This window comes from Rhabdaerophilum calidifontis (assembly GCF_008641065.1).
Classification (GTDB): Bacteria; Pseudomonadota; Alphaproteobacteria; order Rhizobiales; family Beijerinckiaceae; genus Rhabdaerophilum; species Rhabdaerophilum calidifontis.
Map to the genome: position 1 here is coordinate 1 of NZ_VTRS01000005.1, position 55,204 is coordinate 55,204.

Annotated in this window: 52 protein-coding genes (1 of these 52 cut by a window edge); 25 read left to right on the plus strand and 27 right to left on the minus strand. The window is 67.6% G+C overall.

What is annotated here, in order from left to right; all coding sequences use genetic code 11:
* Positions 1 to 105: 105 nt before the first annotated feature.
* The 8 genes from FWJ24_RS09305 to FWJ24_RS09340 form a co-directional block, all read right to left on the minus strand.
* Positions 106 to 705, minus strand: a complete 600-nt coding sequence (locus tag FWJ24_RS09305; protein ID WP_150287552.1) for a cation efflux transmembrane domain-containing protein — start codon at positions 703 to 705, stop codon at positions 106 to 108.
* Between the two features lie 402 nt (positions 706 to 1,107).
* Positions 1,108 to 2,229: an ABC transporter ATP-binding protein gene (locus FWJ24_RS09310; protein WP_150287553.1), complete on the minus strand. Its 1,122-nt coding sequence runs from the start codon at positions 2,227 to 2,229 to the stop codon at positions 1,108 to 1,110.
* Between the two features lies 1 nt (position 2,230).
* Positions 2,231 to 2,902: a molybdate ABC transporter permease subunit gene (gene modB, locus FWJ24_RS09315; RefSeq protein ID WP_150287554.1), complete on the minus strand. Its 672-nt coding sequence runs from the start codon at positions 2,900 to 2,902 to the stop codon at positions 2,231 to 2,233.
* Between the two features lie 4 nt (positions 2,903 to 2,906).
* Positions 2,907 to 3,719 carry a molybdate ABC transporter substrate-binding protein gene (modA, locus tag FWJ24_RS09320; protein ID WP_150287555.1) on the minus strand — a complete coding sequence of 271 codons (813 nt, stop codon included), beginning with the start codon at positions 3,717 to 3,719 and terminating at the stop codon, positions 2,907 to 2,909.
* A 77-nt stretch (positions 3,720 to 3,796) separates the two neighbouring features.
* Positions 3,797 to 4,183, minus strand: a complete 387-nt coding sequence (locus FWJ24_RS09325) for a winged helix-turn-helix domain-containing protein (RefSeq protein WP_342788607.1) — start codon at positions 4,181 to 4,183, stop codon at positions 3,797 to 3,799.
* A gap of 36 nt (positions 4,184 to 4,219) precedes the next feature.
* The gene (locus FWJ24_RS09330) at positions 4,220 to 4,417 is read right to left on the minus strand and encodes a DUF2256 domain-containing protein (protein WP_150287556.1); all 198 of its coding nucleotides are present in this window, start codon (positions 4,415 to 4,417) and stop codon (positions 4,220 to 4,222) included.
* A 2-nt stretch (positions 4,418 to 4,419) separates the two neighbouring features.
* Positions 4,420 to 5,139, minus strand: coding sequence for an SDR family NAD(P)-dependent oxidoreductase (locus tag FWJ24_RS09335; RefSeq protein WP_150287557.1), 720 nt, complete (start codon positions 5,137 to 5,139; stop codon positions 4,420 to 4,422).
* Between the two features lie 100 nt (positions 5,140 to 5,239).
* Entirely contained in the window at positions 5,240 to 6,013 is a 774-nt protein-coding gene (locus FWJ24_RS09340) for a ferredoxin--NADP reductase (RefSeq protein WP_150287558.1), read from the minus strand.
* 320 nt (positions 6,014 to 6,333) lie between these two features.
* Between FWJ24_RS09340 and FWJ24_RS09345 the strand changes: the two genes are divergently transcribed.
* Positions 6,334 to 6,819: an Lrp/AsnC family transcriptional regulator gene (locus tag FWJ24_RS09345; protein ID WP_150287559.1), complete on the plus strand. Its 486-nt coding sequence runs from the start codon at positions 6,334 to 6,336 to the stop codon at positions 6,817 to 6,819.
* On the opposite strand, the gene FWJ24_RS14615 is transcribed toward FWJ24_RS09345, so the two are convergent.
* The 10 genes from FWJ24_RS14615 to FWJ24_RS09385 all read right to left on the minus strand — a co-directional run bounded on the left by FWJ24_RS14615 (position 6,767) and on the right by FWJ24_RS09385 (position 15,505).
* Positions 6,767 to 6,943, minus strand: coding sequence for a hypothetical protein (locus FWJ24_RS14615; protein ID WP_166443648.1), 177 nt, complete (start codon positions 6,941 to 6,943; stop codon positions 6,767 to 6,769). The genes FWJ24_RS09345 and FWJ24_RS14615 overlap by 53 nt on opposite strands.
* Before the next feature lie 235 nt (positions 6,944 to 7,178).
* Positions 7,179 to 7,337 (minus strand): hypothetical protein, encoded by a 159-nt coding sequence (locus FWJ24_RS14620; protein ID WP_166443649.1) that lies wholly within the window; start codon positions 7,335 to 7,337, stop codon positions 7,179 to 7,181.
* Positions 7,334 to 8,941, minus strand: coding sequence for a sulfate adenylyltransferase subunit 1 (locus FWJ24_RS09350; protein WP_150287560.1), 1,608 nt, complete (start codon positions 8,939 to 8,941; stop codon positions 7,334 to 7,336). Before FWJ24_RS09350 ends, FWJ24_RS14620 begins: the two co-directional genes overlap by 4 nt.
* The gene (gene cysD, locus FWJ24_RS09355) at positions 8,941 to 9,843 is read right to left on the minus strand and encodes a sulfate adenylyltransferase subunit CysD (protein ID WP_150287561.1); all 903 of its coding nucleotides are present in this window, start codon (positions 9,841 to 9,843) and stop codon (positions 8,941 to 8,943) included. The genes FWJ24_RS09350 and cysD overlap by 1 nt, the downstream gene beginning before the upstream one ends.
* The gene (locus FWJ24_RS09360; RefSeq protein ID WP_150287562.1) at positions 9,840 to 10,613 is read right to left on the minus strand and encodes a phosphoadenylyl-sulfate reductase; all 774 of its coding nucleotides are present in this window, start codon (positions 10,611 to 10,613) and stop codon (positions 9,840 to 9,842) included. The genes cysD and FWJ24_RS09360 overlap by 4 nt, the downstream gene beginning before the upstream one ends.
* Positions 10,610 to 11,137: a DUF934 domain-containing protein gene (locus FWJ24_RS09365; protein WP_150287563.1), complete on the minus strand. Its 528-nt coding sequence runs from the start codon at positions 11,135 to 11,137 to the stop codon at positions 10,610 to 10,612. Before FWJ24_RS09365 ends, FWJ24_RS09360 begins: the two co-directional genes overlap by 4 nt.
* On the minus strand, positions 11,124 to 12,794 hold the full coding sequence (locus FWJ24_RS09370) for a nitrite/sulfite reductase (protein ID WP_150287564.1): 1,671 nt from the start codon (positions 12,792 to 12,794) through the stop codon (positions 11,124 to 11,126). Before FWJ24_RS09370 ends, FWJ24_RS09365 begins: the two co-directional genes overlap by 14 nt.
* Positions 12,795 to 12,807: 13 nt before the next feature.
* Positions 12,808 to 13,707, minus strand: a complete 900-nt coding sequence (locus FWJ24_RS09375) for a sulfite exporter TauE/SafE family protein (RefSeq protein WP_150287565.1) — start codon at positions 13,705 to 13,707, stop codon at positions 12,808 to 12,810.
* Positions 13,707 to 14,048 (minus strand): DUF2849 domain-containing protein, encoded by a 342-nt coding sequence (locus tag FWJ24_RS09380; protein ID WP_150287566.1) that lies wholly within the window; start codon positions 14,046 to 14,048, stop codon positions 13,707 to 13,709. The genes FWJ24_RS09375 and FWJ24_RS09380 overlap by 1 nt, the downstream gene beginning before the upstream one ends.
* A 218-nt stretch (positions 14,049 to 14,266) precedes the next feature.
* Positions 14,267 to 15,505 (minus strand): acyl-CoA dehydrogenase, encoded by a 1,239-nt coding sequence (locus FWJ24_RS09385; RefSeq protein ID WP_150287567.1) that lies wholly within the window; start codon positions 15,503 to 15,505, stop codon positions 14,267 to 14,269.
* A gap of 138 nt (positions 15,506 to 15,643) precedes the next feature.
* Between FWJ24_RS09385 and FWJ24_RS09390 the strand changes: the two genes are divergently transcribed.
* From FWJ24_RS09390 to FWJ24_RS09410, 5 genes are all read left to right on the plus strand, one after another.
* A complete protein-coding gene (locus FWJ24_RS09390) occupies positions 15,644 to 16,552 on the plus strand; it encodes a LysR family transcriptional regulator (protein WP_150287568.1) in 909 nt (302 codons plus the stop codon).
* Between the two features lie 405 nt (positions 16,553 to 16,957).
* Positions 16,958 to 18,178: a D-alanine--D-alanine ligase family protein gene (locus tag FWJ24_RS09395; RefSeq protein WP_206110820.1), complete on the plus strand. Its 1,221-nt coding sequence runs from the start codon at positions 16,958 to 16,960 to the stop codon at positions 18,176 to 18,178.
* Between the two features lie 23 nt (positions 18,179 to 18,201).
* Positions 18,202 to 20,589 (plus strand): MFS transporter, encoded by a 2,388-nt coding sequence (locus tag FWJ24_RS09400; RefSeq protein ID WP_166443650.1) that lies wholly within the window; start codon positions 18,202 to 18,204, stop codon positions 20,587 to 20,589.
* Between the two features lies 1 nt (position 20,590).
* Positions 20,591 to 21,853, plus strand: a complete 1,263-nt coding sequence (locus tag FWJ24_RS09405) for an ABC transporter substrate-binding protein (protein ID WP_150287570.1) — start codon at positions 20,591 to 20,593, stop codon at positions 21,851 to 21,853.
* 178 nt (positions 21,854 to 22,031) lie between these two features.
* Positions 22,032 to 24,587 (plus strand): EAL domain-containing protein, encoded by a 2,556-nt coding sequence (locus FWJ24_RS09410; protein ID WP_246155650.1) that lies wholly within the window; start codon positions 22,032 to 22,034, stop codon positions 24,585 to 24,587.
* A 200-nt stretch (positions 24,588 to 24,787) separates the two neighbouring features.
* Here the strand turns inward: FWJ24_RS09410 and flgH are convergent, their stop codons facing one another.
* From flgH to flgF, 4 genes are read right to left on the minus strand one after another with little or no spacing between them, the layout of a single operon-like run.
* Complete coding sequence (gene flgH / locus FWJ24_RS09415) at positions 24,788 to 25,558, minus strand: flagellar basal body L-ring protein FlgH (protein WP_150287572.1); 771 nt, start codon at positions 25,556 to 25,558, stop codon at positions 24,788 to 24,790.
* Positions 25,559 to 25,580: 22 nt separating this feature from the next.
* Positions 25,581 to 26,564: a flagellar basal body P-ring formation chaperone FlgA gene (flgA, locus tag FWJ24_RS09420; protein ID WP_150287573.1), complete on the minus strand. Its 984-nt coding sequence runs from the start codon at positions 26,562 to 26,564 to the stop codon at positions 25,581 to 25,583.
* Between the two features lie 11 nt (positions 26,565 to 26,575).
* Positions 26,576 to 27,367: a flagellar basal-body rod protein FlgG gene (gene flgG / locus FWJ24_RS09425; RefSeq protein ID WP_150287574.1), complete on the minus strand. Its 792-nt coding sequence runs from the start codon at positions 27,365 to 27,367 to the stop codon at positions 26,576 to 26,578.
* A 29-nt stretch (positions 27,368 to 27,396) separates the two neighbouring features.
* Positions 27,397 to 28,137, minus strand: a complete 741-nt coding sequence (flgF, locus tag FWJ24_RS09430; protein ID WP_150287575.1) for a flagellar basal-body rod protein FlgF — start codon at positions 28,135 to 28,137, stop codon at positions 27,397 to 27,399.
* A 335-nt stretch (positions 28,138 to 28,472) separates the two neighbouring features.
* On the opposite strand from flgF, the gene fliL reads away from it, so the two are divergent.
* The 5 genes from fliL to FWJ24_RS09455 all read left to right on the plus strand — a co-directional run bounded on the left by fliL (position 28,473) and on the right by FWJ24_RS09455 (position 34,996).
* Positions 28,473 to 28,985, plus strand: a complete 513-nt coding sequence (gene fliL / locus FWJ24_RS09435; RefSeq protein ID WP_150287576.1) for a flagellar basal body-associated protein FliL — start codon at positions 28,473 to 28,475, stop codon at positions 28,983 to 28,985.
* 42 nt (positions 28,986 to 29,027) lie between these two features.
* A complete protein-coding gene (gene fliM, locus FWJ24_RS09440; protein ID WP_150287577.1) occupies positions 29,028 to 30,167 on the plus strand; it encodes a flagellar motor switch protein FliM in 1,140 nt (379 codons plus the stop codon).
* 3 nt (positions 30,168 to 30,170) lie between these two features.
* Entirely contained in the window at positions 30,171 to 30,650 is a 480-nt protein-coding gene (locus FWJ24_RS09445; RefSeq protein ID WP_150287578.1) for a DUF6468 domain-containing protein, read from the plus strand.
* Positions 30,647 to 31,468 (plus strand): MotE family protein, encoded by an 822-nt coding sequence (locus FWJ24_RS09450; RefSeq protein WP_150287579.1) that lies wholly within the window; start codon positions 30,647 to 30,649, stop codon positions 31,466 to 31,468. The genes FWJ24_RS09445 and FWJ24_RS09450 overlap by 4 nt, the downstream gene beginning before the upstream one ends.
* A gap of 120 nt (positions 31,469 to 31,588) precedes the next feature.
* Positions 31,589 to 34,996 carry a hypothetical protein gene (locus tag FWJ24_RS09455; RefSeq protein WP_150287580.1) on the plus strand — a complete coding sequence of 1,136 codons (3,408 nt, stop codon included), beginning with the start codon at positions 31,589 to 31,591 and terminating at the stop codon, positions 34,994 to 34,996.
* Positions 34,997 to 35,024: 28 nt separating this feature from the next.
* Here FWJ24_RS09455 and fliP read toward each other — a convergent pair whose 3' ends face one another.
* Positions 35,025 to 35,795 (minus strand): flagellar type III secretion system pore protein FliP, encoded by a 771-nt coding sequence (gene fliP / locus FWJ24_RS09460; protein ID WP_150287581.1) that lies wholly within the window; start codon positions 35,793 to 35,795, stop codon positions 35,025 to 35,027.
* A complete protein-coding gene (locus FWJ24_RS09465; protein WP_150287582.1) occupies positions 35,795 to 36,979 on the minus strand; it encodes a hypothetical protein in 1,185 nt (394 codons plus the stop codon). Before FWJ24_RS09465 ends, fliP begins: the two co-directional genes overlap by 1 nt.
* A 248-nt stretch (positions 36,980 to 37,227) precedes the next feature.
* Here FWJ24_RS09465 and FWJ24_RS09470 point away from each other — a divergent pair, with 248 nt between their 5' ends.
* The 7 genes from FWJ24_RS09470 to cckA all read left to right on the plus strand — a co-directional run bounded on the left by FWJ24_RS09470 (position 37,228) and on the right by cckA (position 43,239).
* The gene (locus tag FWJ24_RS09470) at positions 37,228 to 37,659 is read left to right on the plus strand and encodes a flagellar basal body protein (protein WP_166443651.1); all 432 of its coding nucleotides are present in this window, start codon (positions 37,228 to 37,230) and stop codon (positions 37,657 to 37,659) included.
* 11 nt (positions 37,660 to 37,670) lie between these two features.
* Entirely contained in the window at positions 37,671 to 38,081 is a 411-nt protein-coding gene (gene flgC / locus FWJ24_RS09475) for a flagellar basal body rod protein FlgC (protein WP_150287584.1), read from the plus strand.
* 28 nt (positions 38,082 to 38,109) lie between these two features.
* On the plus strand, positions 38,110 to 38,433 hold the full coding sequence (gene fliE / locus FWJ24_RS09480; protein ID WP_246155641.1) for a flagellar hook-basal body complex protein FliE: 324 nt from the start codon (positions 38,110 to 38,112) through the stop codon (positions 38,431 to 38,433).
* Positions 38,433 to 38,699, plus strand: coding sequence for a flagellar biosynthesis protein FliQ (fliQ, locus tag FWJ24_RS09485; protein ID WP_150287585.1), 267 nt, complete (start codon positions 38,433 to 38,435; stop codon positions 38,697 to 38,699). Before fliE ends, fliQ begins: the two co-directional genes overlap by 1 nt.
* 56 nt (positions 38,700 to 38,755) lie before the next feature.
* Positions 38,756 to 39,529: a flagellar biosynthetic protein FliR gene (fliR, locus tag FWJ24_RS09490; RefSeq protein ID WP_150287586.1), complete on the plus strand. Its 774-nt coding sequence runs from the start codon at positions 38,756 to 38,758 to the stop codon at positions 39,527 to 39,529.
* A gap of 2 nt (positions 39,530 to 39,531) precedes the next feature.
* On the plus strand, positions 39,532 to 40,599 hold the full coding sequence (gene flhB, locus FWJ24_RS09495) for a flagellar biosynthesis protein FlhB (RefSeq protein ID WP_150287587.1): 1,068 nt from the start codon (positions 39,532 to 39,534) through the stop codon (positions 40,597 to 40,599).
* A gap of 99 nt (positions 40,600 to 40,698) precedes the next feature.
* Positions 40,699 to 43,239, plus strand: coding sequence for a cell cycle histidine kinase CckA (cckA, locus tag FWJ24_RS09500; protein ID WP_150287588.1), 2,541 nt, complete (start codon positions 40,699 to 40,701; stop codon positions 43,237 to 43,239).
* A 101-nt stretch (positions 43,240 to 43,340) separates the two neighbouring features.
* Here the strand turns inward: cckA and FWJ24_RS09505 are convergent, their stop codons facing one another.
* A complete protein-coding gene (locus FWJ24_RS09505; RefSeq protein ID WP_150287589.1) occupies positions 43,341 to 44,285 on the minus strand; it encodes an FkbM family methyltransferase in 945 nt (314 codons plus the stop codon).
* A 144-nt stretch (positions 44,286 to 44,429) separates the two neighbouring features.
* On the opposite strand from FWJ24_RS09505, the gene recA reads away from it, so the two are divergent.
* From recA to FWJ24_RS09520, 3 genes are all read left to right on the plus strand, one after another.
* On the plus strand, positions 44,430 to 45,500 hold the full coding sequence (gene recA, locus FWJ24_RS09510; RefSeq protein ID WP_150287590.1) for a recombinase RecA: 1,071 nt from the start codon (positions 44,430 to 44,432) through the stop codon (positions 45,498 to 45,500).
* Positions 45,501 to 45,587: 87 nt separating this feature from the next.
* Positions 45,588 to 48,245 carry an alanine--tRNA ligase gene (gene alaS / locus FWJ24_RS09515; RefSeq protein ID WP_150287591.1) on the plus strand — a complete coding sequence of 886 codons (2,658 nt, stop codon included), beginning with the start codon at positions 45,588 to 45,590 and terminating at the stop codon, positions 48,243 to 48,245.
* Between the two features lie 3 nt (positions 48,246 to 48,248).
* Positions 48,249 to 49,508, plus strand: coding sequence for a cyclic nucleotide-gated ion channel (locus FWJ24_RS09520; RefSeq protein WP_150287592.1), 1,260 nt, complete (start codon positions 48,249 to 48,251; stop codon positions 49,506 to 49,508).
* Here the strand turns inward: FWJ24_RS09520 and FWJ24_RS09525 are convergent.
* Entirely contained in the window at positions 49,478 to 49,915 is a 438-nt protein-coding gene (locus tag FWJ24_RS09525; RefSeq protein WP_150287593.1) for an acyl-CoA thioesterase, read from the minus strand. The genes FWJ24_RS09520 and FWJ24_RS09525 overlap by 31 nt on opposite strands.
* Positions 49,916 to 50,038: 123 nt before the next feature.
* Entirely contained in the window at positions 50,039 to 51,253 is a 1,215-nt protein-coding gene (locus tag FWJ24_RS09530; RefSeq protein WP_150287594.1) for an NADP-dependent isocitrate dehydrogenase, read from the minus strand.
* Between the two features lie 225 nt (positions 51,254 to 51,478).
* Here FWJ24_RS09530 and FWJ24_RS09535 point away from each other — a divergent pair, with 225 nt between their 5' ends.
* The 4 genes from FWJ24_RS09535 to rpsD all read left to right on the plus strand — a co-directional run.
* On the plus strand, positions 51,479 to 52,267 hold the full coding sequence (locus tag FWJ24_RS09535; protein WP_150287595.1) for an RNA methyltransferase: 789 nt from the start codon (positions 51,479 to 51,481) through the stop codon (positions 52,265 to 52,267).
* Positions 52,268 to 52,317: 50 nt separating this feature from the next.
* On the plus strand, positions 52,318 to 53,643 hold the full coding sequence (locus tag FWJ24_RS09540) for a flavin monoamine oxidase family protein (RefSeq protein ID WP_150287596.1): 1,326 nt from the start codon (positions 52,318 to 52,320) through the stop codon (positions 53,641 to 53,643).
* 53 nt (positions 53,644 to 53,696) lie between these two features.
* Positions 53,697 to 54,479, plus strand: coding sequence for a glutamate racemase (gene murI / locus FWJ24_RS09545; protein ID WP_150287597.1), 783 nt, complete (start codon positions 53,697 to 53,699; stop codon positions 54,477 to 54,479).
* 270 nt (positions 54,480 to 54,749) lie between these two features.
* A protein-coding gene (gene rpsD / locus FWJ24_RS09550; protein ID WP_150287598.1) for a 30S ribosomal protein S4 crosses the window boundary here: on the plus strand, positions 54,750 to 55,204 show its 5' portion. Its footprint extends 163 nt past the window's final position; the window shows 455 of its 618 coding nt (coding positions 1–455); its start codon is at positions 54,750 to 54,752; its stop codon lies off the right edge, out of view.

Here is a 55,204-nt window from a genome sequence, read left to right on the forward strand (position 1 = left end):
CTCGGCCGGTTGACCCCGGACGAGGCGTACTTCAATGCGCTGCCAGCAATCCCGATGGCGGCCTAACCGAGGCAGGAATCCACTTAGGAAACGCCCCGAAACTGTTCAAACAAACCGAGCCAGCTCTGCCTGATGTTCTTCGCGGGCGGCGTTCCAGACGGCGCGGGCGGCGTCCACATTCATGGCGGCGATGGCAAGGCCAACGATCACATCTGGCCAGATCGATTGCCAGAGCAGTGTTACGAGCCCCGCCGAGATGATCCCGAGATTGGCCAGGGCATCGTTGCGTGCGGAGAGGAAGGCGGCCTTGGTCAGGCTGCTGCCGGAGTGCCTCCACCGCGCCAGCAGGAATGCGCAGTAAAGATTGACGATCAATGCCCCCGTGCCAGTGATACTCAACGGCATGGGGGCCGGGGGCGTCGGCACGGCAAGCTTCCCCCACAGCGTCCATCCAAAAGCGACAGCAGGAATGAGCAGGATGGCAGAAAGCACCCTTCCGACCCTGGCCCGTTGCACTGCGCTCCATCCCAATGCTGCGACAATCAGGAAATTTACGGCCGCGTCTTCGAAAAAATCCACGCTGTCGGCGAGGAGAGAAACGGATCCTATTGACAAGGCTACGCCCATTTCTATGCCGAAATAGGCGATGTTTATTAATGCAACAATCCAGATGGCTCGGCGTAAGCCGGTTTCGACTTGGTGCATTGTCCTTTACGCTCCCCAGAATATAAGGATGGTCTACCCTTGACACATCGCGCCCTGGAAGGGGCAATAGCGGCTTCGGGTCTGATTTTTCGGTCGTGCGGTGTCTCCAGACGGGGCGACCGTCCTGCGAAGGCAGTTAAGATGCATAACACAGCGCAAGCGTAACAGCCCGAGGGTTGCGCATCTCATCCAGAAGGCCCCGCGAGCTTCAATCCCGCTCCGCGAGGTGGAACGCGCCAAAGGTGCCGAAAGGCCCCGCCATCGCATTGAAACGCGATCCGCACGGCCGCCATGCCCGCTCCGGCGGGGCTCCGCCCCGCCAGAAAGCGGATAACGGGCGAAGGAAGTGCGCCGCCGAGCAGTCCGGCCGGCAAGCCCTCCATGGCTCGATCGGCTTGCGTCTTATCGACCAGTCTCGCGGCCATCGTCGGGGCCGGCGTCGCTGTCCATGACATGAATGCCGTCGGGCATCAACGCGATCGTCACGCGGGCCCCCGGGCCGATGCCGGTCCGGCACGCGGAGTGCGCCGGCAACGTCATCGCAAGAACCGGTGCATCGGCGCCATCGAGGACGACGGTCATCGACAGGTTTTCGCTCAACGGGATGAGATCCCGGATCGTCCCGGCAAAGCGATTGGGTGTCGTGTCGGCATGATTGGGATCGGTGCTGCTCAAGAGCACCTGCGATCCAGGGATGGCCCAGGCGACATCCGCCCCAGCGGGACGCGTATCGGCGCGCAGGGCCTCGATACGACGACCATTCCAGTCCAGAAACGTGCGCGTGCCGTCATGGCCGATCACCCGCGCCTCGAACAGATTCCTGAGATCAACCAGCCTTGCGGCCTGCACGCTCGCCGGTCGCGCCAGGACATCGCGCGGCGTTCCGGTCTGGAGGATCGTTCCCCGATCGAGAAGGCACATGCGGTTTGCAACGCGAGCCGCTTCATCGAAATCATGCGTGACGACCATGATCGGGATCGGCAAGGCTCGACTGAGCTCCCGAAGCTCGGTGTAGAGCTTCTGGCGCGTTACCCGATCCACGGCCGAGAAGGGCTCGTCGAGAAGCAGCACATCCGGGTCGCGCGCCAGCGCGCGCGCAACCGCCACCCGCTGCTGTTGCCCGCCGGAGAGTTCGGCAGGCTTGCGCCCCTCAAAGTCGCCGAGATGGACGAGTTCGAGGAGTTGGAAGCCGCGGGCAGTCCGTTCGTCACGCGGCAGATGATCAAGCGCGGCCACCACGTTGCCGAGGGCGGTCATGTGCGGGAACAGGGCGTAGTTCTGAAAAACGAACCCGACCCGTCGCTTATGCGGCGGCAGATCGATCTTCCGCGCCGTATCCAGCCACGACGTCCCCTTGACGGTCACATGACCCGCGACGGGACGATAGAGACCGGCGATCGTCCGCAGGATCGTCGATTTTCCACTGCCCGATGGTCCGACGAGGGCGAGCACATCCCCGGCGGAGCAGGACAAGTCGACATCGAGCGGGATCGGCGCCGCCTGTTTCAGACGAACCGTAAGCATGTCAGCCCCCATGACGCCGCCCCACATTGGACGAGAGCCGGTAGGTAAGCCCCAGCACCACGAGCGACATCATCAGCAAAGTCGCCGCCATGATGCCGGCACCTTGCGTATCGAAAGCCTGAACGCGGTCGTAAATCGCGATGGCGATCGTCTTGGTCTCGCCCGGAATGGACCCGCCGACCATCAGCACCACGCCGAACTCGCCGAGGGTGTGGGCGAATGTCAGCACCAATCCCATCGCGACGCCCGGCCATGCCAGGGGCAGGTCGATCCGCAGGAGAACCTGCCACGGCGACAAGCCCGAGACGGCCGCCGCCTCGCGGATTTCAGGGGCAATGGCCTCGAAAGCGCGCTGCATCGGCTGGATCGCGAAGGGGAGATTCACGATCACCGATGCAAGGACCAGCCCCTCGAACGAGAAGACGAGGTTATGGCCGAAGGTCGCGTTCCAGAACTGGCCGATCGGTGTCGCGCCGCCGATGCTCACAAGCAGGTAATAGCCGACAACCGTCGGCGGCAGCACCAAAGGCAGCGCGAACGCCGCCTCGACAAAGCCCTTGCCCGGAAATCGGCTGCAGGCCAGCCAACGCCCGACCAGAAGACCAACGGGCAGGAGGATCGCGAGCGTGACAAGGCCAAGCCGGAGGGAAAGCCAGAGGGCAGTCCAGTCCATCCGATTAGCCTTCTTCCCCCGGCAGCAGAAAGCCATACCGCTTGAGGACGGTGCGCGCGGCCGGCGACTGGATATAGGCATAGAAGGCCCTGGCGGTTTCGTCCGCGTTCTTCAGAAGCACCATCTGCTGGCGCAAGGGCCTGTGCTTCTCGGCTGGGATCAGGGCATAGGTTCCAAGCCTTCCGATCTGCGGTGCCGCCGCGAGCGAGAGCGCGAAGATTCCGCCTTGCGTTGAACCGGAGGTCGCGAATTGCGCCGTCTGGCTGACATTCTCACCGAGAACCAGCTTTGGGCGCACTGTTTCCAGCAGACCAAAGGACTCCAGCGATTCCTCTGCCGCGCGGCCGTATGGGGCATGTTCGGCATTGGCGATCGCGAATTTGGTGATCCTTCCATCCGCCAGCGCAGCCTTGAAATCGGTGAATGCCGGATCGGGCGTCCAACTCGCACCGGTGGGCGCGAAGAGCACCACCCTGCCGATCGCGTAGAGGGTGCTGCGGTCAAGCGTCAGCCCCTTGTCCGCCAGTTCGAAGACAAAGCCCTCGTCGGCCGACAGGAACATCTGGAACGGTGCACCCTGGATGATCTGCGTCTTGAAGTTGCCCGAGGAGCCGTAGGTCGGAATCACGACCTTCCCTGTCTCGCGCCTGAAATTCGCGACCACTTCATCAAGCGCAAATTTCAGATCAGCGGCTGCGGCGATGCGAGGCGCATTGTCCTGGGCCTTCGCGGGAGCAAGCGTCACCAAAGCCAGGCCCAGAATGACCTTGGACAGGCGCGCAAGACGATGCAGCTGAGCGGACAAGTGTGGCGCCATCACCACCTCCAAGCGATATAGCCGGTTAACTATATCGTTCTCGGAAACGTATGGCCATCGAGAAATCTGTCCTTGGGTCAAGGGTCCGCCAGTTGCACCAGCGTGGCCAAGGCAGCCGCCGTGGCGGCGGAAGCATCGCGCTCGGCCTGACGATACGCGGCCAGTACGGCTTTGCCGGCCTCAGTCAGATGAGCGCCGCCGCCCGCCTTCCCACCCTTGACCGAAACGACCAGCGGCTCGCGGAAATAGCCGTTCAACGTGTCGATCAGGTACCATGCCCGCTTGTAGCTCATACCCATCCGCCGGCCAGCCGCCGCGATGGAGCCGGTTTCCTCGATGCCCTGCAGGAGATCGGCCTTGCCGGGGCCGAACGCAACATCGGCCTTCAGCCCAATTCGAATGGTCAGTCGCGGAGGGGATGCGCTCATGATCGCGAGAATGTGCTCGACGCCGGCATCATGCAAGCAATCGCGTTGGCCGGCGTCCCGCTGACGGAATGGTCACGGGAAGCCCGGGTGCCCTCCCGGTTCGCGGGCTTGCTCGTTCTTGCGGTCGCGGCGTGCGGCATCGCGGCAGCGGGTCGAGCAGGTTTCGATCGTCTCCCAGACGCGTGCCCATTTCCGCCGCCAGGCGAAGGGGCGCGCGCAGATCCGGCAGGTCTTGACCGGAAGATCGGCCTTGCGGCGCATCCGCGCCATGATCATCCCTTGACGCGGAGGGTGGAGCGGCCGCCATCGACGCCGATGACCTGGCCGGTGACCCAGCCCGCGTCGGGTGAAAGCAGGAAGGCGGCGAAGGCCGCGATCTCTTCCGGCGTTCCGAGGCGCTGGAGCGGGTGCAGCTGCGCGATGGCCTGCGCCATCGGCTCGGAGGCGAGGAGAGGGGCGGCGAGCGCGGTGCGGGTCAGCGAGGGCGCGAGCGCGTTGACGCGGATCCGCGGCGCGAATTCGGCGGCAAGCGCCCGGACCAGGCCATCGACGGCGCCCTTGGCCATCGCGACCGAGCCGTGCGCGGCGAAGCCCTGCGCCATGGCGACGGTCGAGAAGAGCAGGACCGAGGCGTTCTCCGCCTGTTTCAGCGCCGGCAGCGCCGCTTGCACCGCACGGGCGGCGCCGAGAGCGTTGAGCCGAAAATCCGCCAGGAAATCGGCCTCGGTCAGCCGCGCGAACGGTTTGAGATTGATGGAGCCGACGGCATAGACGAGCGCATCGACCGGGCCGGGGGTTTCGGCGGCGACACGCGCGAAGAGATCCGGATCCAGCACGTCGCCGGGGGTCGTGGTCGCGCCCGTTTCGGCAGCGATCGAACGCAGGCGCTCCGTATCGCGGGCGACAAGATGCAGCGTCGCGCCGCCGCTGGCGAGGCGCCGTGCCAGCGCGCCGCCGATACCGCCCGAACCGCCATAGATGATCGCCCGCATCCTGCCCTCCTGTTCCGCCCGTATACGGCGGCGGCGGCGGCGCGGTTCAGGCTGCGGGCGGATTTCCGTCGACGGTGTCTTCGATCGGTCCGGAGCGGCGTCAGCGCTCCACGAAGGCCTTCTCGATGACGAAGCTGCCGGGATTGTTGCTGGAACCTTCGATGAAGCCTTCCGGCTCCAGCAAGGCAACCATGTCCTTGAGCATCGCGGGACTGCCGCAGAGCATCACCCGATCCTCCTGTGAGGAGAGGGGCGGCAGCTCGCAATCCTCGAAGAGTTGGCCGCTGGTGATGAGATCGGTGATGCGGCCGCGATTGCGGAACGGTTCGCGGGTCACGGTGGGGTAATAGGTGAGCTGCTTCGCCACCTGCTCGCCGACCAGCGGGTGGTTCGGCAATTCGTTCTGGATCATGTCGCCATAGGCCAGCTCGGCGATCTGGCGCACGCCATGCACGAGCACGACATGCGCAAAGCGCGCATAGATGTCCGGATCGCGGATCAGGCTCATGAACGGGGCGAGCCCGGTGCCGGTGCCGACGAGGTAGAGATTGCGGCCGGGCAGCAGGAAATCCGCAACGAGGGTGCCGGTCGCCTTGCGGCCGACCAGGATCGAATCCCCCGGCGCGATATGCTGGAGGCGCGAGGTCAGCGGACCGTCCGGCACCTTGATTGAGAGGAATTCGAGCTCCTCCTCGTAATTCGGGCTGGCGACGCTGTAGGCGCGCAGCAGCGGCCGCCCCTCGCCCTCCAGCCCGATCATGACGAACTGCCCGTTCTGGAAGCGGAACGCGCTGTTGCGGGTTGTCCGGAAGCTGAAGAGGGTATCGGTCCAGTGATGGATCTGGGTGACGGTTTCGAGAGTGGTGGCGCTCATCGCTCGATCGGGGTCCAGGATGCCGGGCGGATCGCCCGCCGGCTGATGCACACAAGACGCGTCGGAAGCCGGATTGCCGCGCTTCCGGCGCCTAGAAACCGGCAGAGCGGCCGAAAGGCAAGGGGATGGATCAAAAAGCAAGGGCCTGCTCCCGCGGCACGCCGGCGAAGAACGCAACCGTTCCGGCAGGCGGGAGCGGAGCAGGCGCTTCTCCCGCAGCGGTGGCGGAGCCTTCAATCATTTGTGGAAAATTTTTCTGATATTGAGTAAATTTAATGGTAATATGCAGAATAATATTCTGATCTAGTCCGGAGTCCTTGATGACGAAAGCCCTCGACCGGTTCGACCGCAAGATCCTCGCGCTCCTGCAGGAGAATGCCGACATGCCGCTCGCCGAGATCTCCGATCAGGTCGGGCTGTCGCAGACCCCGTGCTGGAAACGCATCCAGAAGCTCCAGCAGAGCGGCGTCATCACCCGGCGTGTGGCGCTGGTCGCGCCGGAAAAGATCGGGCTCGGCCTCACGGTGTTCGTGTCGGTCGAGACCGCGGACCATTCCGCGGAATGGCTCCGCGCCTTCGCGGCCGGGGTTTCGGCAATGCCGGAAGTGATGGAGCTCTACCGCATGGCCGGCGATGTCGATTACATGCTGCGGGTGATGGTCGCGGACATGGCGGCCTATGATGCGTTCTACAAGCGGCTGATCGAGGCCTTTCCGCTCAAGAATGTCTCGTCGCGCTTCGCGATGGAGCGCGTCAAATCGACGACGGTGCTGGCGATTCCGCCGGAGCAGCCGGCGGCGAGCTGACCGGGTGCGTCGCCGGCTCCGGGATGCGGGCGGCGCGCACGCCGGAGACGATCGCGATCAGGAAGACGAGCGAAGCCACGAAGAGCAGGATGTCGATCAGCGGTTTCAGGCGCGCCCAGGCCATTCGCGTCTCCGTTCCGTTCGCATATCCGTTTCCGGGATCCCATCCGTCGGCCGCAATCGTCCCGGCCGGGCGGGTTCGGTTCAACGCAGGAACGCGAGACGATACCCTATCGCTGCCCCGGGCGCGAGCGGGGCCGCCCGTGCTGCCGCGCCGCAAGGGCGGCGTGCGGGCGGGGAAGTCATAGGATCGGATCCTGCAGGGGAAATCGGGCGATGTCGCGGCAGCCGCCCCTCACTCAGCCCGCGGCGCGGCTGATCGCGGCTTCCGGCGCCCGGCCGGCATTGCCGGCGCCGCCGGGCGGCGCCATGAGCCAGAGCAGGATCAGTGCCAGCAGCAGCAGCCGGAAGGCGCGATCCGCGCGCCGGGCGAAACGGTCGGGATCGCTGGGGTTCATATGCCGCCTCCATCACTGAGTTCCGGCACCGCCGCGTCCCGCCGTGCCGCGTGCCGGGCCCAGAGCGCCCGGTTCACGCGCTCGGCCAGGGGGCGCAACACGAGATCGCCGAGCCCCGCGAGCCCCGCCGCCAGCGGTGCGCCGGTCAATCCCAGCACGAGGAGGGCGACGAGCCCCGCGCCGGCCAGCCGCGCGGTGCCGGCCGGGCTGAGGGCGGCCCGCAGCAGCACCGCGAGACGGCCGGTCGCCTGCGCCCCCGCCGCATCCTCCGCCATGCGGGCCTCCGTCACCGTGCCCATGGCGGCGGTGGCGTTGGTCAGCCGGTCGATGAGGATCAGGCTGCCGAGATCGCGCAGGGTCCGGAACGGCGCCAGCGCTAACGGCCGGTCGAGCCGCAGCGTCACGGTGCCGAGATCGTTCATCGCCAGCGCCTCGGCCGGGCCATGCACCAGGGTCGCGACATCGGTGCGCTGGTCGATCGTGACGATGGTCGCATGCGCCATGGCGGTGCCGAGCTGGAGCTGGAAGCGCTCGCCCGGCCGGATCGCGCGCTCGGCGGTCACCAGCAGGCGGACCACGAGCCGATCGGCGACGCGGATGCCGTTCGCTTCCGGTGCGGCGGCCGCGACGATCACGTCGCCGCGCGCGATGTCGATCTCCTCGGCGAGGGTGAGCGTCACCGCCTCGCCGGTGCCGGCTTCCGCGCGGTCGCCGTCGAAGGTGACGATGCGGGCGATCGTGCCGCGCCGGCCGGAGGGCAGGGCGAGCACCGGATCGCCGGGGCGGGCGCGGCCGGCGACGATCGTGCCGGCAAAGCCGCGGAAGCCGGCATCCGGGCGGTTCACATATTGCACCGGCAGGGCGAAGCCGGCCTCAACCGTCACCGGCCGGATCTCGATGCGTTCGAGCCAGTCGAGCAGGGCCGGGCCGCGATACCAGGGCATGCGCGGCGAGGGCGCGGCGACATTGTCGCCCTCGCGAGCCGAAACCGGGATGAAAACCAGCGACGCGAAGCCGAGCCCGCGGGCGGCGGCGCGGTAATCGGCTTCGATCGCGCGGAACCGCGCCTCGTCGAAGCCGATCAGGTCCATCTTGTTGATGGCGACGACGACGTGGCGAACCCCCGCGAGCGCCACGATGATGCTGTGGCGGCGCGTCTGGTCGAGCAGGCCCTTGCCGGCATCGACAAGGATGATCGCGAGGTCGGCGCCGGAGGCTCCGGTCGCCATGTTGCGCGTATATTGCTCGTGGCCCGGCGTGTCGGCGACGATGAAGGCGCGGCGCGGGGTCGCGAAATAGCGGTGCGCGACATCGATGGTGATGCCCTGCTCGCGCTCGGCCGCGAGCCCGTCGACGAGCAGCGCGAAATCGAGTGCGCCGCCATTGGTGCCGAAGCGACGCGAATCCCGCTCAAGGGCCGCAAGTGTATCGCTGGGGATCGCGCCCGCCTCGTGCAGGATCCGGCCGATCAGGGTCGACTTGCCGTCATCGACCGAGCCGCAGGTGATGAAGCGCAGCAGCGAGCCTGGGCTTGCGGCGGGAGAATCGGCGCCGGGATGCGCTCCCGAGGCCGCGACGGTTTCGACGGCGCGCGCGTATCCCATCAGAAATAGCCTTCCTGCTTCTTCTGTTCCATCGAGGCGGCGCCGTCATGGTCGATCAGGCGGCCCTGCCGCTCGGAGGTGCGCGAGGCGCGCATCTCGGCAATGATCTCGGCGATGCTGCGCGCGCCGCTCTCGATCGCGCCGGTGAGCGGATAGCAGCCGAGCGTGCGGAAGCGCACCAGGCGCGTCTCGACCCGCTCGCCCGGGCGCAGCGGCAGCCGCTCGTCGTCGCGCATGATCAGCGTGCCGTCGCGCGCGACCACGGGGCGCGGCGCCGCGAAATAGAGCGGCACGACCGGGATGTTCTCGCGCTGGATATAGGTCCAGACGTCGAGTTCGGTCCAGTTCGAGAGCGGGAAGACGCGGAAGCTCTCGCCCTTCAGCTTGCGGGTGTTGAACAGCCGCCAGGGTTCCGGGCGCTGGTTGCGGGGGTCCCAGCGGTGATCGGCGGTGCGGTGCGAGAAGATCCGCTCCTTGGCGCGGGATTTCTCCTCGTCGCGCCGCGCGCCGCCGAAAGCGAGGTCGAAGCCGTGTTTGTCGAGCGCCTGCTTAAGCCCGGCGGTCTTCATGACGTCGGTATGGCGCTGCGAGCCGGAATCGATCGGATTGATGCCGGCGCGAAGGCCCTCCTCGTTGACATGGATGAGAAGATCGAGGCCGAGCGCCCGCGCGGTCTCGTCGCGGAAGGCGATCATCTCGCGGAACTTCCAGGTCGTGTCGACATGGAGGAGCGGGAAGGGCAATCGCGCCGGGTGGAAGGCCTTGCGCGCCAGATGCAGCAGCACGCTCGAATCCTTGCCGATCGAATAGAGCATGACCGGGCGCTCGCTGGTCGCGACCGCCTCGCGCAGGATATGGATCGCCTCGGCTTCGAGCAGCGACAGATGATCGAGCGGCTTCATGCCGGCACCTCCTCGCGCCTGGTGGCGCGCACCAGCCGGCCGTCGGGGCCGACATGCAGGCCGCATTCCTTCGCGGCCTCGTTCTCCCACCACCAGCGGCCGGCGCGCTCCGGCTCGCCCGGCTGCACCGCCCGCGTGCACGGCGCGCAGCCGATCGAGGGAAAGCCCTGCGCGTGCAGCGGGTTGAGCGGCACGCCCTCGCGCTCCGCGAAGGCGAGCAGCGCCGGGCGCGACCAATCGGCAAGCGGGTTGAGCTTGATCAGCCCGCGTCCTGCATCCCATTCGGCGAACGGGGTCGCCTCGCGCGCGGCGGATTGGTCGGCGCGCAAGCCGGTGATCCAGCCGGCGGCGCCGGCGAGCGCGCGGCCGAGCGGCTCGACCTTGCGGATGCCGCAGCACGCCTTGCGCGCCGTGATCGAGGCGTAGAACCCGTCGATCCCGTGCTCGAGGACGTAACCCTCGATCGCGTCGTGGCGCGGATAGAAGGCGGCGATGCGCAGGCCGTAGCGCGTCTCGGTCTCGCACCAGAGCGCGTAGGTCTCCGGATGCAGCCGGCCGGTATCGAGGGTCGCGAGGGTGATCGCGAGCCCGGCCCCGGCGACGAGATGGGTCAGCACCTGATCTTCGAGGCCGAAGCTCGTCGTCAGCACGAGCCTGCCGCCGATTGCGGCGCGGGCGGTGCGCAGTCGTTCGGCCGGCGCGAGCGGGGCCAGCGTGGCGGCGAGGGCGGCGGCGGAATCGGGGCCGGCGGCGTGGATGCCCGGATTCATGGCGCGGCTCCCGGTTCGGCGGCGGCTGCGCGGGCGGCGCGGCGGCGATCGAGAATGCTCACGCCGCCCGCCTGATGGCTGCGCTGATAGGTGGCACGGATGGCGCGGGCGGCGGCGAGCCAGATCTCGGCCGGCTGGCGGGTGGCGAGCGCCTCCGGCAACTCGACCTCGTCGAAGCCGCAGGCCAGCGCATAGGCGAACTGGTCGGCGATCAGCGGCCCCACGGCGCGCAGCGTGCCGCGAAACCCGGCATTGCGCAGCTGCTTCGCCAGCGAGAAGCCCCGCCCGTCCGAGAAGGCGGGAAAGCCGATCGCGATCAGCGCGAACCGGTCGAGATGCGGGCGGAGCGCGTCGATCCGCACCGTGTTGGCGATCTCGATCCCGAGCGCGCGGTTGCCTGCCGGCGGGGCCGGCGGCGCATCCGGCGCGAAGGGCACCAGGATCGCGGTCTCGCCGGTTTCCCCGGCCTCGGGGACGCGGGTGAAGGAGTCGGGCTTGAACCCGTCGCGGTCAAGCAGCGGCATGGCGGACCTCTCCGCTGAATGCGGCCTTGAACGGCGCGAGGCCGAGGCGGCGGATCGCGGCGATGAAGGGCTCGTCCTTCTCGCGCAAGGCGAGATAGGTCTCGACGAGCCGCTCGATCGCGTCCGGCACCGCCTCCGCTGCGATGCCGGGGCCGATGATCTCGCCGAGCGCTGCATTCTCGGTCGCGTCGCCGCCGAGCGTAATCTGGTAGCTCTCGGCCCCACGCTTCTCGAGCCCGAGAATGCCGATATGCCCGACATGATGATGGCCGCAGGCATTGATGCAGCCGGAGATCTTGATCTCCAGCGGCCCGATCTCGCGCTGGCGCGCGGGATCGGCGAAGCGCTTGGCCAGCGCCTGCGCGATCGGGATCGAACGGGCGGTGGCGAGGGCGCAATAATCGAGCCCGGGGCAGGCGATGATGTCGGTGATCAGCCCGACATTGGCCTCGGCGAGATCCGCCGCGCCGAGGGCCTGCCAGAGCGCGAACAGATCCGCCTGCCGGACATGGGGCAGCACGAGGTTCTGGTGATGCGTGACGCGGATCTCGCCGAAGGAATAGCGCTCGGCGAGGTCGGCGACGGCGCGCATCTGCGCCGCGCTCGCATCGCCCGGCGGCTGGCCGATCGCCTTGAGCGAGATCGTCAGCGCGGCATAGCCGGGCTGGCGATGCGGGAAGACATTGTTCTCCACCCAGGCGGCGAAGGCGGGGTTCGCGGCTTTCGCCGCCGCGAAGGCGGGGCTCTCGGCCGGCAGGGTTTCATAAGCGGGCGGTGCGAAATAGGCGGCGATGCGTGCTGCCTCGGCCGGGTCGGCATTGGTCGCGCTGCCGTCGATCGTCGCGTATTCCGCCTCGACGCGGGCGCGGAATTCCTCGATCCCGATTTCATGGACGAGGATCTTGACCCGCGCCTTGTATTTGTTGTCGCGCCGGCCTTCGAGATTGTAAACGCGCATCATCGCCTCGAGATAGGCGAGCAATTCGGGCTTCGGCAGGAATTCGCGCACCACCTTGCCGATCATCGGCGTGCGGCCGAGCCCGCCGCCGACGATGATGCGGTAGCCGATCTCGCCGGCCGCATTGCGGACGATGGCAATGCCGACATCGTGGGCGAGTATGGCGGCGCGGTCATGCGTCGCGCCGGTCACCGCGATCTTGAACTTGCGCGGCAGGTAGTCGAATTCCGGATGCAGGCTCGACCATTGCCGGATCAGCTCCGCCACGGGGCGCGGATCCTCGATCTCGTCGGCGGCCACGCCGGCGAAGTGGTCGGCGGTGACATTGCGGATGCAATTGCCGCTCGTCTGGATGCAATGCATGCCGACATCGGCGAGAAGCTCAAGAATATCCGGGATATCGCGCAGCTTCGGCCAGTTGAACTGGAGATTCTGCCGCGTGGTGAAATGGCCGTAGCCGCGATCATAGGTCTCGGCGATCCGCGCGAGCTGGCGCATCTGGCGCGCCGAGAGCGTGCCGTAGGGAATCGCGATCCGTAGCATATAGGCATGGAGCTGGAGATAGACGCCGTTCTTGAGCCGCAGCGGCTTGAACTCGTCCTCGGTCAGCCCGCCCGAGAGGCGGCGCGTCACCTGGTCGCGGAATTGCGCGACCCGGTCGCGGACAAAGGCATCGTCGAATTCATCATAGCGATACATGGATTCGGTTCCGTCAGAGTCCGAGGGTGCGCAGGATCGTGAACAGGCTGAGGGCGCAGATCAGCAACCCGACGCCGGCCATCAGCAGCCGGCGATCCAGCCGGCCGGTCAGCGTGGCGGCGAGGGGCGCCACGCACAGCCCGCCGAGAATGAGGCCGATCACGCTCTCGGCATGGCCGATGCCGATCAGCAGCGCGAAGGAGAGGCTGCTCGCCAGGGTCACGAAGAATTCGGCGGCGTTGACCGAGCCGATCGTGACGCGCGGCTCATGGCCGGAGCCGAGCATGGTGGTGGTGACGATCGGCCCCCAGCCGCCGCCGCCGACCGAATCCGCGAAACCGCCGATGAGCGCGAGCGGCGCCAGCCGGCCATCCGGCCGCGCCGCGATGCGGATCGTGCGGAAGGCGCGGAACAGGATGGAGAGCCCCATCAGCAGCAGGTAACCGGCGATCCAGGGCTGCAGCGCGCGGCCGTCGATCGTGGTGATCAGCACCGCGCCCAGCACGCCGCCGAGGATCCCGGGCGCGACCAGGCGACGGAAGATGCGCAGGTCGACATTGCCCAGCCGCCAATGCGACAGGCCCGAAGCGGCCCCGGTAAAGGCCTTGGCGATATGCACGGTCGCGGTGGCTGCGGCCGGCGGCAGGCCGAGTGCCAGCAGCAGCGAATTGGCGGTCACGCCATAGGCCATGCCGAGCGCGCCATCGACGAGTTGCGCCGCCGCGCCGATCGCCAGTGCGAGCAGGAAGGTGTCGCCGCGCAACGGCGCATCCTCGCCGCGGATCAGCAGCCAATGCAATGTGAAACCGGCGAAGACAAGCAGGATCAGCGCCGTCAGCAGGCGCACGCGGCCGGTGCTGATCCGCGCGATGTCCGGCCTCTCCTTCGGCATGGTGCGCGCGTGTTCCGGCATCACGTCCGCGCCCCGGTGGAGGTCCGGCCCGGAACGCGCGCGAGATCGGGGCGGATCGAGGGACCGCGCAGCTTGACGCGCTCGCGGAAATGATTGGGCACCGGCTCGCCGGCGTCCCCGAGCGTGACATCGATCAGATAGGCATCGACGACGCGGTTGGCGGCGAGTTCGGCCGCCGCCTCGGCCGCCAGCCGCTCGGCGGCGGCGCGGTCATGCGCGATCACCGCCTCGCGCGGATCGCGCGACCAGCCGGCCGCCGCGCGGACGACGACATCGCCGTTACGCAGATCGTTCGCGATCAGGATCGCGGGAAGCGCAATTCTGGGGGCCGGGCTCGACATCGGCGCAAACCTCGATCACAGCCCACCATGGGCCGGCTCGAGGGAGATGACCGGAAAAGCGTCTGATCTTCAATGGGTTGGTCTGGAATGCCTCAAGAAAGCAAGCAGCTTTCCGGTCAGGCTCGCACGGGAGCATTCCATGCTCCGGAACGGGGAGCGGCGAGCAGGCGCTTCGCCGCCTCGTGCCGGGACGGGCCACGGGGAAACCGGCGTCGGGCTCAGAAGAACGCCTGGAGCCCGGTCTGTGCCCGGCCGAGAATGAGGGCATGGACATCATGCGTGCCCTCGTAGGTGTTCACCGTCTCCAGGTTCTGGGCATGGCGCATGACGTGATATTCGATCTGGATGCCGTTGCCGCCGTGCATGTCGCGGGCCATGCGCGCGATGTCGAGCGCCTTGCCGCAATTGTTGCGCTTGACGATCGAGATCATCTCCGGCGCCTCGCGATGCTCGTCCATCAGCCGGCCGACCCGCAGGCTTGCCTGAAGCCCGAGCGCGATCTCGGTCTGCATGTCTGCGAGCTTCTTCTGGAACAGCTGGGTCTGCGCCAGCGGGCGGCCGAACTGCTTGCGGTCGAGCCCATAGGCCCGCGCGCGGTGCCAGCAATCCTCTGCCGCGCCCATCACCCCCCAGGAAATGCCGTAGCGCGCGCGGTTCAGGCAGCCGAACGGCCCCTTGAGGCCGGAGACATGCGGCAGCAGCGCATCCTCCGGCACCTCGACGCCCTCCATCACCACCTCGCCGGTGATGGAGGCGCGGAGCGAGAGCTTGCCGCCGATCTTGGGCGCCGAGAGGCCCTTCATGCCCTTCTCGAGCACGAAGCCGCGGATTTCGCCGCCATGCGCGGCGCTCTTCGCCCAGACGACGAAGACATCGGCGATCGGGCTGTTGGAAATCCACATCTTGCTGCCGTGGAGCAGGTAGCCGCCGGCGATCTTCTCGGCGCGGGTCTTCATCGAACCGGGATCGGAGCCGGCATCGGGCTCGGTCAGGCCGAAACATCCGATCAAGGCGCCGCTCGCAAGCCCCGGCAGGTATTTCCGGCGCTGCTCCTCGGAGCCATAGGCTTGGATCGGATACATCACGAGCGAGGATTGCACGCTCATCATCGAGCGATAGCCGGAATCGATGCGCTCCACCTCGCGCGCGACGAGGCCGTAGGCAACATAGGAGGCACCGGCGCCGCCATATGTCTCCGGCACCGTGACGCCGAGCAGGCCGGCGGCGCCCATCTCGCGGAAGATGTCGGGATCGGTCTTCTCATGGAGATAGGCATCCGCCACGCGCGGCGCGAGCCTGTCGGCGGCGAAGGCCGCGGCCGCATCGCGGATCAGGCGCTCGTCCTCCGCGAGCTGATCCTCGATCAGGAAGGGATCGGCCCAGTTGAAGCTGCCGCGCCGGGGGGCGGACCCGGCGGAGGCGGGATTCGTGGCGTCGGGATTCGTGGTGGTGGACATGGTTTCCTCCCGTTCGGCGGCAGGCCGGCGCATGCGGCGCATGGCGCTTGCCGTGGCATGGAAGCGTCTTCGCGGCAAACGCTGTTTGGCCGTGAATTCATGCATGCCATGCATAGTCTGCCATGTTATGCGTAGGCCATGTCGCGCCCGCGCCGCTTCCTGCCCTCGATCAGCCTGCTCTGCGCCTTCGAGGCGGTGCTCAGGACCGGCTCCACCGCGGCCGCGGCGCGGGAACTCGACCTCACCCAGGGCACGGTGAGCCGGCTCGTGCAGAATCTCGAGGCCCAGCTCGGGCTGCGGCTGTTCGAGCGGCATCGGCAGCGCCTCATCCCCGGCGCGGCGGCGCGGGCCTATGGCCGCGACATTTCGCGCGCGCTCGATCTCATCCAGCGGGCGGGGCTTCAGCTTGCGGCCAATCCCGGAGGCGGAACGCTGGCGCTGGCGATCCTGCCGGCTTTCGGCACGCGCTGGCTGGCGCCGCGCCTCGGCGCCTTCCAGGCCGCGCATCCCGGCGTGACGCTCAGCATCGCGACGCGGTTGCAGCGGTTCAACTTCGCCGCCGAGGGCTTCGATGCGGCCATCCATTTCGGCGCCGAGGATTGGCGCGATGCCGGGCATCTCAAGCTGCTCGACGAGACCCTGACCGTCTGCGCCGCGCCGGGGTTTCTCGCCGGGCGGGCGCGGATCGCGCGGGTCGAGGATCTCGCGACGCTGCCGCTCCTCCAGCTCGGCACGCGACCCGGCGCCTGGGCGGCCTGGAGCGCCGGGCAGGGTGCTGCGCCGCTGGTTGCGCGCGGCATGCTGTTCGATCAGTTCGCGCCGCTGATCGAGGCGGCGATCGCGGGGCTCGGAATCGCGGTCCTGCCGGATTTCCTCGCCGATCCGGAGATCGAGGCCGGGCGGCTCGTGCCCGTTCTCGCGCGCGCGGTGCCGAGCGGGGGCGCCTATTGGCTGGTCTGGCCGCGGGCGCGGGAGAATTACCCGCCGCTCGCGGCGTTCCGCGCCTGGCTCGGCGCCGAAATCGCGCGGGACGCGGCTCGGCGGTGATCGAGGACGGATCCGGGCTCTTCGCGGCCGGATTGCGCGCGCGGGTTGTCGGCCGCAAAACCGCCGCCAGCGGCCGTGATCCCGCTCCGTCGCCGGGTTTTTCGGCCGGGCACGCGCGGCCCGATCCCTTCGGATCCGCGATGCTCGCGTGCAGGCGGGCGAGGGGCAGCCGCTTTTTGCCCGGAAATACGCGCTGAAGCGTGCATGATTTCGTTCTATCAATCCTGAATTGTATTTATGTGCGGATTCCTTATCCCGTGATTTACCACGTGGCAGGTCGCGCGGCTGCGCGTTCGATCACGGAAAGTCTTCCTTAAAGGATCGCGCCGCACAACCCTCGCGAGCAGGCGACGGAGATCGCCGGACGCCAGAACGGCGTCGTGGTCCACAGGATGACAGCGGGGCATGAGAATGTCGGTGGTGATGGTGCGGAAGAATCCGCACGCCGCGAACATGAACGGGGCAGCGGAGCCGGCGCGGCGTGCGGCGCGGGTTTCCGAACTCGAGGCGCAGATCGGGACGATGTTCAAACGTCTCCGGCTCGCCGTGGTTTATGGCGGGGACAAGCGCGTCGAGGGGGCGGTCATCGAACCGACCGGCAATCCGCGTTCCTGGAAGAGCTACGAGACCGTGGCGCGGGACATCGCCGCCTCGATGCGTCGGCAGGGCTGCCGCGATGTCAGCCTCGTTCCCGACGACATGCGTCTCGGCGAGGCGATGCGCGAGCGCGACATCCATCTCGCCTGGCTGAACACCGGCGGCGTGCAGGGGCATTGCTCGGTTGCGCATGCGCCGGCGATGATGGAACTCTTCGGCATCCCCTATATCGGCCATGATCCGATGATGGCGGGGATCCTCGATTCCAAACACGTTTTCAAGCGCCAGCTGCGCTCCGCCGGGCTGCCGACGGCGGCATTCGCGATCGTCCTGCCCGAGGGGGCGCCCTTCGAGCCGGAGGCCGACCCGGTCTTCGTGAACGCGTTCGGCGATCATCCGGGGCCCTTCGTCGTCAAGCCGGTCTCCGGCCGCGCCTCGCTCAACGTGCTCTATGTCGAGCAGCGCGCGGAACTCGGGGCGGCGATCGACGAGGTCTACGGCCGCACGCGCAATTTCGTGCTCGTCGAGCAATATCTCGGCGGCGCGGAATATTGCGTGGCGATCGGTGGACCGGTCATCTGCCGCGGTGGTCGGCTCGAGCGGCTCGACCGGCCGTTCGTGTTCTCGCCGCTCGAGCGGGTGCTCGAACCCGGCGAGCGCATCTTCACCTCGATGGATGTCCGGCCGATCTCCGGCGACCGGGCGCGGCTCCTCGACCGGCCCGACGATCTGCCGGTGCGCCATGCGCTGACCGAACTCGCGCTCGCGGTCTACGAGCAACTCGGCATCGAGACGCTGGTGCGCCTCGATATCCGCGCCGACCACAAGGGCCGGCTCCATGTGCTCGAGGCCAATCCGAAGCCCGATCTCAAGGCGCCGGAGGGCGGCACCACCAGCCTCGTGGCGCTGGGGCTCGCCGAATTCGGCATGAGCTACGACGATCTCATCATGTCGGTCTTCGCGGACCGGATCGACGCCCTGCTGAGCCGGCGACGGGGAACCGCCGACCGCCTCGCACGGCTGATCTGATGCGAAACCGGGAAGGGCGGCCCATGGAACTCATACTCTCTCGCGGACGGAGGATCGCGGATGCGCTGGCGATGTTCGTCGTCGCGGCCGTCTCGCTGTTCATTCTGGTTTATGTCGCTTTCGGGGAGGCGCGCCGGAACTACGAGCGGTTCCAGATCGAGAAGATCATCTCCCAGGGGCAGGTCGCACAATCGGCGGTGGAGGCCTTCGTCCGCCCCGGTCTCCCGATCCATCAATTCGTGGGCTTCGGCGTCCTGACCGAACCGATCGTCGAGGCGGATCCGCTGATCGACAGCATCGCCGCCTATGATGCCGCGGGCGCCCGCATCTTCACCTCGATCGGCGGGGCGCAGGCAACCCTGCTCCCGGCCGAAAGCGGGCAGCCCATCGCCGATGGCGTTGCCGAAATCCGGACCACGAAGGATCTGCTCCAGATCGTGCTGCCGGTGAAGAACCGCTTCGAGACCGTAGGCTCGATCGTGCTGTCCTCGCCGCGAGCAAAGATTTCCGAGAAGGTCGAGCAGGCCTTCATGCCGCTTCTCGGCATCGCCGGGGCGGCCTCGGTGATGTTCGTCCTCTATGTCGTGCTGTTCGCCCAAAACGGCACGCCGCAGCGCCGTGCGCGGATGGTCGCCATCGCCTTTGCGGTGAAGTTCCTCGTCGTCTCGGTCTTTGTCGTCCACGCGCTGCTCTCGGTCTATACGCAGGGCGCGCAGGCGCGTGCCAAGGCGATCGCCGATTCGCTCGCGCAGCGGCTCAACGATGTCGTCGCCTTCGGCTTGAGCTTCGAGGAATTCACCGGGATCGTCGGGCTTGTCGAGGATTACAAGCGGCTCAATCCCGAGATCCGCGCCGCGGCGCTTGTGGTCGACGGCAAGCTCCGCGCGCATTCGAGCCCGGCGCCGCGCGAGGGCGGCTGGGTATCGGAGGCGCATGATTTCGAGTTCAGCGTCACGCTGACGCCGCCGGATGCCGCGGTGCCGGTGCGGGTGCTGGTCGCGATGCCCAAGGATGTCGTCTACAAGCAGGTGATGCGCTCGGCGAAGAATTTCGGCGCGCTGTTCGTCGCCTCGGCCTTCATCGCCGCGCTGTTCATGGGGGTCGCGCGCTCGCTGCAATATGTCAGCCATTCCGCGCCGGGGCTCGATCCGGACGAGCACGAGAAGGCGACGCTCAATCTCGTCAAGCCGGTCTTCTTCCTCGCGGTGTTCGTCGAGCACCTCAATTACGCGTTCCTGCCGCAGCTCATGCACGAGATCGCGGCGCGATCGAATCTTTCCAGCGCCTATGCCTCGCTGCCCTTCCTGGCCTATTACCTTTGCTTCGCGCTGTCGCTCATCCCGGCCGGGCGGCTCAATGCCACGCTCGGCTCGCGCAAGCTGATCATCGCCGGCCTTGCTATGGCGGGCTGCGGCGTGATGCTGATGTTCTCGATGCATTCGATCGAGATCGCGACGCTGGCGCGCGCGCTCTCGGGGCTCGGGCAGGGCACCCTGTTCATCGGGGTGCAGGCCTATGTGCTCGCGAATTCGTCCTATCACCGCAAGACACAGGCCGGCTCAGCCATCGTGTTCGGCTTCCAGGCCGGGATGATCGCGGGGATGGCGATCGGCTCGCTGCTCGTCTCCTATATCGATGTCGGCGGCGTCTTCCAGCTCGGCGCACTGATCGCGCTGATCACCATGTGCTACGCTGCTGCGGTGCTGCCGCAGGGGGTGGACAGCCGCGAGACGCGCATCGGCACCAGCACCGCCTATCGCGACGTGGTGCGGATGCTGAAGAACGGGCCGTTCCTCAAGTCCATGTTGCTGATCGGCATGCCGGCCAAGGCGGTGCTGACGGGCGTCATGCTGTTCGCGCTGCCGCTGTTGCTTTCGAAGAGCGGCTTTGCCCGCGAGGATATCGGCCAGATCACCATGGTCTATGCGGGGGCGGTGATCCTCGCCTCGTCCCTGATCTCGGCCTATGCCGACCGTTCGCGCCAGACCGAGCGGGTGCTGGTGCTTGGCGGGGTCCTGACGGCGGCCGGGCTGGTGCTGGTCTCGCTGGTCGGGCTCGAGGCGGTTTCGGGCCGGGACGCGCCGCCGCTGCTCGCCACCGCGCTGATCGTGCTCGGCGTCACGATCGTCGGCATCGCGCATGGCTTCATCAATGCGCCGGTGGTGACGCATGTGGCCGACAGCCGCATCGCGGGCGAGCTCGGGGTGGCGAATGTCGCCTCGACCTACCGGCTCGTCGAACGCTTCGGACACATGCTCGGCCCGGTGATCATCGGCCAGGTCTTCCTGTATTTCGGCCCCTCCTGGGTGACGATCGGCTGGGTCGGCGCGGCGATCCTGTTCCTGACCGTGCTGTTCCCGAGCGAACCCGAACGGCTCGACCATTCCCAGAACAAACCGGCGGTGGCCTGACATGCGCGCGCTTACCCGCAGATCCCTTCTCGTCTCGGCCGGCCTCGCAGGGCTCGCCGTGGGCCCGGCGCTCGGCCAGGCGGCGTCGCCGCTGCGGGGCGAAATCCTCGCCGTCGCGCCGGCCCAGCCGCCCGTGGCGCCGGAGCGGGAGCCCTATTGGGCCTGGTTCCGATATGCGCCCGCGATCCTGAAGACCTGGAGTTTCATCGCCGATCCGCAGGATCCGAACCGTGTGGTCGCCCGCCCGCTTCGCCTCGGTCTCGCTTCGCCGACGCGCCGGGTGCTCGTGGTCTATCCGCGCGCCTCGTCGGCCTATGACGTCTCGATCACCAAGATTCTCAAGGTGTTCGAGGACAAGCTGCTCGATGCCGAGGTCGTCGCCGTCAATTTCCGCAACGAAGAGGCGCGCGGCCGGGCGGCGATCGCCTATGCGGAACGCGAAGGCTTCGACCTCATCATGGCGATGGGCTCGGAATCGACCGCCTGGCTGTGGTCGAATTATCGCGGCGGCCGGCTTCCGGTGGTTTCGGTCTGCTCGAAGGATCCGGTGGTGCTCGGCCAGACGCCCTCCTACGATCAGGGTTCGGGGACGAATTTCGCCTTCACCTCGCTCAACATGCCGATGGACGTGCAGATGGCCTATGTGCAGGCGCTCAAGCCGCGCCTGCGCAATATCGGCGTGCTGGTCGATTCCAAGAATCTCAGCGCGGTCGAGACGCAATCCAAGCCGGTGATCGATTACGCCAAGAAGCGCGGCATCCGCGTCCTCGAACTGGCGGTGACCGACCCCGCCAACGCCCAGGCCGAACTCGCGCGGCTGGTGCCGGCCGCCGCGGCGCAGATGCAGCGCAACGATCCCGATCTCAAGAACTCGCTGTTCTGGCTCACGGGCTCGACCTCGGTCTTCCGGGAGATCGACACGATCAACCAGCATGCCGGGCGCATTCCGGTGATCTCGGTGGTGCCGGAGATCGTCAAGGAGGGCGACAGCACCGCGGCGATGTCGATCGGCATCTCGTTCGAATCGAACGCACATCTCGCGGCGGTCTACGCGGCGGAGATCCTCACCGAACGCGCCAGGGTGGACGCGCTCAAGGTGGGGGTGGTCTCGCCGCCGGATATCGCGATCAGCTTCCGCAAGGTGCGCGACATCGGCATGACGGTGCCATTGTCGATGTTCGAGGCGGCGGGCACGATCTACGACTACGAGGGCCGGGCCGTACGGATCGACGGCGCGACGGTCCAGCGCGTCCGGACGCATTGATCCGGGCCGTAACGGGGATGGGGAGGCGCGGCCGTGAAGGCCGCTGATTGGAAGCGATGGTGCAGTCCGGATTGGACATGGATGGCAATGCGGCGATCGAGATCGCCGGCGACACGCAGGACAGGCACCTCCGCCGGTCCGGGCCGGCTTCTCGCGCGCGCAGGCGGCCGTGCTCCGCATGGCGCTCGGCGGCGCGCCGATCGACGCGCTGTTCGAGCGTGCGGCCGGGGCGCTCGAGGCGCTGATCCCCGGCGCCGCCTGCCTCATCGAGCTTGCGCGCGGGCCTGGGGGCGACGGATTCCGCTCGGCGCGGCTGCTCGCCGGGCCGCTGACGATGCAGTTCGGCCTCGATGCGGAGCCCGTCTCCTGCCTGGCGCGCGCCTGCGCCGGCGCCGCCCCGATCACCGTGCAATCCTTCGCGCGCGATCATCAGATGCCGGAGCATGGCCTGCGCGCGATCGCGGCCGGGTATCACAGCGCCATCGCGCTGCCGCTCGTCGCCGACGGCGCCGAGACGCCGATGGGGGCGATGGCGATCTATTTCCCGCGCGAGAACGGGCCGGATACCGAGACGGTCGCCAAGATCGAGGCCTTTGCGACGATCCTGTCCGAATTGCCGGAACTGGTCTTCGCCCGCCGGCGCGGCGAGCGCGCCGATGCGCAATTCGCCGACCTCGCCGAGACCATTCCCGGCGTCGTCTACCAGCGCGTCGTGCGGCCGGACGGCGATATCCGCTACACCTACATCAATTCCGGCGCGAAGGATCTGTTCGGCGTCGATCCCGAGACCGTGCTGCGCGATCCGGAGGCGCTGTTCACGCATTTCAGCGCCGATTACCGCAAGACCTTCAAGCAGCGGCTGATGGCCGCCTCGCAGGAGTTGCGGACCTGGGATGTCGAGGCGCAGATCGTCCGCCCGGACGGCTCCACCCGCCATACGCATGCGATCGCCCATCCGCGCCGCGAGCCGGACGGATCCGTGGTCTGGACCGGCGTGATCCTCGATGCCACGCGCATGAAGCTCGCCGAGGCCGAGGCGCAGGAAACCGAGGCGCGGACCCGGCAGGCGATCGTCGAGAGCTTCTCGCAGGGGCTGCTGCTGTTCGATCACGACGGCAGGCTCGTCGTGCGCAATTCGAAATTCATCGAGATCAATCCGGGCCTCGAGACCGTCGCCGTGCCCGGCGCGCGCTATGTTGACGTGCTCAAGGCCGAACTCGACCCCAAACGGGCCGGGCACAACATCGAATCGGACGCGACCTTCGAGTTCTGCGAGCGGCTCGCCAAGCACAACAAGGGGCAGGGGATCGTCTTCGAGCGCCAGATCGCGGGCGACCGCTGGATCCTCATCAACGATCATCCGACCGAGACGGGCGGCAAGGTGGTGCTCTACACCGATGTCACCGAATTGAAGCGCCGCGAGCGCCAGATCGAGCATATCGCGCATCACGATGCGCTGACCGGGCTGCCCAACCGGGTGCTGTTCCGCAAGAAGCTCGAAGAAGTGCTCAGCCATGCCGAGATCGAGCAGCGGCCGGTGGCGGTGATGTTCGTCGATCTCGACCGGTTCAAAGCCGTGAACGACACGCTGGGCCACCCGGTGGGCGATGCGCTGCTTCAGGTCATCGGCCAGCGCATCCGGGACGCCTTGCGCGCCTCCGACGTGCCGGCAAGGCTCGGCGGCGACGAATTCGCGGTCATCCTGCCGCATGGCGCCAATACCGAGACGCTGACCTCGCTCGCCTGGCGGCTGATCGATGTCGTCAGCCGGCCGGTGGAGATCCGCGGCCATACGGTGGTCGTCGGGGCTTCGATCGGCATCGCCATCAGCGGCGAGGGCGGCTATTCGGCCGATTACCTGCTCAAGAGCGCCGATCTCGCGGTCTATCGCGCGAAATCCGACGGCAAGGGCACGTTCCGCTTCTTCGAGGCGGAGATGGATGCGGTGGCGCAGGAGCGGCGGGAACTGGAGATGGATCTCCGCGCCGCGATTCGGAACGGCGAACTCACGGTGTTCTACCAGCCGCAGGTCGATGTCTTCACCGCGCAGATCGTCGGCGCCGAGGCGCTGCTGCGCTGGAACCATCCGCGTCGCGGCGCGATTCCGCCCTCGCAATTCATCCCGCTCGCGGAGGAGACCGGGCTGATCGCCGAGATCGGGCCCATGGTGCTGTTCCAGGCCTGCCGCGATGCCGCCGCCTGGCCGCTGCCGGCGCGCGTGGCGGTGAATTGCTCGCCGGCGCAGTTCCAGAACGGCGATTTCGTGCGCCTGGTGCGCGAGGCGCTCGAGGAGACGGGGCTCCGGCCCTCGCGGCTCGAGATCGAGATCACGGAATCGATCCTGCTGCGCGATACCGACAAGAACCTCGCCATCCTGCACGGGCTCAAGGCGCTCGGCGTGCGCGTCTCGATGGATGATTTCGGCACCGGTTATTCCTCGCTCGGCAACCTGCGCTCGTTCCCGTTCGACAAGATCAAGATCGACCGTTCCTTCATCGCGGATCTCAAGAATTCGGTGGATGCGGCGGCGATCATCCGCGCGGTGGTGTCGCTCGGCCGCTCGCTCGGCATCACCACCACGGCGGAAGGGGTCGAGACCCGCGACCAGCTCACCTATCTGCGCGCCGAGGGCTGTGCCGAGGTGCAGGGCTTCTATTACAGCGAGGCGCGGCCGAATGCCGATATCCTCGCCATGCTCGCCGCCTCGCCGGACGGCGTGATCGTCCCGAAATAGCCCCGCCAACGCCAGAACCCCCGGATGCGCGAGGAGCGTCGATCCGGGGGTCCGTCTTCGGTTTCGCCGCCCGCGAAAGCGGGGGAGCGAGGGGCGCGCGAAACCGGCGCCCGCCGACCGGGCAGGTACGCGTCACGTCCGGGCCGGCGGGACGGGCCGTGCGCATGGAGTCGCGGGGCCCGATCGGGTTTCGGGCGGGATCAGAACGGCAGGACGATGTCGAGCACCTGCTGGCCGTAGCGCGGCTGCTGCACGTCGGTGATCTGGCCCCGGCCGCCATAGGCGATGCGCTGCTGGGCGATCTTGGTCGATTCGATGGTGTTGCCGGCCTCGATATCCTCCGGCCGCACCACGCCCGCGACGATCAGTTCGCGGACCTCGAAATTGACCCGCACCTCCTGCCGGCCCTCGATCACGAGATTGCCGTTCGGCAGCACCTGCGTCACCACGGCGGCGATGTCGGTTACGAGCTGCTCGGAGCGCTTGACGGTGCCTTCGCCCTTCGAGCTCGAGCTGGAGCCGAGATCGACGAGGCCCTTGCCGGTGGCGCCGCGGGCGAAGATCTTGTGCAGGCGATCCTCCTGGCCGAAGAAACCCTCGACATCCACGCCCTCGGCATTGGTGCGCTTGCGCTCGGTCGTGTTGTCGATCGCCGCCTTGTCGGTGATGCGGACGCGCACGGTGAGCAGGTCGCCGACCTGCTGCGCGCGCTGATCCTTGAAGAAGGCGCGGCTGCCGGTGCGCCAGAGCGAATTCGCCTGGTAGGCGACGGGTTTCGGCTCCGGCATCGGCATCTGCACCGGCTTGTAGCCGGGCTGGGCGGTGGGGTTCTCGATCGCCGAGAGTGCCGGCGCCTTGCCGACATTGGCGAGGCGGTCGAGCGAGCCGCAGGCCGAGAGGCCGAGCGCGGCGGTGCCGGCGAGGGCGAGGCGCAGCGCCGAACCGGCGGCGGGGGCGGAATGGGTGGGCATGACGGTGTTCCTTCTCGCGCGTTCAGCGCTGGGCCGGGCTCGCCGCCGGGCTCTTGGCTTCGGCGACATGGGGGATGTGCGGGGGCGGCGTCGTGATCGTCACCTGCTGGGAGCCGGTCACGATGCCCTCGATCGTCCGCTTGGACTGCGGGTTCTGGACGCGGATCGTGTCGCCCTTGGCGCCGCCGGCGAGGGCGCGGCCGCGCATCGAGAGGCTCAGCCCCTTCACCGAATAGGTCACGGTGACGATCTGGTTCTTCTCGACGAGGAGCGGCTTTGCCATGTCGGCGTTGCGGATCGGCTCGCCGGCGCGGAGCGCGCGCCGGGGGACGAGGCCCACCAGTTCGGCCCCATTGGCGATGATGTCGGAGGGCACCTGCGCGGCCGGGCGCCTCACCAGGGTCAGGTCCTTCGCCTGCACCGCGTCGCCGCGTTCGAGATCGGCCACGGGAACGGCGATCTCGCGGAACTCGGCCACCGAGCCGGTGACGAGCCAGGATTCGCTCTCGTCGGCGCTCGTCAGCCGTGCCTCGAAGCGGCCGGAGCGCGGATCGCGCTGGATCTGCGCGACGCGGATCGTGCCGGCGCGGCGCAGGTCGACGGTGCGCGCAGTGACGGTGTCGTCGAGCGTCACCTCGATCAGCACCGGGCCGCCCGCAGGGGCGAGGGCACGGGTGACGAGTTCCTGCATCTCGGCGCGGGCGACGGCCTTGCCGGGACGGATCACCGTCACGGCGCGGAACGGGGCGGGATCGATGTCCTCGATGCCGAGTTCGCGCGCGGCCTCGAGAATGCGATCGACGCGGATCGTGCCGCGCCCGCCCGGCGCCGGGGCGCCGAACAGCGCGATCTCGCCGCGCTGGTCGAGCCCCTCGACGAGATCGCCGAGCCGGATCGTATCGGCGTCGATCACGGCCTGGGGCCGGATCTTGGCCGGTGCGGCCAGCGCAGTCCCGGCCATAAGGCCGCAGACCAGCGCGCCGGAGAGAAGGAGGCGGAGTTTCATGGCGTGCCCCCTCAGCCGCGGAACATGCCGGAGGTCGCCTGCAGCATCTGGTCGGCGCCCTGGATGATCTTGGAATTCAGCTCGTAGGCGCGCTGCGCCTGGATCATCGCGGCGATCTCGGTCACCGCGTTGACGTTGGATTCCTCGAGATAGCCCTGCTGGATGTTGCCGAAGCCTTCCGAGCCGGGCGTGCCGTCGATCGCCTGCCCGGAGCCGGCCGTTTCGAGGAACAGGTTGTCGCCGATCGATTCGAGGCCGACCTTATTGATGAAGCGCGACATGGTGAGCTGGCCGATCTGCTGCGGCACCGTGTCGCCCGGCAGCAGCGCCGAGACCTGGCCCGTCTGGCTGATGGAGACGCTGGTGGCGTTGGGCGGGATGGTGATGCCGGGATCGACGACATAGCCTTCCTTGGTGGTGATGCGGCCTTGCGAATCGGTCTCGAAGCCGCCGTCGCGGGTATAGGCGGTGCGGCCGTCCGGAAGCTGGACGCGCAGGAAGCCCTCGCCGCGGATGGCGAGATCATAGGTGCGCTCGGTCTGCGTCACGTTGCCCTGGCTCATGATGCGCGGGGTCGCGACGACCTTGGTGCCCGAGCCGAAGAACAGGCCGGCGGGAACCTGGGTGTTCTGGTCGGAGGTCGGCGAGCCGGAGCGGCGGTGGTGATCGTAGAGCAGGTCCTGGAAATGGACCGTCTGGCGCTTGAAGCCGTTCGTGCGCATGTTCGCGACGTTGTTCGAGATGACCTCGACGTTCTTCTCCTGGGCAGACATGCCCGTGGCAGCGGTATAGAGGGCGCGCATGGCGGGGATTCCTTGTCCCTGGAATGGTGTCAGATCGGTTCGCCGAGCCGCTGGATCGCGGTCCGGCGGGTCTCGTCGGTGCGGCTGATGAGGCTCGCGATGGACTGGTACTGACGCGTGACTTCGATCATCCGGCTGATCTCGACGACCGGCCGGACGTTGGAACGCTCGATGAATCCGCTCTGCACGCGGGCATCGGTCGCGACCTGCGCCGGCTGCGTGCTCGCGAAGAGATTGGCGCCGGCGTTCTGGAGCGCCTGCGGGTTCTGGAACCGCACGATGCGCAGCCGGCCGCGCGAGCCGTTGGAGGAGGAGACCGTGCCGTCGCCGGTGATGGCGAGGTTGGTCTCGTCGCTGGAGAAGGTGACGGCGCCCTGCTCGCCGACGACGGGATGGCCGTCGGAGGTGACGAGCTGGCCCTGCGCGTTGACCATCATCGCGCCGTTGCGGGTATAGCGCTCGCCCTGCGGTGTCTGGACGACGAGCCAGGTATCGCCCGGAAGCGCGATGTCGAGCGGATTGCCGGTGCGCTCGAGCGTTCCGGTGGAGAGGTCGAGCGGCGTGCCGCGATCGACGACGAAGGACACGCGGCGGTCCGCCCCGCGCCGGAACGTATCGCCGGACGCGACCGGCATCTGGAATTCCCGGCTTTCGGCCGAGCGGCGCTTGAAGCCGTTGGTCGTGACGTTCGCGACATTGTTCGCGATGACGTCCATTTCGCGCCTGAGCGCCATCTGGCGCGACAGGGCGATGAGAAGAACGTTCTCCATGGAACGTACCCCTTTGCTCCTCGAATGATGGCCCGTTCTCCTCGCTCCCCAGCGCGAGACCGTTCCGATGCATTAACCAGAACAAGCGCCGTGCCAGCGCGGCGGGTTCATAAAAAGCGAGACAAATCAGTTCGCTGATCGAAATCTCCGCCTGCGAGGATCAGGGTCGAATTCGCCGGTCGGCAGAAATGATCGGGCAAATTTTGCCGCGCGGAGCGAAAACGAAAGTCTTCGTTAACCATGGTCGCGGCAACGTCGCTCTCGGGCAGGGCGAGCCGATTCCGGAACGTGCCGACCCGATTGTCTGATGCGAACGCGCGGAAATGGCGGGAACGATGGCGGCGACGACGGCGAATCCTGACGAGACCACCGAAATCACCGAAACCGGCGAAGAGGGCCAGCAGGCCCCCGGCGGCAGGAAGAAGCTCATCATCATCGGAGCCGCCGCGGCGCTGCTCCTCGCCGCGGCCGGCGGCGGCTACATGATGTTCGCCGGCAAGAAGGCCGAGGACGCCCAGTCCGCGGCCGCCAAGAAGAAGATGGTGTTCTTCGATCTGCCCGAGATCACCACCAATCTTGCGGCCCAGCCGGGGCAGGAGCGGCCGGTCTATCTGCGCCTCAAGGTCGCGCTCGAGCTCGAGGATCAGAAGATGATCGCCGAGATCACGCCGCTGCTGCCGCGGGTGATGGACAATTTCCAGATCTTCCTGCGCGAGCTTCGCCCGTCGGATCTCGAGGGGTCGGCCGGGCTCTACCGGCTGAAGGAGGAACTTGTCCGGCGCATCAACGCCGCGGTCTACCCCGCGCGCGTCGAGGCGGTCCTGTTCAAGGACGTGCTGGTGCAGTGATCGCCGCGATCGGGTGACCATCGGGCAAGTGAGGGACAGGACGTGGCTGATACGAACGACCAGACGCAGGACGATCTCGCCGACGAATGGGCCAAGGCGCTCGGCGAATCCGGGGATGTCGTCGCCGATGACGACAAGCGCCCCGTCGAGAAGGGGCTCGATCTCGATCTCGGCACCGGGCTCTTCCTCGATCAGGAGGAGGTCGACACGATCTTCGGGTTTGACCCCGAGGATGCGGACCAGTCCAAGCAGAACGGCGTGCGCGCGATCGTCGATTCGACGGTCGTCTCCTACGAGCGCCTGCCGATGCTCGAAATCGTCTTCGACCGGCTGGTCCGGACGCTGACGACGACGCTGCGCGGCTTCTTCTCGGACAATGTCGAGGTCAGCCTCGACGACGTGACCTCGGTGCGGTTCGGCGATTACGTCTCCTCGCTGCCGCTGCCGACTATCCTCTCGGTGTTCAAGGCCGAGCCCTGGGAGAATTACGGGCTCGTCACCATCGATTCCGACCTGATCTATCTGGTGATGGACGTGCTGCTCGGCGGCCGGCGCGGGCTCTCGAATTTCCGCATCGAGGGCCGCCCCTACACCACGGTCGAGGTGAGCCTCGTCAAACGGCTGCTCGACCTGGTGCTGAGCGAGGCGGAGCAGGCGTTCCAGCCGCTTTCGCCGGTGCGCTTCATCGCCGAGCGCATCGAGACCAATCCGCGCTTCGCCTCGATCACCCGGCCCGCCAACGCGGCGATCCTGATCGCGCTCGCGATCGATCTCGAGGGCCGGGGCGGGCGGGTCGAGCTCTTGCTGCCCTACGCGACGATCGAGCCGATCCGCGAGCTGCTCCTCCAGAGCTATATGGGCGAGAAGCTCGGCCGCGACACGATATGGGAAGGGCATCTCGCCTCCGAGATCTGGCAGGCGAAGCTCGATGTCGACGCGGTGCTGCACGAAACGCGCATGCCGGTGAAGCGGGTGCTCGACCTCAAGGTCGGCGATACCCTGGTCTTCGATGTGCGCGGCGATCCGCTCGTTTCCCTGCGTTGCGGCGAAATGCTTGTGACGCAAGGGAGAATCGGGAGAATAGGCGATTATATGGCGATCGAGGTCGCCAAGCCCCTCAAGCGGTCGAGAACGACCTTGCAAGCTTTCGAACAAGGCGCGTCTGTGCGTCGCGACAGGTGAGAGATGACGGGAAATCTGGGGTTGATCATCGAATTGATGGTCGTGGGGCTGCTGGTTGTCACCATTGGCTATTGTGTTGTGCTCGACCGGCGCCTGCGCGCCGTCCGGGCGGATGAGACCGTGATGCGCAAGACCGTGATCGAGCTTTCCGCAGCGACCGAGCGGGCCGAACGCGCGATCGACTCGCTGAAATCGACGCTCGGCGATTGCGACCGCACGCTGGCGGAACGGCTGCGGGTCGCCGAGCGATATGCCGCCGATCTCGAGGAGCAGATCAAGTCCGGCGACGACATCCTGAGCCGCATCGGCCGGATCGTCGCGGCGGCCCCCGAGCCGCAGCCGGCGGCGCCCGCCCCGGTCGCCCCCGAGGCGCCGCCGCGCGGCCTCTCGCGCATCAGTCAGACGCTGGCCCAGGCCCAGGCCCTCGCCGCCCAGGCGCAGGTCCGGGCCGGAGACGCGGCGCAGCGGGGCCATGTGGCATGACCAGGGTCCGGCTCCTCCCGGTGCTGGTCTTCGGGCTGGTGTCGTTCCTGACGCTGAAGCTCCTGACCATTGCCATGAATCTGCCGGATCGCCGGCAGGTGGCCTCGATCTCCGGGGATCCCTTCGCGCGGTCAATCACCCGGGCCCGCGAGGGGACGCCGGATGACCAGCTCATCACCGGCGCAACCGGAAAGAAGACGGAGAGCAAGCCGGCCGAATCCGCCGCCGCCGAGCCCAAGATGACCAAGGAAGAAGAGCAGAAGGCGCGCGAGGAATTGCTGGCGCGAATCGAGCGCGAAGGCACCCGCATCCCCGCTCCGGCCGGCGAGGCGGCTCCAGGCGTAGGCGTGAGCCCCGCCGAGAAGGCGCTGCTCGAAAAGCTGCGCAGCCGGCGCGGCGAGATCGAGGCGCGCGACCGCGAACTCGACCTGCGCGACAACCTGCTGAAACTCTCCGAGCGCAAGCTCGACGAGCGGATCGGCGAATTGCGCACGCTTGAGGGCCAACTCGGCGCCGCGTCCGGCAAGCAGGACGCCAAGACCCGCTACAAGCCGCTCGTCGTGATGTATGAGAGCATGAAGCCGAAGGAGGCCGCGCGCGTCTTCGACCGGCTCGACGTCAAGGTCCTGATGGATCTCGTCGGCCACATGAATCCGCGCAAGGTTTCCGAGATCATGGCGGCGATGGAGCCGGCTGCCGCCGAGAAGCTGACGCTAGCACTGGCGCGGGCGGCCGCCCAGGGCGACATGGCGGAGAACAGCGCGCCGCCGCAGCCCGACACCGAATTGCCGCGGCTTCCGGCGGCACCGCGGCGCTGAAGCGACAAGAGCATCTTGAAAAACCCGGCGGTCCGGCAAAGACCGCCGGGTGAGTTAAGCCGCCGTTAGGCATGCGGGTTTAGAGTCCGGCCCAGCATTCCCGTCGAATGGTCGGTTCCCGTGTCGCGTTTTCCTTCCGCAGCCCAGTTCCCGCGCCTCCGTTTTGTCCCGGCTCTGCTGGGGCTGCTGTTCCTCGCCCTGCTCGGCGTTCCGGCCGCGCAGGCCGCGACCAAGGGGACCGCAATCGGCTCCGAGATGCAGGGCTTCGGCCGTGTCGTCTTCAGTTTCGACCGCGAGATGCCGGCGCGTGTCCGGATGATGAACGCGGTGCTGATCGTCGAGTTCGACGAGCCCGTGACGATCGATCTCGAGAAGCTCGCGACCCAGCTTCCGCGCTATGTTTCCATCGCCCGCATGGATCCGGATGGCCGCTCGCTCCGTCTCGGCCTCACCGATCGCCTGAAGGCGGATCTCAAGCCGGCCGGCGAACGCCTCTATCTCGATCTGATGCCGTCGAAATGGCAGGGCATGCCGCCTCCGCTGCCGGCGGAGGTGGTGCAGGACCTCGTCCGCCGCGCCCGCCAGGCCGAGGATCAGATCCGCCGCCTGACGCGCGAGAACGACAAGGCCGTCAATCGCGAGCTGGATCTCCGCGTCGGCACGACGCCGCGCTTCCGGCGGGCGATCTTCGTCATGCCGCGCACCGCGCCGGTCGCCTTCGAGCAGAAGGATGGCGAGATGCGGCTGATCTTCGACGCGAATTTCCTCATCACCGAGGAGCTGATTCGCTCGCGGCTCGCCGGGCTCGTTCGCGAGGTTGAGGTTCAGCCCGGCGAGGAGAGCCTGCGCATCATGATGCGGGCGGAGAGCGGCTTCACCGTGCGTGGCTTTCGCGAGGATGATTCCTTCACGCTCGATTTCGCCCGCGCCGATGGCGGGCCGATCGAAGGCGAACCCGGTACGCCGCCCGCCAAGGCGGAGGATGGATCGCGCCGCGGCGAGGCTTCGCAGGCCGCGGCGCGGCCCGCTACTGCGGCGGTGCCGCTCGACACGCTCGTTCCCACCGGCCGGGCGATCGAGGCGCGGCTCGAGGCGGGGCTGGATCCAGACGGATTCGCGCTTCGCCTCGCCCATCTCGGCGCGACGCCGGTGGCGATGGTCCAGCGCGGCCGCGAATTGCTGATCCTGCTCGAAACCGGCGATTCGCTGAACAGGCCGGAGCTTCCCGAGGCGCTGAACGGCCGGCTGGAGGGCCTCTCGATCACCCGGCTGCGCACGGCCTCGCTGATCCGCCTGACGCCGCGGGGGGAGGGACAATTCTGGCTGCGGCGGGAGGAGGAAGATCTCATCCTCCAGCACGGCCGCGGCATGGGCGCGGATGGTTTCGCCGGCGCGGGCATCGTCATCCGCCGCGCCTTCGACGGCAATGGCCGCGAATCCCTGGCCGCCATCGTCGGGCCGAAGGGCGCGCTGCATGTGATCGAGGATCCGACGTCCGGCCAGCGCCTGGCGCTGGTTCCGGTGCCGCGCGCCGAATCGCTCAGCCCCAAGCCGCAGGTATTCGCGGAATTCACGATCGAGCCGACGCTTGCCGGTTTTGCGGTGCTACCGATCGACGAGGCAGTGACGCTGAAGCGCGAGGGCGAGCAACTGCTGATCGGCCACGAGATCAAGCTCACCCTGTCGAACCTGCCGGCGGAGACGGCGGAGACGCCCCGGGCGCGCCAGCCGCTCATCCTCGATACCCGGCTCTGGCTGGAGGACAGCCGCGGCCCGATCCGGCAGACGGAGCGCGTGCTGTTCCTCGCCGCGGCCGAGTCCCCGCGCGTGACGCGCAGCGATGCCCGCCTCCGGCTCGCGCGCTTCTATCTCGCCAACGGCTTCGATGCCGAGGCCTCGGCGGTGCTGGAGGCGATCGCGGTCGACGATCAGCAGGCGGCGCAGACCAAGACGATGGTCTTTCATCGCGCGCTGGCGGCGGCGATGATGGGGCGTCTCGTCGATGCCGGCCGGTTCCTCGCCGATCCGGCCATCGCCCTCGACGACGAACAGAAGCTCATCCAGGCCGTGGTCGATGCCAAGGCGATGCGCTATCCGCAGGCGCTGGCGCAGTTCCGTCAGGCGCTCGGCGCCCTCGACCAATATCCCGAACCCTTGCAGGTGCAGTTCCGCCGGCTCGCGATCGAGGCGGCGATCGAGGCCGGCGACCCCGTCTTCGCGCGCGATCAGATCCTTGCCTTCGAGCGTGTCGATACGCGCTATCGCGACCCCCATACCCAGCAATTGCTGGCCGGGCGGCTCGCCGAGATGCAGGGGCGCTTCGCGGAGGCCTATGCCGCCTATTCGCTCGCGGCGCAATCGCGCGACCGGCGGATCGAGGCCGAGGCCCGATTCGGCCGCGCCACGGCCGGGCTCGCGGAGGCCAAGATATCGCCCGAGGATGCCCGCGCCGAGTTCGAGACGCTGACCGCGATCTGGCGCCGGAGCGAGACCGAGGTGAAGGCGCTCGAACGCCTCGGCGAGATCTATGCCGGCGAGGGGCGCTGGCGTGAGGCCTTCCTCGCCACCCAGCGCGCGACGGCCATCATGCCCGAGCACCCGGCGACGCGGCGGCTCGAGGAGACGATGGGCCGGCGGTTCGAGAACCTGTTCCTCGATCAGGAGGCGGCGAAGCTCTCCAAGGTCGAATCCCTGGCGCTCTATCAGGAATTCCGCCAGCTCATGCCGGCCGGCCGGCGCGGGGATGCCATCGCCCGCCGCCTTGCGGACCGGCTCTACGATCTCGACCTTGCGGGTGAGGCGGCGGAGATCCTCGAGCATCAGGTCAAGCACCGGCTCGAAGGCGTGGCGCGCGCTTCCGTGGCGACCCGGCTCGCGCTGATGCATCTCGAAGCGCGCAAGCCGGTCGAGGCGCTGTCTGCGCTGCGCAGCACGCGGCTCGCCAGCATGCCGGCGGAGCTGCGCCGGGCCCGCACGCTGGTCGAGGCGCGCGCGCTGGGCGAACTCTACCGCACCGATCTCGCGATCGAGGTGCTCGCCAACGAGAGTGGCGACGATGTCGACCGGCTGCGGGCGGATATCTTCTGGAAGGGCAAGAAATGGCGCGAGGCCGGCGAATCCTACGAGCGCGTGCTCGGGGATGCCTGGCAGGGTGAGGCCATGCTCACTGAAGGCCAGCGGCTCGACGCACTGCGTGCCGGGCTCGCCTATGTGCTCGCCGAGGAGAAGCTGTCGCTCGACCGTCTGCGCGGCCGCTACCTCGCCAAGATGGCCAAGACCGAAGATGCCGGGGCGTTCAACCTGATCACCCGCGATCAATACAGCCGTCCGCAGGCTTTCCGCGATGTCGCGCGCTCGGTCGTCAATGCCGACACGATGACGGAATTCCTCGCCGCCTATCGTCGCCGCTACCCCGATCAGGCGGGAACGGCGCGGCCGGTGCGCAGCGCCGGACAGGAGCGGCAATCGGCGCTCGAAAGCCCGGACGCGGCGGCGCGCCCGAGCCAGGGCCTGCCCGGCGCCGGCTGAAGCGCTTCGCGCCCGGGCAGGTAGGGCGCTATCCGGCTCCGAAGCTCTGCACGAGCGAGGCGGTCACCAGCCGCCAGCCGTCGACAAGCACGAAGAAGATCAGCTTGAACGGCAAAGCCACCGTGATCGGCGGCACCATCATCATGCCCATCGAGATCAGGATCGACGACACGACAAGGTCGATGATCAGGAAGGGCAGGAAGAGCAGGAAGCCGATCTCGAAGGCGCGGCGCAATTCGGAGATCATGAAGGCCGGCACAAGGCTCGTGAGCGGCGTCGCCTCCGGGGTTTCCGGGCGCGGCGCGCGCGAGAGATCCAGGAACAATTCGAGATCCGTCGGCCGCACATGCCGGAGCATGAAGACCTTGAAGGGCTGCGCGGCGCGGTCGAACGCCTCCATCTCGCGGATCTCGCCGGCGACCAGCGGCCGGATCCCCGATTCATAGGAGGCCTGGAAGGTCGGTGCCATGATGAAGGCAGTGAGGAACAGCGCCAGCCCGGTCAGCACCGTGGTCGGCGGCGCGGTCTGCGTGCCGATCGCGGTGCGCAGCAGCGACAGGACCACGACGATCCGGGTGAAGGACGTCACCATGATCAGGATCGAGGGCGCGAGCGACAGGATCGTGAGCAGCGCGACAAGCTGAAGCGCACGCTCGGTCAGCCCGGTTCCTTGGCCGAGATTGATCGAGATATCTTGGGCGAGGGCGGGCGAGGCGGCGAGGATGCCGGCCGCGGCGAGGCCGGCCAGGCACAGCGCCGGCGCGCCGCCTCGCCAGCGGAAAGGGAACGGCGCGCGCATCACTGGCCGGATTTCGGCGGCGCGGCGGGGCGGCCGAGGAGGCGGGCCATCTCCTCCTCGAGCATGTCCATCTCGGAGCCGGGCGGCGGCGCGGCCGGCCGCGCGGTCGTGGTGGATGGCGCGGCGAGGGGCGGCGGGGGAGCCGGTGGTTCGGGCGGGAGGGGCGGGACAGGCGGTGCCGCGGGCGCCGGCATCGGGCGCTGCGGCATGCTCGAAACCGGCGGGACCGGCGGAATCGGCTTGTTGAAGGGCGGGCGCAGCGTGCCCGACATCGGCTTTGCCAGCACCTCGTTGAGGCGTCGCGCCATCTCGCTCATCGGTTCGGTGCGGGGCACCTCGGTGCGCGGAGGCTCGGCGCGCGGTGCCGAAGGCGGCGGAACCGGCGGAGCGGCCGGCATCGGCATGCGGGCGCCGGCGGGCGCCGGGGATTGCGGTGCGGGTGCCTGCGGCGCTGAGGACGGCGGGGTCTGGAGCGGCGGAGCGGGCTGGGACGGCGCGGGCCGTTGCGGTGCGGGAGGCTGGGCGGGCGCCGTTGCCTGACGCTGCGGAAGATCCTGCCGCGAGGGAACATCCTGACGGGGGGGCGCTTCCTGGCGTTGCGCAACCTGCTGCTGCATCGCGCTCAGCGCGCGCTCGAATTCGTCGTCGAGCCGCGGGGTGGACGGCACCTGCGTGACGGAGGGCGCCGTGCCGCGCGCTGCGGCCACAGGGGGCGGCGGGACGGGCGCGACCACCGGCCGGACGACGGCCGGCGTCGGTGCGGCCTGGGCGGCCGGCGACGGGGCTTCTCCCGTCAGCGCGGCTTCGGCCGCCTGGATGGCGTCGGGCTCGAGCGCGCGGGCGCTGGTGCGTTCGCGGAAGGCGCGCTCGCCGCGCACGATATTCTGCTCGACCACGACATCGTTCGGCCCGCCGATCAGGATCAGGTGCTCGACATTGTCGCGGCGGATGATCACTAGCTTGCGGCCGTCGCGGTCGAGGGTGAAGGCGTCGGTGATGGCGAGGCGCTGCGGCCTTCCGCCGCGTGCGGAGGAGCCGGAGAGGTTGAGCGTCGGGCGCAGGGTGCGAATCAGCCAGGTCGCGAGCGCAAGCACGACAACGAGCAGCAGGACCGCGAGGCCGATCCAGAGCATCAGCGCGCCGGTGCTCTCGCCCAATCCGAGCTTTTCGATCAGGTTTTGCATCCGTTCTCCCACAGATACAGCGGCTCTGGCCGTGCGAAGCCGAGCCTGCCATCCCGCCTGTCTTCCTACCACGGCGCGCCGCGTTCAACGGCGGAAATAGGTTAATCACAGTTAACGTTCCGCGCGAAGCTGCGCCAAACCCGAACAAAACGGCCCGCGCCGCCATCCGGGTTAACTCGGCCTTAACCATGAATGCGGCAAGAATTGCCGCGAGAAAGCCCAGAAGGGCCGGAATTGCCGAGGTCTTCATGATTCATGATCTGCCGACTTTTGCCGCATTGCGCGACCGCATGAAGTTCCTCCAGGCGCGCCAGCGCGTGCTGGCGCAGAATGTCGCGAATGCCGACACGCCGCGCTACCGGCCACAGGATATCCGCCAGCTCGGCATCGATCCGGCCTCGCGCGGCGCGGACCAGACCCGGCGGGCCGGCCCCGGCGGCGTTTCCGCCGCCGGCATCACGCTCGCGGCGACCGATCCCGCCCATCTGCGCGCGGGCGGCGCCAGCGGCGTCGAGACGGAGCGCGGCGCGAGCTACGAGACCCGGCCCTCCGGCAATGCCGTCGATCTCGAGAACGAGATGCTGAAGGTTTCGCAGAACCAGATCGATTTCCAGACCGCAGCAAACATCTACCAGCGCGGGCTTGCCACGCTGAAGATGGCGCTGGGTCGCCGGGCCTGAGGGGAAGAGCCATGGATTTCTTCAAGTCGCTCGCCGTCGCCGCGTCGGGGCTTCGCGCCCAGGCCGGCCGCATGCGGGTCATTTCCGAGAATATCGCGAATGCGGACACGCTGCCGACGCAGCGCGGCGGCGATCCCTACCGGCGCAAGGTCGTGACCTTCGAGAGGAGCCTCGACCGCGCGATGGATGTGCAGACGGTACAGCTCGGCCGCATTCGCCGCGACCGCAGCGATTTCAAGCAGGTCTACGAACCCGGCCATCCGCTGGCCAACGCCCAGGGCTATCTCCAGAAGCCGAATGTCGATCCGCTGATCGAGTCGATCGACCTGCGCGAGGCTCAGCGGTCCTACGAGGCCAATCTCAACGTCATCACCACCACCCGCCGCATGCTGGCGCGCACGCTCGATATCCTGCGCGCCTGATCCTGACGAATCGCTTATGGAGAAGGCCATGAAGACGACGATGACTCCCGGGCTCGCCGCCGGCGCCTATGCCCTCACCCAGAAGATGTCCTCCAATCCCTCGGCGCTGGTCGCCAAGCAGGGCGAGAAGGGCAATTCCTTCGCCGATGTGCTCGAGGCGACGGTCGGCCGTGCGCATGATGCCGGCAAGAAATCCGACGCGCTGGCGATGCGCGCCGCCTCGGCCCAGCCGACCGACCTCGTCGAGGTCGTCACCGCTGTTGCCGAGAGCGAGGCTGCGATCGAATCGCTTGTCGCCGTGCGCGACCGGGTAGTGGCTGCCTATGAGGAAATCATGAGGATGCCGATCTGATGGGCGGGCCGGAGCTGGTCGAGATCGCGCGCGACGGCATCGTCACCTTTTTCAAGGTGGGGATGCCGGTGATGGTGATCGGGCTGCTCGTCGGCGTCCTCATATCGCTGTTCCAAGCGCTGACGCAGATCCAGGAACAGACGCTCGTCTATGTGCCGAAGGTCGCTGCGATCTTCGGCTCGCTGCTGTTGTTGCTCCCGTTCATGGCGGATGCGATGGCGACCTACATGACCCGCATTGCCGAGCGCATCGCCGCCGGCGGCTAGCGCGGCTGGCGGGTCCGCGCGTATCGCCGCCGGCCCGAATCGGCGAAGATCGCGCCATGAGCTTCAGCGTCCTGCCCGAATTCGCTCTGGCCTTCATGCTCGTCTTCGCGCGCGTGGGGACAATGATGATGCTCGTCCCCGGCCTTGGCGAGCGGACGACGCCGATGCGCATCCGCCTCACGCTGGCGATTCTCGTCGCGCTGGTGATGATGCCGCTGGTGCGGCCGGATCTGCCGAAATCGCTCGCGAATCTGCCGGCGATCGCCAATCTGCTGCTCGTCGAGCTGATGATCGGGTTCACATTCGGGCTCGCGAGCCGGTTTCTGATGTCGAGCCTGCAACTCGCCGGTGTCATCATCGCCAACCAGATGGGGCTCGCCTTCACGATGTCGATCAATCCGGCGGGCGGCGATCAGGGCCAATCGGTGGCGCTCGCCACCTTCCTGAGCCTGCTCGGCATCTCGCTCATCCTCGCGGCGGAACTCCACCATGTCGCGCTGATGGGCATCGCCGATTCCTACCGCACGCTGGCGCCGGGCCAGGCGCCGGCCTCGGGGGACGCCGCGCAACTCGCGGTGATGGTCGCGCAATCGGCCTTCGCGACCGGGGTGCAGATCTCGGCGCCCTTCCTGGTCTTCGGGCTCGTGTTCAATGTCGGGCTCGGCATCCTGTCGCGGATGATGCCGCAATTGCAGGTGTTTTTCCTCGCGCTTCCGGCCTCCATCCTGCTCGGCACGGTCGTGCTGATCATCGTACTGTCGCTGATGATGGACAGTTTCATGACGCATGTCGTGCGCGTGTTTCGCGAGCTTTTTCCGGGGCTGGGCTGAGCATGGCCGACGATACCGATCAGGAAGACAAGACCGAAGACCCGACCGACCGCCGCATCGAGCAGGCGATCGAGCGCGGCGACGTGCCGAAGAGCATGGAGGCTGCGACCTTCCTCGCGCTCGCGGCGGGGATGCTCGCGCTGTTCATCACCACGACCGTCGGGCTTGACGGGTTCATGACCGGCCTGCGCAGGTTCTTCGAGCATGCGCATACGCTGCCGCTCGATCCGCGCAGCCTGATGAACCTTGCCGGCAAGGCGCTGTGGACGATTGCGCTCGTCGTCGGGATTCCGTTCCTGTTTGCGCTCGCGGCGGGCATCGCCTCCGGCCTGCTGATGCATCGCCCGCTCTGGACGACCGAGCCGATGATGCCGAAATTCAACCGCATCTCGCCGCTTGCGGGGTTCAAGCGCGTTTTCGGCCGTGAAGCGCTGATCCAGTTCCTGAAGAGCCTGATCAAGTTCACGCTGGTCGGCGTCGTGATGTTCTACGTGCTCTGGCCGGAGCGGCGCCAGATGAACCGGCTCATCCAGCTCGATCCGGCGCTGCTGCTCGACGAATCCGCCGCGCTGACCTTCAAGCTCATCGGCGGGGTGCTGATGGTCTATGCCTTCGTGGCGGCGGCGGACATCCTCTACCAGCGCTTCTCCTGGCGGCAACGCCTGAAGATGACGCGCGAGGAGATGAAGCAGGAATTCAAGGAAACCGAGGGCAGCCCCGAGATCAAGGCGCGCATCCGCAAATTGCGCGTCGAGGTGCTCAAGCGCCGCATGATGGCCAATGTGCCGAAGGCTTCGCTCGTGCTCACCAACCCGACCCATTACGCGGTGGCGCTGCAATACAAGCCCGGCATGAACGCGCCGGTCCTGCTCGCCAAGGGCGTCGATTCGCTGGCCATGCGCATCCGCGCGATCGCGACCGAGCACGACATCCCCATCGTCGAGAATCCGCCGCTCGCCCGGGCGCTGCACGCGCGTGTTGAAATCGACCAAGAAATCCCCGAAGAGCATTACAAGGCTGTCGCGGAGGTCATCGGATACGTGATGCGCTTGCGGCAGCGGGCGTTCTGATCGGGAAGGGGCCGGCGCCGGGCTGCATGCGGCGTGGGGCGCGGGGTGCCCGCTCCAGGGCGCGTCGCCCCGGATCTGGCCGACGAGGATGGTGCGCGGATGCTGAAGGAGACCCCTGTCGGGGCGCCGATCGACCGGAGCCAGCAGCGCGGTTCGCCGGCGCTGCTCCTCCTCATCACGTTCGTCGTCGTGGGCGGCATGCTCGGCTTCGTCTATCTCGATGAAAGCCAGCACGCGCTGTTCCTCACGCTGTTCCTGGCCGGGTTCGCGGCGCTCGGCGTGCTCGCCGCCTTCCTCTACGCGGTCGGCGTGCTGCAATGGTCCGGCCGTGCGGCGCGCAACGACCTGACCAAGGCGATCATCGACACCGCCGCCGAGGGCCATCTCGTCGTCGACCGCCAGGGGCGGGTGCTCTATGCGAATGCCGCCTATCAGACGCTGTGCGGCGGTGTGCCGGGGCGCGTCGCGAGCATCCGGCCGGTGGAGCGGCTTCTTTCCGGCACGCCCGAGGTCAGCGAGGCGGTCTATCGCCTCGCCCAGGCGGCGCGCGAGGGACGCGGCGCCACCGAGACGATGCGGCTCGTGCCGGCGCTGGCCGGCGGCGGCGCTTCCGCCTGGTATCGCGTGCGGGTGCGGCCGCTCCCGCGTGACGGCGGCTCGGTGCAGCACTGGAGCGTGGCCGACATCACGCGCGAACGCGAGCGCAACGAGAACGAGTTCCAGGAACTCCAGCAGGCGGTTTCCTATCTCGACAACGCGCCGGCGGGCTTCCTCTGCGCGCGGCCCGATGGCCGGATCGTCTATCTCAACGCCACGCTCGCCGATTGGCTCGATCTCGACATCGCCGAGATCGCCGATCGCGAACTCGATCTCAAGGATATCGTCGCGGGCTCGGGTGCGGCGCTTCTGGCCGGGATCCAGGGCGCGCCCGGCGGCATCCGCACCGAGACCATCGATCTCGATCTCAAGCGCCGCTCCGGGCAGACGCTGCCCGTGCGGCTTGTCCACCGCATTGCCTTCGCGGCGGACGGGACGGCCGGGGTCTCGCGCACCCTGGTGCTCAACCGCAGCGAGGGGCAGGGCGATGCGACGGATGAGGGACTGCGCGCCGCCGAGGTGCGCTTCGCGCGGTTCTTCCACAATTCGCCGCTGGCGATCGCCACCCTCGACCGCAAGGGCACTATCGTCTCGACCAATGCGCGGTTCGCGGCGCTGCTCCAGGCGGCCGAACTCGCGGAGCCGCGCATGCTCGCAGCGCTCGCGACGCCGGCGGACCGGCCGCGGATCGAGGCGGCCTTCGCCGAAGTGCTGGCCGGGCGCGGCGAGATCGACCCCGTGGACGCCACGCTCGCCACCCGCGAACCCCGCAGCGCCCGCTTCTTCCTCGTGCCGGCCGAGGCGCGCGAGGCGGATGGCGAGGCGGCCCTGATCTACCTGATCGAGACCACCGAGGAGAAGAAACTCCAGGAGCAGTTCATCCAATCGCAGAAGATGAACGCGATCGGCCAGCTCGCCGGCGGGGTTGCCCATGATTTCAACAATCATCTCCAGGCGATCGTCGGCTTCGCCGACCTGCTGATCGGCAATTACCGCGCCACCGATCCCCGCTACCAGGACGTGATGCAGATCAAGAGCTCGGCCAACCGCGCCAAGAGCCTTGTCCGCCAGCTCCTTGCCTTCTCGCGCCAGCAGACGCTGATGCCGGAATCGATCGATCTCGGCGCGCAGCTCAGCGATCTGACCAACCTGCTCAAGCGCTCGATCGGCCCGAATGTCGAGCTTGACGTGCGCCATGGCCGTGATCTCTGGCCGATTCATGCCGATCCGGCCTCGTTCGACAACATGATCATCAACCTCGCGGTCAATGCCCGCGACGCGATGCCGAAGGGCGGGCGGCTCGTGATCCGCACCGCCAATATCCCGGCTGCCGATTGCGCGGGTTTCGCCGTGGAGGGCATGCCGGCGGCGGATTATGTGCTGGTCGAGGTGGAGGATACCGGAACGGGCATGACGCCGGACGTGAAGAAGAAAATCTTCGAGCCCTTCTTCACGACCAAGGATGTCGGGCGCGGGACCGGGCTCGGCCTCTCCTCGGTCTACGGTTTCGTCACGCAATCGAACGGCTTCATCGATTGCCAGTCCGAACCCGGCGTGGGGACCACGTTCCGGATCTTCCTGCCGCGGCACATGCCTGCTGCGGACCCGCCGTCTCCGGGCGGAACGCTCGATCCCGTGCCGCCGGCTGCTCGGCCGGCACCGGTCGCCGATCTCACCGGCCGGGGCACGATCCTGCTCGTCGAGGACGAGGATGCCGTGCGCAATTTCGGCGCGCGGGCCCTGCGCTCGCGTGGCTACACGGTGATCGAGGCGCAATCGGGAACCGACGCCCTCGAACAGGTCGGCGACAGGATCGGCGAGATCGATCTCGTCGTTTCCGACGTGGTGATGCCGGAAATGGACGGGCCGACCCTGCTCAAGGAGCTGCGCGCCCGTAACCCAGACCTCAAGGTCATTTTCGTATCAGGCTATGCCGAGGAAGCCTTCCGCAAGAATCTGCCCGATGGCGAGCAATTCGACTTCCTGCCCAAGCCGTTCGGCCTGAAACAACTGGTCGAGGCCGTGAAGGGCGTGATGGCGTGACAGCGCCGGACACTGCCCCGCGACGGCGCTATCCCGTCGCCGGTCCCGGGCCTGTTCCGGCGGATGTCGGTATGGCGCGGTGCCACCCGCTCAGCGGGGCATCAGCCGCTTACCCGCGGCGCCTCGTCCTCCCAGATCATGCCGCCGTCATAGGCTGCTGCGATCCGGCCCAGCGCCGCGCGCAGCTCATCGCCTTCCGGGAGAGAGGGCGCCGGTTCGGCGGCTCCACGTGCCGCACCGGCGGCGAGCAAAGTCCGCAGCGTCTCCGCGTCGAGATGCGGAAGCCGCGCGAGAAACCCCTGAATAAGCTGCCCGGCGAGGACGTGGTCCGGATGGATGGCCTCGCGATGCGGGCGGCCGAATTCATAGAGATGACGGACACTGTCCCAGGGCAAGGGCTCGCGCGGGAAACGCGCTGCGAGCGCGGATTCCTCCGCCGCGACATAGAAGCGGTTCAACCCGTCGCTGAAGGCGAATTCAAACCGCGCGGCCAGCAGAAGCGGCTCCCACTCGTCATGTGACGGCTGCCCGGACCCGGGCCGGATCGCCTCGATGCACAGGACGGAGGGCCGGTGCCGTGCCCAGTCGATCCCGGCCAGGACTTCCGCCTCGGCGCCCTCGACATCGATCTTCAGGAAGTCGATCCGGTCCAGTCCGGCCTCGTCGATCAGCCGGGAGAGCGGAACGACATCCTTCTCCTCGCTCGAATAATCCGCGCCGAACGCGCGCGCGCCCATCGCATTGGCCTCGATCATCGTCGAGAAACCGTGGAGGCGCTCGACCCGATGAAACGTCGTCCGGCCCGCCGCGCGACCGACGAGGCAATCCACAACCCTGTCCCGCGGGCGCAACCGCGCGTAAAGTGCTGCAAGATCGGCTTGCGGTTCGACGACGAGCCCCCGCCACCCGCGAAGGTAGAAGTGGAAGCTCACATTGTCGGCCACGGGGTGCCCCGCGCCGACATCGACATAAACGCCCTGGACCCGATCCCCCAAAACACGGTCGAGATGCGCGTCCTCCATCAATTGCGCATATGACAGTTGCATCCCGTCTCCCCGGTCCCGAGCCCTCCGAACCCTAACGATGACGGCGATCGGATGTCAAGAACAAAAAAGGAACTTTACAATGCGAACAAAGCATGAATTATTGCGACGTTGAACGTCACTGGCGGATGCCCTAAGGAGGTTCCCGTGTCGCAAGCTCAGCTCCGTCTCGTTGAAGGTTCCTCCATGGACAAGACCAAGGCCCTCGATGCCGCGCTATCCCAGATCGAGCGGGCGTTCGGCAAGGGCTCGATCATGCGGCTTGGCCAGCAAAAGGCGATGGAGGTCGAGACCATCCCCACGGGGTCGCTGTCGCTTGACATCGCCCTCGGCGTGGGCGGGCTTCCCAGGGGGCGGGTCGTGGAGATCTACGGCCCGGAATCGTCAGGCAAGACGACGCTGGCATTGCATACGGTGGCCGAAGCGCAGAAGCGTGGCGGGGTCTGCGCCTTCGTCGATGCGGAGCACGCGCTTGATCCGGTCTATGCACGCAAGCTTGGTGTCAATATTGATAATCTTCTGATTTCTCAGCCGGATACAGGAGAGCAGGCGCTCGAGATCGCGGATACTCTGGTCCGCTCCGGGGCAATCGAGGTGCTGGTGATTGATTCGGTCGCGGCGCTGACGCCGAAGGCCGAGATCGAGGGCGAGATGGGCGAGGTGCAGCCGGGGCTGCAAGCGCGCCTGATGAGCCAGGCGCTGCGCAAGCTGACCGGTTCGATTTCGCGCTCGAATTGCATGGTCATCTTTATCAATCAGATCCGTATGAAGATCGGTGTGATGTATGGCAGCCCCGAAACGACGACGGGGGGCAACGCATTGAAATTCTATGCCTCGGTGCGCCTCGATATCCGTCGTGTCGGGTCGATCAAGGAGCGCGAGGACGTCATCGGCAACACGACCCGGGTGAAGGTTGTGAAGAACAAGGTCGCCCCGCCCTTCAAGCAGGTCGAATTCGACATCATGTATGGAGAGGGCATTTCCAGGACCGGTGAGTTGATCGATCTCGGGGTGAAGGCCGGGGTTGTCGAGAAATCCGGCGCCTGGTTCTCCTATGACAGCCAGAGGCTCGGTCAGGGGCGTGAGAACGCCAAGCTCTACCTCCGGCAGAATCCGGCGGTTGCCGACCGAATCGAGCAGGCAATCCGGCAGAATGCAGGCCTGATCGCCGAGTCGATCCTTGCGGGTGATGCTGCGGAGAGCGTGGATGACGAGTGAGCCCCGCTTGATGGTGGACAGCTCTTCCAGGCCTCTCTAGAACCGGCAAAGAAGCGTGGTGAGACCACGCCGGCGACAGGATTTGGCATGAGTGGCGTCAACGAGATCCGGACGAGCTTTCTCGATTTCTTTGCACGGAACGGGCATGCGGTTGTTCCGTCTTCGCCGTTGGTGCCCAGGAACGATCCCACATTGATGTTCACCAATGCGGGAATGGTTCAGTTCAAGAACGTTTTCACGGGTTTCGAGAAGCGCGATTACAGTCGCGCGACAACCTCTCAGAAGTGTGTTCGTGCCGGCGGGAAGCATAACGATCTCGATAACGTCGGATACACGGCGCGACATCATACATTTTTCGAGATGTTGGGTAATTTCTCCTTTGGGGAATATTTCAAGGAAGATGCGATCGAATTCGCCTGGACCTTGGTCACGCGTGAATTTGGGCTCCCGAAGGATCGCCTGAGCGTTACAGTCTATCACGAGGACGATGAGGCCTTCGGTTTCTGGCGCAAGATTTCCGGATTGCCTGAGGATCGGATTATCCGGATTGCGAGTTCCGACAATTTCTGGGCCATGGGCGATACCGGTCCCTGTGGCCCCTGTTCCGAAATCTTCTTCGACCATGGCCCGGCGATCCCGGGTGGCCCACCCGGCAGCCCGGACGCGGATGGCGACCGCTTCATCGAGATCTGGAATCTCGTTTTCATGCAGTTCGAGCAGATGCCGGACGGAGAGCGGGTGCGGCTGCCCCGTCCCTCCATCGATACCGGCATGGGGCTCGAGCGCATCGCGGCGGTGTTGCAAGGCACGCACGACAATTACCGCACCGATCTGATGCGGGCGCTGATACGCGCCGTCGCCGATCTTGTTTCGGTCGATCCGGATGGGCCGCAAGGCGTCAGTCATCGCGTGATCGCCGATCATCTGCGCGCGGCGTGTTTCCTGGTGGCGGACGGTGTCCTGCCGTCGAATGAAGGGCGCGGCTATGTCCTCCGGCGCATCATGCGGCGCGGCATGCGGCATGCGCATCTGCTCGGCGCGCGCGAGCCGCTGATGCATCGGCTGGTGCCGGCGCTCGTGCGCGAAATGGGGCAGGCCTATCCGGAGCTCGTCCGTGCGGGGTCGCTGATCACCGAGACATTGCAGCTTGAGGAGACGCGGTTCCGCCGCACGCTCGAACGCGGGCTTGGCCTACTGGAGGCCGAGAGCGCGGGGATCAGTGCTGGCGGCACGCTGTCGGGCGAGACGGCCTTCCGGCTCTACGATACGTTCGGGTTCCCGCTGGATCTGACGCAGGATGCGCTGCGTCCTCGCGGAATTGCCGTCGATCTGGGGGGCTTCAACGCGGCGATGGCGCGGCAGAAGGCCGAGGCGCGTGCCGCTTGGTCTGGGTCAGGCGAGGCGGCGAGCGAGCCTGTCTGGTTTGCGATCCGCGAGCGGGTCGGCGCCACGGAGTTCCTCGGCTATGAGACCGAGCGGGCGGAGGGGGTGGTCACTGCAATCGTGCGCGAGGGCGCAGAGGCGGACGAGGCCGGTCTCGGCCAGGCGGCGCTTGTCGTCAACCAGACACCATTTTACGGCGAATCCGGCGGACAGGCCGGCGATCATGGCGTGATCCAGGGCGAGACCTTCCGCTTTCGGGTTGAAGATACGGTCAAGCGCGCGGGAGATGTCTTTGTGCATCGCGGCGTGGTCGAGCAGGGCGTCGTGCGCGTGGGGGCGCCGGCGGTTCTGGAGGTGGATCCGGCGCGCCGCGGCGCCATTCGCGCCAACCATTCGGCAACGCATCTCCTGCATGAGGCGCTGCGCCGGGTTCTTGGTGATCATGTCGCGCAGAAGGGGTCGCTGGTCGAGGCCGAGCGGTTGCGCTTCGACTTTTCGCACCCGAAGCCGGTCAGCACGGAGGAATTGGAGGCAGTCGAGGATCTCGCCAATGCCATGGTGCTGCAGAACAGCGCGGTGACGACGCGGCTGATGGCGGTTGACGATGCGATCGCCTCCGGTGCGCGGGCGCTGTTCGGCGAGAAATACGGTGACGAGGTCCGGGTGGTCTCGATGGGGCTCACGGCCTCGGAAGCGGGCGTCGCGAAGCCTTATTCCGTGGAATTGTGCGGCGGCACTCATGTGGCGCATACGGGTGATATTGGCCTGATTTCCGTGACCGGGGAAAGCGCGGTTGCGGCGGGGGTCCGCCGCATCGAGGCGCTGACCGGACAGGCTGCGCGACGTCAGCTCAACGGCGAGCGGGCGCGCCTGCGGGCGGTTGCCGGGCTCGTCAAGGCCGGGATCGACGAGGTTGCCGAGCGCGTGGCGCAGGTGGCGGAGGAGCGGCGGCGCCTGGAACGCGAACTGGCGGAGGCGCGGCGCAGGCTGGCGCTCGGCGGGGCCGCTGCGGGCGACACCATCGCGCAGATCGGTGGGCTGCGATATCTCGGCAAGAAGGTCGAAGGTGTCGAGGTCAAGGATCTCAAGGGGCTGGCCGATCAGCACAAGGCGAGCCTCGGCTCGGGGGTCGTGGCGTTGGCGGTTGTCGGCGAGGATCAGCGCGCCGGAATTGTCGTTGCGGTGACGGAGGATCTCACGGGGCGCGTCAGCGCGGTTGATCTCGTCCGTGCGGCCTCGGAGGTGCTCGGCGGGAAGGGCGGTGGCGGGCGGCCGGATATGGCGCAGGCCGGAGGGCCGGATGGCGCGCGCGTGCAGGATGCGCTCGCCGTCATTGCCGAGAGGCTGGCGGCGATCGGGTGAGGCATGGCAGGGCGCGGCGCGGTCCACGGGCTGAGGCGGCGCTGCTACGAGGTGCTTGATGTCGGCTCGGTGCATGATCCGCTCGGCGTGGCGGTGCATCGGGGCCTCATCCTGGTGGTTCTGGTCAGCGTCGCTGCGGCGATTCTTGAATCCGTGCCCTCGATCGCGGCCCGGGCCCATCCATTGTTCCTGGTGCTGGAAGGGATTGCGGCGCTGGTCTTCACGGTGGAATATGTGCTGCGGCTCTGGGCGATCGTCGAGCATCCGCCGCTGAAGCGCATGCCGCCCTGGCGGGCACGGCTCGCCTATGCGTCGAGCCCGGCGGTCCTCATCGATCTCCTGGCGATTCTGCCGTTCTTCATCTCGCTTTTCGGGCCGACCAATCTCCAGGTGCTGCTGCTCCTGCGGCTGGTGCGGTTCTTCAAGCTCGCCCGCTATTCGCCCGGCATGCGCTCGCTGATGGATGCGATCCACACCGAGCGCCGCGCGCTGGTCGCCTGCCTCGTCATCCTCGGCGGGCTGATGATCATCGCCGCGGCGGCGATGCATGCGGTCGAGGGGCAGGAGCAGCCTGACCGGTTCGGTTCGATCCCGATCGCGATGTACTGGGCCATCATCACGCTGACGACGGTCGGCTATGGCGATGCCGCACCGGTGACCGCGCTGGGGCGCGTGATCGCCGGGATCACGGCGGTGATGGGGCTGGTGATGCTGTCGCTGCCGGTCGGGATCATCGCGAGCGCCTTTGCCGAGGTGATCCACAGGCGGGATTTCGTCGTCACCTGGAGCATGGTCGCGCGGGTGCCGCTGTTCGCCCAACTCGATGCATTGGAGATCGCGGCCATCATGCGCTTCTTGCGGTCACGGGTGGCGGCGGCGGGAGAGGTGATCGCGCATCGCGACGATCCGGCGCATTCGATGTATTTCATCGCCAGCGGCTCGGTGGAGATTGAGCTCCCCGAGCGGCGGTTGCGGCTCGATGCCGGGCATTTCTTCGGGGAGATCGCGATCCTGCATCAGCGCCGGCGGACAGCGACGGTGCGCGCGCTCGAGGGCACGCGGCTCCTGGTGCTCGATCGCGATGATTTCTCGACCCTCATGCGCGAGAACCCGGTCATCGCGCGGCGGATTCACGAGATCGTGGAGAGGCGCGTCGGGACCCAGCCGGTCGAGGCGCGGGGCGATCTCGCGCTCGGCGAAATCGAGCCTGGCCCTGCGGCGGAGGCCGAGGCTCAGCCGGATGATGGGTCGAAGGCGCGGTAGAGCGCCCGCACGCGGTCGGGGATCGGGATCGCGCGATGCGTGCGCTGATCGGTATAGACCTGGACGACCTCGCCGGTGGTCATCAGTCGCGCCGCGCCCGCCGGAAAGATCGCGAGCGCATAGGTGAGGCTGGCATTGCCCATGCGCGCCACCCGGACGCCGACCTCGAATTCCATGTCGTAGGTCAGTGGGGCGCGGTATTCGACCAGCGCGCGCACCACGTGCCAATCCTGGCCGGTTTCCTGCGCCTCGCGGAACTGATCATAGCCGAGGACGCGACAATATTCGAAGATGGCGGTGTCGAACCAGGTCAGGTAATGCGCGTTGTAGGCGACGGCCTGACCGTCGATCTCGGAATAGCGCACGCGCGCCGGCCAGAAGAAGCGGAAATCGGCGCGGGTGGTCATGCCGCGACGCGCTCCCCCGGTCCGGGGCGCCGGCCGGCGCCCCGATAGGCTGCGAGCCGGGGGAAGCCGGACCCGGCAGGGAACCGGGCCTCGGACATGCGGACGTCGAGGCCCGGCAAGGGCTTACGCCCCCATCGCCTTCTGGAGATTCTCGTCGACCTTGTCGAGGAAGCCGGTGGTCGAGAGCCATTTCTGCTCGGCGCCGACGAGCAGGGCGAGGTCCTTGGTCATGAAGCCGGCTTCGACCGTGTCGACGCAGACCCGCTCGAGCGTCGTGGCGAAGCGGGCGAGCTCGGCGTTCTCGTCGAGCTTGGCGCGATGGGCGAGGCCGCGCGTCCAGGCGAAGATCGAGGCGATCGAATTGGTCGAGGTGGCCTTGCCCTTCTGGTGCTCGCGGTAATGGCGGGTGACGGTGCCGTGTGCGGCCTCGGCCTCGACGATCTTGCCGTCCGGCGTCATCAGCACCGAGGTCATCAGGCCGAGCGAGCCGAAGCCTTGCGCGACGATATCGGATTCGACGTCGCCATCGTAGTTCTTGCAGGCCCAGACATAGCCGCCGGACCATTTGAGTGCCGAGGCGACCATGTCGTCGATCAGGCGATGCTCGTAGGTGATGCCGGCCTCCTTGTAGGCGGCGGCGAATTCCCTGTCGAAGATTTCCTGGAACAGATCCTTGAAGCGGCCGTCATAGGCCTTGAGGATCGTGTTCTTGGTCGAGAGATAGACCGGATACTTGCGCATCAGGCCATAGGCGAAGGAGGCGCGGGCGAAATCGATGATCGATTCATCGAGATTATACATGGCCATCGCCACGCCGCCGCCGGGGAACTGGTAGACCTCGTGCTCGATGGCCTTGCCGTCCTCGCCCTCGAAGCGGATCGTGAGCTTGCCCTTGCCCGGCACCCGGAAATCGGTGGCGCGATACTGGTCGCCGAAGGCGTGGCGGCCGATGACGATCGGCTGCGTCCAGCCGGGCACGAGGCGCGGCACGTTCTTGCAGATGATCGGCTCGCGGAAGATGACGCCGCCGAGGATGTTGCGGATCGTGCCGTTCGGCGATTTCCACATCTTCTTGAGCTTGAATTCCTCGACGCGCGCCTCGTCCGGCGTGATCGTCGCGCATTTCACGGCAACGCCGTGCTTCTTGGTGGCTTCCGCGGCATCGATCGTCACCTGGTCATTGGTGGCGTCGCGATTCTCGATTCCGAGATCGTAATATTCGAGCTTGAGATCGAGATAGGGGTGGATCAGCTTGTCCTTGATGAAGGCCCAGATGATCCGGGTCATCTCGTCGCCGTCCATCTCGACGACCGGGTTCGCAACCTTGATTTTCTTCATCGGGAAAAGCCTTGGGTTCAGCGGTAAAAGCGCGCGAGAACCAGCCGCTTGCGCCGGGCATGCCGGCGGAGCGGCGGATCGAGCGGGCTATAGCACCGCTTTCCGCCAAGGCAAAGATTGACGAAGGGAGAAGCGGGGCCGGCGGGGTGCGCCGGGTGCCGGGGTCCTTTTTCTTCGCGCAGGCGGTATTCACACATCCGGGACTTGCTCTAAACCCTGCCTGCTATGGAAAGCCTCGATCCCGCGCCGGCCAAAGCCCCCGTCATCATCCTCGTGCGGCCGCAGCTCGCCGAGAATATCGGCATGTGCGCGCGTGCCATGGCGAATTTCGGGCTCACCGAGATGCGGCTCGTCGCCCCGCGCGATGGCTGGCCGCAGAAGACCCGGATGAAGAAGGGTGCATTCTCCGCCGCCGCCGGCGCGACCGGAATCCTCGAGACGGCGACGCTCTTTCCCGATGTCGAAACGGCGATCGCCGATCTCCACCATGTTCACGCTACCACGGCGCGCGAGCGCGGCCAGGCGAAGCCGGTCGAGGCGCCGTCGGCGGCGATGGCGGCGGCCGCGGCGCGGATCGGCGCCGGGCAGCGGGTCGGTATCCTGTTCGGGCCCGAACGCACCGGCCTTTCCAACGACGAGGTGGCGTTCGCGAGCGCGGTGATCACCTTCCCGGTCAATCCGGAATTCGCCTCGCTCAACCTCGCCCAGGCGGTGCTGCTCACGGGCTATGAATGGTTCCGTCATGCCCATGGCGAGGCGCCGCCCTTCGCGATGCCGGCCGAGAGCCCGCCGGTGACGCGCGAGACGCTGAATTCCTTCTTCGCCTTCCTGGAGGGGCATCTCGACCGGGCCCGTTTCTTCTGGCCGGAGGACAAGCGGCCGGTGATGATCCGCAACCTGCGCAACATCGTCCACCGCATGGATCCCAGCGAGCAGGACATCCGGACCTTGCGCGGCGCGCTGGATTTCATCGCGCGGCGCGGCGCACCGTCGGATGGCGATCCGCCGGCTTGAAATCGCCGTATTCCGAAGGCCTGCTGTCCTCCCCTTGTCCGGATCCCCCGATGCCAAGCCGCCGCCAGGTGAATGCCGCGCTTCTGGCCGCGCCCTTCCTCTGCAGCAGGCGCGCGCGCGCCGCGGCGCGGGCGGAGGTCGATGTCGCGATCATCGGCGCCGGCGCGGCGGGGCTCGCCGCGGCGCATCGCGCGCGGGAGAAGGGCCTTACCGCGCGGGTCATCGAGGCGCGCGAACGCGTCGGCGGGCGCATCTACACCGATGCCAGCCTCGGCCCGGCTTTCGATGCCGGGGCGTTCTACATCCATTTCGCCGAGCGCAATCCGTGGCGGGAGATCGCGCTGGGGCTCGGCGCGGAACTCGTCGACGACAACACGCTCTGGGGCAGCTTCAACGTGTTCCGCGAGGGGCGGCCGATCCCGGCCGAGGAGCGCAGCCGCCGGCGCGGCGCCTTCGGGCGGCTGTCCGACGCGATCGACCGCGAGCCGCCGGGCGAGGATCTCTCCTTCGCCGAGACGGCACGGCGCCACGCGCCGGACCTGATCGAGGCCGCCGAGGCGATGACGCTGCTCTCGCTCGGCGAGAACGCCGACCGGGTCTCGATCCGCGATTATCAGGCACTCGATTCGGGCGATGATCTCGTGCTGCCGGGCGGCTATGGCACATTGCTCGCGCGTTACGCCGCGGGGCTCGATATCCGGCTCGGCACGATGGTGACGGGGATCGATCTTTCGGGCGCCGTCGCGCGCATCGAGAGCGCCGGCGGCGTGCTGACGGCGCGGGCGGTGATCGTCACCGTCCCGCTCGGCGTGTTGCAGGCGGAGGCGATCCGCGTCACGCCGCGCCTGCCGCTGGCGCTCGTCGCGGCGCTCGACGGGCTGCGGATGGGGGCGCTGACCAAGGTCGCGCTGCGGGTCGAGGGCACGCGGTTCGGCCTTTCGCCCTGGTCGCAATTCTTCGATCAGGGCCGCGCCGACGATCTCGTCAATTTCGAGTTCTGGCCGTTCGACCGCGATATCGTGGTTGCGATGTTCGGCGGCGATTTCGCGCGTGCTCTTGCGGCTGCGGGAGAGGCGGCGGCGATCGAGGCGATCCGGGCGCGGCTCGTCGCCATCCTGGGCGCGGAGGCGGCGGGGAGGATCACCGGCGGGCGGCTTGCCGGCTGGAGCGCCGATCCGCTCGCGCGCGGCGCCTATTCGGTGGCGCTGCCCGGGCGGATGACGGCGCGCGCGGCGCTGGAGGCGCCGGTCGCCGATTTGCTCTGGCTCGCCGGCGAGGCCAATGCCGGCGCCGCCTCGATGACTGCGGGCGGGGCGGCCCTCTCCGCCATCCGCGCGGTGGATGGCATCGCCCACCGGCTTGCAGCGGCAAGGTGAAGGCGCGAAACAGGCTCGTGCCGCCCGATCGAATCGCCGCTTCCGCTTCGCCCATGCCCGCCGCTTCGCCGCGGGACCGGCAGAGGATTCTCGTCTTCGATTCCGGTCTGGGCGGGCTGACCGTCTTCCGTGCCGTCCACGCGCTGCGGCCGGATGCCGATTATCTCTATCTCGCCGATGACGCGCATTTCCCCTATGGCGCGCTGGCGCCGGATGCGCTGGTCGCCCGCGTGCTGGCGGTGATCGGCGCGGCGCTGGACGAGTTCCGCGCGGATTGCGTCGTCATCGCCTGCAACACCGCCTCGACGCTGGTGCTGCCGGCGCTTCGGGCGGCGTTCCCGATGCCGATCGTCGGCACCGTGCCGGCGATCAAGCCCGCCGCGGCGATGACGCGGACCGGACTGATCTCGGTGCTCGCGACGCCCGGCACGGTGAGCCGCGATTACACCGCCGAACTGATCCGTGATTTCGCCGCCGGGTTCGACGTGACGCTGGTCGGCTCGAAGCATCTCGCCGGCCTCGCCGAGGCGGCGCTGCGCGGCGAGGCCGTCGCCGATCCCGAGATCGCGGCCGAGATCGCCCCCTGCTTCATCGAGAAGGCGCGCGGAAGGACGGATGTGGTCGTGCTGGCCTGCACGCATTATCCGCTGCTGCTCGCGCGCATCGAACGGCTCGCGCCCTGGCCGGTCGCCTTCATCGATCCCGCGCCGGCGATCGCGCGGCGGGTGGTGCAGCTCATTGGCGCCGGCGGCGCGGGGGAGGGCGGTTTCGCCGCGCGCTTCACCGCCGGCGCGGCGCCGGCTTGCGCCCTCGCGGCATTCGCCGCCGGGCGTTGACGCGGCGCGCCGCCTCCTCTATACGCGCCGCTTCCCCGGATTTCGATCCGGGGTTGCGCACCCGTGTCGCGTCGCGGTTCGGCCCCAGGCCTCCCGACAGCGACTGTCGCGCCGGCAACGGCGAGAGGAGGGGCGTTCCAAGCGCCGGCCCGGATTTTCCGGGCCATGTCCCGAACCGGGCTCGCTGGAACGCGATGGTGGATCGGCCGTGCCGTGTTGCGCGGGCCATGCCGTCGTTTCCGAGCGGGCCAGCCGAGCCAGGAAACGACGATGACCAAGCGTCACGAAGCCAAATACAAGATCGACCGCCGCATGGGCGAGAATATCTGGGGGCGCCCGAAATCCCCGGTCAACCGCCGCGAATACGGCCCCGGCCAGCACGGCCAGCGCCGCAAGGGCAAGCTCTCGGATTTCGGCACCCAGCTCCGCGCCAAGCAGAAGCTCAAGGGCTATTACGGCTCGATCTCGGAGAAGCAGTTCCGTCGGTATTATGCCGAGGCCGTGCGGCTCAAGGGCGATTCCGGCGAGAACCTGATCGGCCTGCTCGAGCGCCGCCTCGACGCGATCGTCTATCGCGCGAAATTCGTGCCGACCGTGTTCGCCGCGCGGCAATTCGTCAGCCACGGCCATGTCAAGGTCAATGGCCGCCGCGTCAACGTGCCGAGCTTTCTCGTGAAGCCGGGCGATGTCGTCGAGGTGAAGGAAAGCTCGAAGCAGCTGACGAT

What these genes read in the sequence shown, in the direction of transcription:
- FWJ24_RS09305 (WP_150287552.1), bottom strand. Translation starts at nt 705, where the DNA reads ATGCACCAAGTCGAAACCGGCTTACGCCGAGCCATCTGGATTGTTGCA.
- FWJ24_RS09310 (WP_150287553.1), bottom strand. Translation starts at nt 2,229, where the DNA reads ATGCTTACGGTTCGTCTGAAACAGGCGGCGCCGATCCCGCTCGATGTC.
- modB (WP_150287554.1), bottom strand. Translation starts at nt 2,902, where the DNA reads ATGGACTGGACTGCCCTCTGGCTTTCCCTCCGGCTTGGCCTTGTCACG.
- modA (WP_150287555.1), bottom strand. Translation starts at nt 3,719, where the DNA reads ATGGCGCCACACTTGTCCGCTCAGCTGCATCGTCTTGCGCGCCTGTCC.
- FWJ24_RS09330 (WP_150287556.1), bottom strand. Translation starts at nt 4,417, where the DNA reads ATGGCGCGGATGCGCCGCAAGGCCGATCTTCCGGTCAAGACCTGCCGG.
- FWJ24_RS09335 (WP_150287557.1), bottom strand. Translation starts at nt 5,139, where the DNA reads ATGCGGGCGATCATCTATGGCGGTTCGGGCGGTATCGGCGGCGCGCTG.
- FWJ24_RS09340 (WP_150287558.1), bottom strand. Translation starts at nt 6,013, where the DNA reads ATGAGCGCCACCACTCTCGAAACCGTCACCCAGATCCATCACTGGACC.
- FWJ24_RS09345 (WP_150287559.1), top strand. Translation starts at nt 6,334, where the DNA reads ATGACGAAAGCCCTCGACCGGTTCGACCGCAAGATCCTCGCGCTCCTG.
- FWJ24_RS14615 (WP_166443648.1), bottom strand. Translation starts at nt 6,943, where the DNA reads ATGGCCTGGGCGCGCCTGAAACCGCTGATCGACATCCTGCTCTTCGTG.
- FWJ24_RS14620 (WP_166443649.1), bottom strand. Translation starts at nt 7,337, where the DNA reads ATGAACCCCAGCGATCCCGACCGTTTCGCCCGGCGCGCGGATCGCGCC.
- FWJ24_RS09350 (WP_150287560.1), bottom strand. Translation starts at nt 8,941, where the DNA reads ATGGGATACGCGCGCGCCGTCGAAACCGTCGCGGCCTCGGGAGCGCAT.
- cysD (WP_150287561.1), bottom strand. Translation starts at nt 9,843, where the DNA reads ATGAAGCCGCTCGATCATCTGTCGCTGCTCGAAGCCGAGGCGATCCAT.
- FWJ24_RS09360 (WP_150287562.1), bottom strand. Translation starts at nt 10,613, where the DNA reads ATGAATCCGGGCATCCACGCCGCCGGCCCCGATTCCGCCGCCGCCCTC.
- FWJ24_RS09365 (WP_150287563.1), bottom strand. Translation starts at nt 11,137, where the DNA reads ATGCCGCTGCTTGACCGCGACGGGTTCAAGCCCGACTCCTTCACCCGC.
- FWJ24_RS09370 (WP_150287564.1), bottom strand. Translation starts at nt 12,794, where the DNA reads ATGTATCGCTATGATGAATTCGACGATGCCTTTGTCCGCGACCGGGTC.
- FWJ24_RS09375 (WP_150287565.1), bottom strand. Translation starts at nt 13,707, where the DNA reads ATGCCGGAACACGCGCGCACCATGCCGAAGGAGAGGCCGGACATCGCG.
- FWJ24_RS09380 (WP_150287566.1), bottom strand. Translation starts at nt 14,048, where the DNA reads ATGTCGAGCCCGGCCCCCAGAATTGCGCTTCCCGCGATCCTGATCGCG.
- FWJ24_RS09385 (WP_150287567.1), bottom strand. Translation starts at nt 15,505, where the DNA reads ATGTCCACCACCACGAATCCCGACGCCACGAATCCCGCCTCCGCCGGG.
- FWJ24_RS09390 (WP_150287568.1), top strand. Translation starts at nt 15,644, where the DNA reads ATGTCGCGCCCGCGCCGCTTCCTGCCCTCGATCAGCCTGCTCTGCGCC.
- FWJ24_RS09395 (WP_206110820.1), top strand. Translation starts at nt 16,958, where the DNA reads ATGAGAATGTCGGTGGTGATGGTGCGGAAGAATCCGCACGCCGCGAAC.
- FWJ24_RS09400 (WP_166443650.1), top strand. Translation starts at nt 18,202, where the DNA reads ATGGAACTCATACTCTCTCGCGGACGGAGGATCGCGGATGCGCTGGCG.
- FWJ24_RS09405 (WP_150287570.1), top strand. Translation starts at nt 20,591, where the DNA reads ATGCGCGCGCTTACCCGCAGATCCCTTCTCGTCTCGGCCGGCCTCGCA.
- FWJ24_RS09410 (WP_246155650.1), top strand. Translation starts at nt 22,032, where the DNA reads ATGGCGCTCGGCGGCGCGCCGATCGACGCGCTGTTCGAGCGTGCGGCC.
- flgH (WP_150287572.1), bottom strand. Translation starts at nt 25,558, where the DNA reads ATGCCCACCCATTCCGCCCCCGCCGCCGGTTCGGCGCTGCGCCTCGCC.
- flgA (WP_150287573.1), bottom strand. Translation starts at nt 26,564, where the DNA reads ATGAAACTCCGCCTCCTTCTCTCCGGCGCGCTGGTCTGCGGCCTTATG.
- flgG (WP_150287574.1), bottom strand. Translation starts at nt 27,367, where the DNA reads ATGCGCGCCCTCTATACCGCTGCCACGGGCATGTCTGCCCAGGAGAAG.
- flgF (WP_150287575.1), bottom strand. Translation starts at nt 28,137, where the DNA reads ATGGAGAACGTTCTTCTCATCGCCCTGTCGCGCCAGATGGCGCTCAGG.
- fliL (WP_150287576.1), top strand. Translation starts at nt 28,473, where the DNA reads ATGGCGGCGACGACGGCGAATCCTGACGAGACCACCGAAATCACCGAA.
- FWJ24_RS09445 (WP_150287578.1), top strand. Translation starts at nt 30,171, where the DNA reads ATGACGGGAAATCTGGGGTTGATCATCGAATTGATGGTCGTGGGGCTG.
- FWJ24_RS09450 (WP_150287579.1), top strand. Translation starts at nt 30,647, where the DNA reads ATGACCAGGGTCCGGCTCCTCCCGGTGCTGGTCTTCGGGCTGGTGTCG.
- fliP (WP_150287581.1), bottom strand. Translation starts at nt 35,795, where the DNA reads ATGCGCGCGCCGTTCCCTTTCCGCTGGCGAGGCGGCGCGCCGGCGCTG.
- FWJ24_RS09465 (WP_150287582.1), bottom strand. Translation starts at nt 36,979, where the DNA reads ATGCAAAACCTGATCGAAAAGCTCGGATTGGGCGAGAGCACCGGCGCG.
- FWJ24_RS09470 (WP_166443651.1), top strand. Translation starts at nt 37,228, where the DNA reads ATGATTCATGATCTGCCGACTTTTGCCGCATTGCGCGACCGCATGAAG.
- flgC (WP_150287584.1), top strand. Translation starts at nt 37,671, where the DNA reads ATGGATTTCTTCAAGTCGCTCGCCGTCGCCGCGTCGGGGCTTCGCGCC.
- fliE (WP_246155641.1), top strand. Translation starts at nt 38,110, where the DNA reads ATGAAGACGACGATGACTCCCGGGCTCGCCGCCGGCGCCTATGCCCTC.
- fliQ (WP_150287585.1), top strand. Translation starts at nt 38,433, where the DNA reads ATGGGCGGGCCGGAGCTGGTCGAGATCGCGCGCGACGGCATCGTCACC.
- fliR (WP_150287586.1), top strand. Translation starts at nt 38,756, where the DNA reads ATGAGCTTCAGCGTCCTGCCCGAATTCGCTCTGGCCTTCATGCTCGTC.
- flhB (WP_150287587.1), top strand. Translation starts at nt 39,532, where the DNA reads ATGGCCGACGATACCGATCAGGAAGACAAGACCGAAGACCCGACCGAC.
- cckA (WP_150287588.1), top strand. Translation starts at nt 40,699, where the DNA reads ATGCTGAAGGAGACCCCTGTCGGGGCGCCGATCGACCGGAGCCAGCAG.
- FWJ24_RS09505 (WP_150287589.1), bottom strand. Translation starts at nt 44,285, where the DNA reads ATGCAACTGTCATATGCGCAATTGATGGAGGACGCGCATCTCGACCGT.
- alaS (WP_150287591.1), top strand. Translation starts at nt 45,588, where the DNA reads ATGAGTGGCGTCAACGAGATCCGGACGAGCTTTCTCGATTTCTTTGCA.
- FWJ24_RS09520 (WP_150287592.1), top strand. Translation starts at nt 48,249, where the DNA reads ATGGCAGGGCGCGGCGCGGTCCACGGGCTGAGGCGGCGCTGCTACGAG.
- FWJ24_RS09525 (WP_150287593.1), bottom strand. Translation starts at nt 49,915, where the DNA reads ATGACCACCCGCGCCGATTTCCGCTTCTTCTGGCCGGCGCGCGTGCGC.
- FWJ24_RS09530 (WP_150287594.1), bottom strand. Translation starts at nt 51,253, where the DNA reads ATGAAGAAAATCAAGGTTGCGAACCCGGTCGTCGAGATGGACGGCGAC.
- FWJ24_RS09535 (WP_150287595.1), top strand. Translation starts at nt 51,479, where the DNA reads ATGGAAAGCCTCGATCCCGCGCCGGCCAAAGCCCCCGTCATCATCCTC.
- FWJ24_RS09540 (WP_150287596.1), top strand. Translation starts at nt 52,318, where the DNA reads ATGCCAAGCCGCCGCCAGGTGAATGCCGCGCTTCTGGCCGCGCCCTTC.
- murI (WP_150287597.1), top strand. Translation starts at nt 53,697, where the DNA reads ATGCCCGCCGCTTCGCCGCGGGACCGGCAGAGGATTCTCGTCTTCGAT.